This window comes from Exiguobacterium sp. s128 (genome assembly GCF_018618815.1).
Classification (GTDB): Bacteria; Bacillota; Bacilli; order Exiguobacteriales; family Exiguobacteriaceae; genus Exiguobacterium_A; species Exiguobacterium_A antarcticum.
This window is the reverse complement of sequence record NZ_JACSMT010000001.1, coordinates 1-56,424: the sequence shown is the minus strand read 5'-3', so window position 1 is coordinate 56,424 and position 56,424 is coordinate 1. Positions and strand designations below refer to the sequence as shown.

60 protein-coding genes, 1 pseudogene and 1 other annotated feature are annotated in these 56,424 nt (G+C 44.4%); of the genes and pseudogenes, 43 read left to right on the top strand and 18 right to left on the bottom strand.

What is annotated here, in order from left to right:
• Positions 1–41: 41 nt before the first annotated feature.
• Positions 42–1,043: a tryptophan--tRNA ligase gene (gene trpS, locus KNQ13_RS00305; protein WP_026829924.1), complete on the bottom strand. Its 1,002-nt coding sequence runs from the start codon at positions 1,041–1,043 to the stop codon at positions 42–44.
• A 53-nt stretch (positions 1,044–1,096) separates the two neighbouring features.
• Positions 1,097–1,301, bottom strand: a binding site (T-box leader).
• A gap of 57 nt (positions 1,302–1,358) precedes the next feature.
• The gene (locus tag KNQ13_RS00300) at positions 1,359–1,739 is read right to left on the bottom strand and encodes a DUF3899 domain-containing protein (RefSeq protein WP_026829923.1); all 381 of its coding nucleotides are present in this window, start codon (positions 1,737–1,739) and stop codon (positions 1,359–1,361) included.
• 272 nt (positions 1,740–2,011) lie between these two features.
• Here KNQ13_RS00300 and KNQ13_RS00295 point away from each other — a divergent pair, with 272 nt between their 5' ends.
• The 5 genes from KNQ13_RS00295 (at position 2,012) to KNQ13_RS00275 (ending at position 7,970) form a co-directional block, all read left to right on the top strand.
• Positions 2,012–3,625, top strand: a complete 1,614-nt coding sequence (locus KNQ13_RS00295; RefSeq protein ID WP_014970854.1) for a peptide ABC transporter substrate-binding protein — start codon at positions 2,012–2,014, stop codon at positions 3,623–3,625.
• Positions 3,626–3,958: 333 nt separating this feature from the next.
• Positions 3,959–4,885: an oligopeptide ABC transporter permease gene (gene opp3b / locus KNQ13_RS00290; protein WP_014970853.1), complete on the top strand. Its 927-nt coding sequence runs from the start codon at positions 3,959–3,961 to the stop codon at positions 4,883–4,885.
• Entirely contained in the window at positions 4,885–5,916 is a 1,032-nt protein-coding gene (gene opp3C / locus KNQ13_RS00285) for an oligopeptide ABC transporter permease (protein ID WP_014970852.1), read from the top strand. Before opp3b ends, opp3C begins: the two co-directional genes overlap by 1 nt.
• A gap of 27 nt (positions 5,917–5,943) precedes the next feature.
• Positions 5,944–7,017: an ABC transporter ATP-binding protein gene (locus KNQ13_RS00280; protein ID WP_014970851.1), complete on the top strand. Its 1,074-nt coding sequence runs from the start codon at positions 5,944–5,946 to the stop codon at positions 7,015–7,017.
• Entirely contained in the window at positions 7,017–7,970 is a 954-nt protein-coding gene (locus KNQ13_RS00275; protein WP_014970850.1) for an ABC transporter ATP-binding protein, read from the top strand. The genes KNQ13_RS00280 and KNQ13_RS00275 overlap by 1 nt, the downstream gene beginning before the upstream one ends.
• Positions 7,971–8,013: 43 nt before the next feature.
• On the opposite strand, the gene KNQ13_RS00270 is transcribed toward KNQ13_RS00275, so the two are convergent.
• Positions 8,014–8,547 (bottom strand): HD domain-containing protein, encoded by a 534-nt coding sequence (locus KNQ13_RS00270; RefSeq protein ID WP_014970849.1) that lies wholly within the window; start codon positions 8,545–8,547, stop codon positions 8,014–8,016.
• A gap of 222 nt (positions 8,548–8,769) precedes the next feature.
• Between KNQ13_RS00270 and KNQ13_RS00265 the strand changes: the two genes are divergently transcribed.
• The 3 genes from KNQ13_RS00265 (at position 8,770) to mecA (ending at position 10,268) form a co-directional block, all read left to right on the top strand.
• Positions 8,770–8,907, top strand: a complete 138-nt coding sequence (locus KNQ13_RS00265; RefSeq protein ID WP_012370921.1) for a hypothetical protein — start codon at positions 8,770–8,772, stop codon at positions 8,905–8,907.
• Between the two features lie 163 nt (positions 8,908–9,070).
• On the top strand, positions 9,071–9,469 hold the full coding sequence (gene spxA, locus KNQ13_RS00260; protein ID WP_012370920.1) for a transcriptional regulator SpxA: 399 nt from the start codon (positions 9,071–9,073) through the stop codon (positions 9,467–9,469).
• 172 nt (positions 9,470–9,641) lie between these two features.
• On the top strand, positions 9,642–10,268 hold the full coding sequence (mecA, locus tag KNQ13_RS00255; RefSeq protein WP_014970848.1) for an adaptor protein MecA: 627 nt from the start codon (positions 9,642–9,644) through the stop codon (positions 10,266–10,268).
• Between the two features lie 65 nt (positions 10,269–10,333).
• Here mecA and KNQ13_RS00250 read toward each other — a convergent pair whose 3' ends face one another.
• Positions 10,334–11,056 carry an SDR family NAD(P)-dependent oxidoreductase gene (locus tag KNQ13_RS00250; protein ID WP_014970847.1) on the bottom strand — a complete coding sequence of 241 codons (723 nt, stop codon included), beginning with the start codon at positions 11,054–11,056 and terminating at the stop codon, positions 10,334–10,336.
• Positions 11,057–11,114: 58 nt separating this feature from the next.
• Between KNQ13_RS00250 and cls the strand changes: the two genes are divergently transcribed.
• The 3 genes from cls to pepF are packed head-to-tail and all read left to right on the top strand — an operon-like array spanning position 11,115 to position 15,529.
• A complete protein-coding gene (gene cls / locus KNQ13_RS00245; protein WP_014970846.1) occupies positions 11,115–12,626 on the top strand; it encodes a cardiolipin synthase in 1,512 nt (503 codons plus the stop codon).
• 27 nt (positions 12,627–12,653) lie between these two features.
• Positions 12,654–13,721 (top strand): competence protein CoiA family protein, encoded by a 1,068-nt coding sequence (locus KNQ13_RS00240; protein ID WP_026829921.1) that lies wholly within the window; start codon positions 12,654–12,656, stop codon positions 13,719–13,721.
• Positions 13,722–13,726: 5 nt separating this feature from the next.
• On the top strand, positions 13,727–15,529 hold the full coding sequence (gene pepF / locus KNQ13_RS00235; RefSeq protein WP_014970844.1) for an oligoendopeptidase F: 1,803 nt from the start codon (positions 13,727–13,729) through the stop codon (positions 15,527–15,529).
• A 176-nt stretch (positions 15,530–15,705) separates the two neighbouring features.
• On the opposite strand, the gene KNQ13_RS00230 is transcribed toward pepF, so the two are convergent.
• Entirely contained in the window at positions 15,706–16,497 is a 792-nt protein-coding gene (locus KNQ13_RS00230; protein WP_014970843.1) for a DsbA family protein, read from the bottom strand.
• 91 nt (positions 16,498–16,588) lie between these two features.
• On the bottom strand, positions 16,589–17,164 hold the full coding sequence (locus KNQ13_RS00225) for a CYTH domain-containing protein (RefSeq protein ID WP_026829920.1): 576 nt from the start codon (positions 17,162–17,164) through the stop codon (positions 16,589–16,591).
• Between the two features lie 105 nt (positions 17,165–17,269).
• Between KNQ13_RS00225 and yjbM the strand changes: the two genes are divergently transcribed.
• The 3 genes from yjbM to KNQ13_RS00210 are packed head-to-tail and all read left to right on the top strand — an operon-like array spanning position 17,270 to position 19,630.
• Positions 17,270–17,920, top strand: a complete 651-nt coding sequence (gene yjbM, locus KNQ13_RS00220; protein WP_034774245.1) for a GTP diphosphokinase — start codon at positions 17,270–17,272, stop codon at positions 17,918–17,920.
• Between the two features lie 10 nt (positions 17,921–17,930).
• Positions 17,931–18,734: an NAD kinase gene (locus tag KNQ13_RS00215; protein WP_014970840.1), complete on the top strand. Its 804-nt coding sequence runs from the start codon at positions 17,931–17,933 to the stop codon at positions 18,732–18,734.
• Between the two features lie 17 nt (positions 18,735–18,751).
• Positions 18,752–19,630: an RluA family pseudouridine synthase gene (locus KNQ13_RS00210; RefSeq protein ID WP_026829919.1), complete on the top strand. Its 879-nt coding sequence runs from the start codon at positions 18,752–18,754 to the stop codon at positions 19,628–19,630.
• Positions 19,631–19,675: 45 nt separating this feature from the next.
• Here the strand turns inward: KNQ13_RS00210 and KNQ13_RS00205 are convergent, their stop codons facing one another.
• Positions 19,676–20,845 (bottom strand): FtsW/RodA/SpoVE family cell cycle protein, encoded by a 1,170-nt coding sequence (locus KNQ13_RS00205; protein ID WP_014970838.1) that lies wholly within the window; start codon positions 20,843–20,845, stop codon positions 19,676–19,678.
• A 144-nt stretch (positions 20,846–20,989) separates the two neighbouring features.
• On the opposite strand from KNQ13_RS00205, the gene fabI reads away from it, so the two are divergent.
• Together fabI and KNQ13_RS00195 are read left to right on the top strand one after the other, a co-directional pair.
• Positions 20,990–21,763, top strand: a complete 774-nt coding sequence (gene fabI / locus KNQ13_RS00200; protein ID WP_014970837.1) for an enoyl-ACP reductase FabI — start codon at positions 20,990–20,992, stop codon at positions 21,761–21,763.
• A gap of 131 nt (positions 21,764–21,894) precedes the next feature.
• Complete coding sequence (locus KNQ13_RS00195; protein WP_014970836.1) at positions 21,895–22,098, top strand: hypothetical protein; 204 nt, start codon at positions 21,895–21,897, stop codon at positions 22,096–22,098.
• 2 nt (positions 22,099–22,100) lie between these two features.
• Here the strand turns inward: KNQ13_RS00195 and KNQ13_RS00190 are convergent, their stop codons facing one another.
• On the bottom strand, positions 22,101–22,613 hold the full coding sequence (locus KNQ13_RS00190) for a YjcG family protein (RefSeq protein WP_014970835.1): 513 nt from the start codon (positions 22,611–22,613) through the stop codon (positions 22,101–22,103).
• A gap of 145 nt (positions 22,614–22,758) precedes the next feature.
• Here KNQ13_RS00190 and KNQ13_RS00185 point away from each other — a divergent pair, with 145 nt between their 5' ends.
• The 3 genes from KNQ13_RS00185 to KNQ13_RS00175 are packed head-to-tail and all read left to right on the top strand — an operon-like array spanning position 22,759 to position 24,433.
• Positions 22,759–23,304 carry a phosphatidylglycerophosphatase A family protein gene (locus tag KNQ13_RS00185; protein WP_026827879.1) on the top strand — a complete coding sequence of 182 codons (546 nt, stop codon included), beginning with the start codon at positions 22,759–22,761 and terminating at the stop codon, positions 23,302–23,304.
• Complete coding sequence (locus KNQ13_RS00180) at positions 23,304–23,927, top strand: phosphatase PAP2 family protein (RefSeq protein ID WP_051590454.1); 624 nt, start codon at positions 23,304–23,306, stop codon at positions 23,925–23,927. The genes KNQ13_RS00185 and KNQ13_RS00180 overlap by 1 nt, the downstream gene beginning before the upstream one ends.
• Complete coding sequence (locus tag KNQ13_RS00175) at positions 23,927–24,433, top strand: hypothetical protein (RefSeq protein WP_026829918.1); 507 nt, start codon at positions 23,927–23,929, stop codon at positions 24,431–24,433. Before KNQ13_RS00180 ends, KNQ13_RS00175 begins: the two co-directional genes overlap by 1 nt.
• A gap of 65 nt (positions 24,434–24,498) precedes the next feature.
• On the opposite strand, the gene KNQ13_RS00170 is transcribed toward KNQ13_RS00175, so the two are convergent.
• From KNQ13_RS00170 to KNQ13_RS00155, 4 genes are all read right to left on the bottom strand, one after another.
• Complete coding sequence (locus tag KNQ13_RS00170) at positions 24,499–25,371, bottom strand: DegV family protein (RefSeq protein ID WP_014970833.1); 873 nt, start codon at positions 25,369–25,371, stop codon at positions 24,499–24,501.
• 64 nt (positions 25,372–25,435) lie between these two features.
• On the bottom strand, positions 25,436–26,761 hold the full coding sequence (brnQ, locus tag KNQ13_RS00165; RefSeq protein ID WP_014970832.1) for a branched-chain amino acid transport system II carrier protein: 1,326 nt from the start codon (positions 26,759–26,761) through the stop codon (positions 25,436–25,438).
• A 277-nt stretch (positions 26,762–27,038) separates the two neighbouring features.
• Positions 27,039–27,332 (bottom strand): hypothetical protein, encoded by a 294-nt coding sequence (locus KNQ13_RS00160; RefSeq protein ID WP_014970831.1) that lies wholly within the window; start codon positions 27,330–27,332, stop codon positions 27,039–27,041.
• Positions 27,333–27,583: 251 nt separating this feature from the next.
• Positions 27,584–28,315: a hypothetical protein gene (locus KNQ13_RS00155; protein ID WP_014970830.1), complete on the bottom strand. Its 732-nt coding sequence runs from the start codon at positions 28,313–28,315 to the stop codon at positions 27,584–27,586.
• 121 nt (positions 28,316–28,436) lie between these two features.
• Here KNQ13_RS00155 and KNQ13_RS00150 point away from each other — a divergent pair, with 121 nt between their 5' ends.
• Both KNQ13_RS00150 and KNQ13_RS00145 read left to right on the top strand, forming a co-directional pair.
• Entirely contained in the window at positions 28,437–28,994 is a 558-nt protein-coding gene (locus tag KNQ13_RS00150; protein WP_014970829.1) for a GNAT family N-acetyltransferase, read from the top strand.
• 8 nt (positions 28,995–29,002) lie between these two features.
• Positions 29,003–29,731: an alpha/beta fold hydrolase gene (locus KNQ13_RS00145; protein ID WP_014970828.1), complete on the top strand. Its 729-nt coding sequence runs from the start codon at positions 29,003–29,005 to the stop codon at positions 29,729–29,731.
• Here KNQ13_RS00145 and KNQ13_RS00140 read toward each other — a convergent pair.
• A pseudogene (locus KNQ13_RS00140) lies at positions 29,721–30,404 on the bottom strand (RNA-guided endonuclease TnpB family protein); the annotation flags it as partial. The gene KNQ13_RS00145 and the pseudogene KNQ13_RS00140 sit on opposite strands and share 11 nt — an antisense overlap.
• A 403-nt stretch (positions 30,405–30,807) precedes the next feature.
• Here KNQ13_RS00140 and KNQ13_RS00135 point away from each other — a divergent pair.
• The 5 genes from KNQ13_RS00135 (at position 30,808) to KNQ13_RS00115 (ending at position 35,294) form a co-directional block, all read left to right on the top strand.
• A complete protein-coding gene (locus KNQ13_RS00135) occupies positions 30,808–31,899 on the top strand; it encodes a virulence factor (RefSeq protein WP_014970827.1) in 1,092 nt (363 codons plus the stop codon).
• A 357-nt stretch (positions 31,900–32,256) separates the two neighbouring features.
• On the top strand, positions 32,257–32,469 hold the full coding sequence (locus KNQ13_RS00130; protein WP_026829917.1) for a hypothetical protein: 213 nt from the start codon (positions 32,257–32,259) through the stop codon (positions 32,467–32,469).
• 95 nt (positions 32,470–32,564) lie between these two features.
• Entirely contained in the window at positions 32,565–33,038 is a 474-nt protein-coding gene (locus tag KNQ13_RS00125; protein ID WP_034773986.1) for a BsuPI-related putative proteinase inhibitor, read from the top strand.
• 34 nt (positions 33,039–33,072) lie between these two features.
• The gene (gene nadE, locus KNQ13_RS00120) at positions 33,073–33,888 is read left to right on the top strand and encodes an ammonia-dependent NAD(+) synthetase (protein ID WP_014970824.1); all 816 of its coding nucleotides are present in this window, start codon (positions 33,073–33,075) and stop codon (positions 33,886–33,888) included.
• A 110-nt stretch (positions 33,889–33,998) separates the two neighbouring features.
• Positions 33,999–35,294, top strand: a complete 1,296-nt coding sequence (locus KNQ13_RS00115) for an FAD-dependent oxidoreductase (protein ID WP_051590453.1) — start codon at positions 33,999–34,001, stop codon at positions 35,292–35,294.
• Here KNQ13_RS00115 and KNQ13_RS00110 read toward each other — a convergent pair.
• Positions 35,288–35,680 carry a disulfide bond formation protein B gene (locus tag KNQ13_RS00110; RefSeq protein WP_014970823.1) on the bottom strand — a complete coding sequence of 131 codons (393 nt, stop codon included), beginning with the start codon at positions 35,678–35,680 and terminating at the stop codon, positions 35,288–35,290. The two genes, KNQ13_RS00115 and KNQ13_RS00110, sit on opposite strands and share 7 nt — an antisense overlap.
• A gap of 65 nt (positions 35,681–35,745) precedes the next feature.
• Here KNQ13_RS00110 and KNQ13_RS00105 point away from each other — a divergent pair, with 65 nt between their 5' ends.
• The 5 genes from KNQ13_RS00105 to KNQ13_RS00085 all read left to right on the top strand — a co-directional run bounded on the left by KNQ13_RS00105 (position 35,746) and on the right by KNQ13_RS00085 (position 41,232).
• A complete protein-coding gene (locus tag KNQ13_RS00105; protein ID WP_014970822.1) occupies positions 35,746–36,636 on the top strand; it encodes a transcriptional regulator CcpC in 891 nt (296 codons plus the stop codon).
• Positions 36,620–37,732 (top strand): N-acetyldiaminopimelate deacetylase, encoded by a 1,113-nt coding sequence (locus KNQ13_RS00100; RefSeq protein WP_014970821.1) that lies wholly within the window; start codon positions 36,620–36,622, stop codon positions 37,730–37,732. Before KNQ13_RS00105 ends, KNQ13_RS00100 begins: the two co-directional genes overlap by 17 nt.
• A gap of 221 nt (positions 37,733–37,953) precedes the next feature.
• Complete coding sequence (locus KNQ13_RS00095; protein WP_014970819.1) at positions 37,954–39,342, top strand: cytochrome ubiquinol oxidase subunit I; 1,389 nt, start codon at positions 37,954–37,956, stop codon at positions 39,340–39,342.
• Between the two features lie 12 nt (positions 39,343–39,354).
• Entirely contained in the window at positions 39,355–40,377 is a 1,023-nt protein-coding gene (locus KNQ13_RS00090) for a cytochrome d ubiquinol oxidase subunit II (RefSeq protein WP_014970818.1), read from the top strand.
• A 186-nt stretch (positions 40,378–40,563) separates the two neighbouring features.
• Positions 40,564–41,232, top strand: a complete 669-nt coding sequence (locus KNQ13_RS00085) for a potassium channel family protein (protein WP_012370886.1) — start codon at positions 40,564–40,566, stop codon at positions 41,230–41,232.
• Between the two features lie 48 nt (positions 41,233–41,280).
• Here KNQ13_RS00085 and KNQ13_RS00080 read toward each other — a convergent pair whose 3' ends face one another.
• Positions 41,281–42,057, bottom strand: coding sequence for a Cof-type HAD-IIB family hydrolase (locus KNQ13_RS00080; protein WP_014970817.1), 777 nt, complete (start codon positions 42,055–42,057; stop codon positions 41,281–41,283).
• A 170-nt stretch (positions 42,058–42,227) separates the two neighbouring features.
• Here KNQ13_RS00080 and KNQ13_RS00075 point away from each other — a divergent pair, with 170 nt between their 5' ends.
• Positions 42,228–42,446: a DNA-dependent RNA polymerase subunit epsilon gene (locus tag KNQ13_RS00075; protein WP_014970816.1), complete on the top strand. Its 219-nt coding sequence runs from the start codon at positions 42,228–42,230 to the stop codon at positions 42,444–42,446.
• Positions 42,443–44,110 carry a ribonuclease J1 gene (gene rnjA, locus KNQ13_RS00070; RefSeq protein WP_014970815.1) on the top strand — a complete coding sequence of 556 codons (1,668 nt, stop codon included), beginning with the start codon at positions 42,443–42,445 and terminating at the stop codon, positions 44,108–44,110. The genes KNQ13_RS00075 and rnjA overlap by 4 nt, the downstream gene beginning before the upstream one ends.
• Before the next feature lie 56 nt (positions 44,111–44,166).
• On the opposite strand, the gene def is transcribed toward rnjA, so the two are convergent.
• Complete coding sequence (def, locus tag KNQ13_RS00065) at positions 44,167–44,706, bottom strand: peptide deformylase (RefSeq protein ID WP_014970814.1); 540 nt, start codon at positions 44,704–44,706, stop codon at positions 44,167–44,169.
• Between the two features lie 378 nt (positions 44,707–45,084).
• Here def and pdhA point away from each other — a divergent pair, with 378 nt between their 5' ends.
• From pdhA to KNQ13_RS00040, 5 genes are all read left to right on the top strand, one after another.
• Positions 45,085–46,167 (top strand): pyruvate dehydrogenase (acetyl-transferring) E1 component subunit alpha, encoded by a 1,083-nt coding sequence (gene pdhA / locus KNQ13_RS00060; RefSeq protein ID WP_014970813.1) that lies wholly within the window; start codon positions 45,085–45,087, stop codon positions 46,165–46,167.
• A 3-nt stretch (positions 46,168–46,170) separates the two neighbouring features.
• Positions 46,171–47,148: an alpha-ketoacid dehydrogenase subunit beta gene (locus KNQ13_RS00055; protein WP_014970812.1), complete on the top strand. Its 978-nt coding sequence runs from the start codon at positions 46,171–46,173 to the stop codon at positions 47,146–47,148.
• Positions 47,149–47,246: 98 nt separating this feature from the next.
• Positions 47,247–48,542, top strand: coding sequence for a dihydrolipoamide acetyltransferase family protein (locus KNQ13_RS00050; RefSeq protein ID WP_026829915.1), 1,296 nt, complete (start codon positions 47,247–47,249; stop codon positions 48,540–48,542).
• A 3-nt stretch (positions 48,543–48,545) separates the two neighbouring features.
• A complete protein-coding gene (gene lpdA / locus KNQ13_RS00045) occupies positions 48,546–49,958 on the top strand; it encodes a dihydrolipoyl dehydrogenase (RefSeq protein ID WP_014970810.1) in 1,413 nt (470 codons plus the stop codon).
• A gap of 106 nt (positions 49,959–50,064) precedes the next feature.
• Positions 50,065–50,373: an SAV0927 family protein gene (locus KNQ13_RS00040; RefSeq protein WP_014970809.1), complete on the top strand. Its 309-nt coding sequence runs from the start codon at positions 50,065–50,067 to the stop codon at positions 50,371–50,373.
• A 49-nt stretch (positions 50,374–50,422) separates the two neighbouring features.
• Here the strand turns inward: KNQ13_RS00040 and KNQ13_RS00035 are convergent, their stop codons facing one another.
• Complete coding sequence (locus KNQ13_RS00035; protein WP_014970808.1) at positions 50,423–51,910, bottom strand: aminotransferase class I/II-fold pyridoxal phosphate-dependent enzyme; 1,488 nt, start codon at positions 51,908–51,910, stop codon at positions 50,423–50,425.
• A 132-nt stretch (positions 51,911–52,042) separates the two neighbouring features.
• Between KNQ13_RS00035 and KNQ13_RS00030 the strand changes: the two genes are divergently transcribed.
• The 3 genes from KNQ13_RS00030 (at position 52,043) to KNQ13_RS00020 (ending at position 53,697) form a co-directional block, all read left to right on the top strand.
• Entirely contained in the window at positions 52,043–52,315 is a 273-nt protein-coding gene (locus KNQ13_RS00030; protein ID WP_026829914.1) for a UPF0223 family protein, read from the top strand.
• A gap of 275 nt (positions 52,316–52,590) precedes the next feature.
• The gene (locus tag KNQ13_RS00025; protein WP_014970806.1) at positions 52,591–52,779 is read left to right on the top strand and encodes a hypothetical protein; all 189 of its coding nucleotides are present in this window, start codon (positions 52,591–52,593) and stop codon (positions 52,777–52,779) included.
• A gap of 138 nt (positions 52,780–52,917) precedes the next feature.
• The gene (locus KNQ13_RS00020; protein ID WP_014970805.1) at positions 52,918–53,697 is read left to right on the top strand and encodes an inositol monophosphatase family protein; all 780 of its coding nucleotides are present in this window, start codon (positions 52,918–52,920) and stop codon (positions 53,695–53,697) included.
• 19 nt (positions 53,698–53,716) lie between these two features.
• Here the strand turns inward: KNQ13_RS00020 and KNQ13_RS00015 are convergent, their stop codons facing one another.
• Complete coding sequence (locus KNQ13_RS00015; RefSeq protein WP_160166512.1) at positions 53,717–53,887, bottom strand: DUF5325 family protein; 171 nt, start codon at positions 53,885–53,887, stop codon at positions 53,717–53,719.
• A gap of 187 nt (positions 53,888–54,074) precedes the next feature.
• Here KNQ13_RS00015 and typA point away from each other — a divergent pair, with 187 nt between their 5' ends.
• Together typA and KNQ13_RS00005 are read left to right on the top strand one after the other, a co-directional pair.
• A complete protein-coding gene (gene typA / locus KNQ13_RS00010; protein WP_014970803.1) occupies positions 54,075–55,922 on the top strand; it encodes a translational GTPase TypA in 1,848 nt (615 codons plus the stop codon).
• A gap of 27 nt (positions 55,923–55,949) precedes the next feature.
• Positions 55,950–56,303: a YlaH-like family protein gene (locus tag KNQ13_RS00005; protein ID WP_014970802.1), complete on the top strand. Its 354-nt coding sequence runs from the start codon at positions 55,950–55,952 to the stop codon at positions 56,301–56,303.
• Positions 56,304–56,424 lie beyond the last annotated feature (121 nt).

Sequence of the window (56,424 nt, the reverse complement as noted above, 5' to 3'; positions counted from 1 at the left end):
AAACAAGAAGAGAGGGAAGGATCGTAAAAAAACAGATAGAATTATTTTTTAACTTTTGCCCGTTTGCGTTGAAGACCCATTGCTTTTTCGACTTTTGCGAGTTTACGGGAAGCAACGAGGTCCGCCTTATCCCGTCCTTGATCTAAAATCAGGTCGAGTTCTTCCGAGTCAATCAAGTCATAGTATCGCTGCTGGATTGGTTCGAGTTCAGCCACGATAACTTCCGCAACATCTGCTTTGAAGACACCATAGTTCAATCCGTCATACTTCGCTTCCAACTCTTTGATTGGGATGTCGGCGAGTAATGAATAAATCTCAAGCAGGTTCGAGACACCTGGCTTTTGTTCCCGATCGAATCGAACGATGCCTTCCGAGTCGGTCACGGCAGATTTGATTTTTTTGCGGATGACGTCCGGTGCATCAAGCATCGAGATGTAGCCTTTTGGATTCGTATCGGTTTTGGACATCTTTTTCTCAGGTGTCGTCAAGCTCATGATACGGGCACCTGTCTCAGCGATGACCGGCTCCGGCATTTTAAACGTCTCATAGTAACGACTGTTGAAACGTTGTGCCAAGTCTCGTGTCAACTCGATGTGTTGTTTTTGATCGTCGCCAACGGGAACAAGTTCCGCGTCGTACAAGAGGATATCAGCTGCCATCAAGGTCGGATAAACAAATAATCCCGCACCGATCCGGTCTTTACCTTGCGACTTGTCTTTATATTGTGTCATCCGTTCCAGTTCACCCATACCGGAGAGGCATGTCAGCATCCAACCGAGTTGAGCGTGTGCTTTAACTTCCGACTGGACAAAAATCGTTGCTTTCTCTGGGTCGAGCCCGCTTGCGATATAGAGGGCAGCGAGTGCACGTGTGTTGTTCATCAATTCAACCCGGTCAATCTCGACCGTAATCGAATGAAGATCGACGATACAATAATAAGCGTCATGTTCGTCCTGTAAATTGACGAAATGTTTCATTGCTCCGATGTAGTTACCAAGTGTCACCGTACCAGTTGGTTTGATGCCTGAAAAAATCGTTTTCATGTGAATTCCTCCAAAAATTGAGATAAAAAAAGATGACTCGTCCCTTGAATAATTCAAGGGACGAGTCATCGCGTTGCCACCCAAGTTGCTAGAAAACTAGCCGCTCATTTGCTGTAACGGGCAAACCCGTCTGATTCTACATCATTTCGAATCAGCCACTCCGAAGTCCATTCGATCCGCGTCGACTATCCATTTCCACCATCCATGGACTCTCTATAAGTGACTGCCGGATTTACTACTCTTCTTCTCTGTGTTCTCATATATCGTTCCTCTTACTTTACCATATCTTCGTTTCAGTCGTCATCCTAAATTCCATTAAACAAATGATAATAGGAGGGAGACGACGATACATATAAACCCACTCGATAAATAAGGTGCTGTCCGGCCCGAAGTCCGCTTTCGTTTTTCTTGAAGAAGCTCCTCTTCTTCCTCTTCGTCTTCGTAATAATCGCCGTCCACTTCGCGTAATTTAGCTTCCCGTTGTTTTTTGAAGCCGGCTGTTATGCCTTTGAAAAAACCGTTGGCCGACATGTTGGAGAAAAAGCCGATGGCGAGCAGTAGAAAACCAGAGATGAACAAACCACCCGACAAATGATAGAAAAATGAGTGGGTAGCATCCGTGACGACGGCCCAAATCGTATAGACTGCTGTTAAAACCAAAGCAATTAAAAGCGGGCGAAATAGTTTAGCTGACATGATGAACCTCCTACACCGAGATGATAATCTCATTATACGCAAAGCAACGGTTTGTTACGACTATGTACTATTTAGAACGTGTAAAATAGCAAATAGTGTGACTATTCACTTGACGTTATTGTTATTCTCACATAAAATCAATTTATCACTTCGTTTAAGTTTTGGAAACTAGGTCAATGCGTTTTGGGGAACGTTGTGGCAGTTTCGACGAGATGTTTAAAAAATCGTGTATTTGTGGCGGTTTTGAAAATCAAAAAGGAGATGACTCACCGATGAATAAAAAAACAGTCGGTCTCGCGGTATCAGTGATGCTTGCAGGAAGCGTTGTGCTTGCAGGATGTTCGACAGGTAGCGGAGATAAAGATGCAGGTTCTTCTGAAGGGAAAAAAGTTTTACGATTGACAGATACGTCTGATATTACGACGGTCGACCCAGCACAGGCAACGGATGCTGTCGCATTCAACATGATCGGAAACACGATGGAGGGACTCTACCGATTAGATAAAGACGGTAAAGCGATTCCAGCACTCGCAGAAAAAACAGATATCTCAAGTGATAACCTCACATACACGTTTACACTTCGTGATTCAAAATGGTCAGACGGTACGCCTGTCAAAGCCCAAGATTTTGAATTTGCATGGAAACGTGCCGTTGATCCAAAAACTGCTTCAGGTTATGCGTATATCTTTGATACGGTCAAAAACGGTTCAGATGTCTCACAAGGTAAAAAACCAGTTGACGAGCTAGGTGTCAAAGCGATTGACGATAAGACACTTGAAGTAAAACTGGAACGTCCAGCACCATACTTCTTGTCACTCACATCGTTCGGAACGTATACACCAATCAGTGAAGACTTCTACAACAAAAATAAAAAAGATTTCTCACTTCAGCCGGATAAACTTCTCTACAACGGTCCTTTCGTTTGGACATCATGGAAAACGGATTCAAAACGTGTCCTGACGAAAAATGAAAACTACTGGGATAAAGATGCGGTCAAATTAGATGAAGTCTCAATCAGTGTCGTCAAAGATACATCGACGGTCGCTAACCTTTATGACACGGATGAGATTGATTATGCAGGACTCACATCCGAGCAAGTCGCGACGTATGAATCAAAACCTGAATTCAAAACAGCGCTTCGTTCTTCGATCGCGTACTTGAAGTTCAACAATGAAGACGCGACGATGAAAGATGTCGATGCCCGTAAAGCGATCGCACGTGCGATTGATCCAAAAGGCATCACGGACACACTTCTTGCGAACGGTTCGATTCCGACAACAAGCTTCATTCCAAAAGATTTCATCAAAGATGACGCCGGTAAAGACTACGCAAGCGACATCAACTGGTTTGATCGGGATGCAAAAGAAGCAGCTGATCTTTGGAAGAAAGCAAACGGAGACAAAAAAGCAACAATCGAACTTTTATCATTCGATAGCGAAGACGCGAAAAAAATCAGTGAGTACATGAAAGGTCAGATTGAACAAAACCTTCCAAACGTCACCGTTACAATCAAACAACAACCGTTCAAAAACAAGCTGGATCTAGAAGCAAAAGGCGACTACCAAATGTCGTATGCACTTTGGGGTCCGGATTATCAAGATCCAATGTCAAACTTGTCGATCTTTGAGTCAACAAACAGTCAAAATGACATCAAGTATAAATCGTCTGCTTACGATAAATTGTTAAATGCAGCTAACGATGAATCAGATGTCGCTAAACGTCTTGATCTCTTTAAACAAGCTGAGTCACAATTGATTGAAAAAGACCAAGCCATCGCGCCGATCTACCAAGCAGGTGCAGCTTACTTGAGCCGTCCATCAGTCAAAGACTTCAACCGCCAAGTATTTGGTGCTGATTTCCAGTACAAATATGTTGATGTGAAGTAATTGAAAATTGGAGCGTCCTTGAAACCTATTCAAGGAACGCTCCTGTTTTATACGAATTTTTCTGAATGGGAACTCATTTTTAAGGAAATGTGAACTTTTCGTAAAAAAGATGTTCTAATTACTTTGTTAGCAAAGTATAATGGAATCAAACGAAAAATTCTGAAATATTGGTTAACTGTGAAAAAACAGCTGCCAGGGGGGCGTCAATCAGACCAAAATAAAAAGAATTTAAATTTTTACGACAAAATTCTTGAATGTTCCGACAATTTTGGGTCATACTGATTTTATTGATGTTTCGAAAAAAACAGAAAATCTTTATAGGGGGTGCCATCTATGGGCCGTTATTTAGCTCAACGCCTTGTTTACGGCGTACTAACGTTTTTACTCATCGCTTCGTTCACTTTCTTCCTAATGGATCTGTTACCGGGTTCACCGTTCCAAAACCAGGAGAAACTTTCGCCTGAACAGTTAGATATCCTTCGGGATAAGTACAACTTGAATGATCCGCTTCCACAACGCTACGCATCGTACATGGTTAACTTGTTCCAAGGTGATCTTGGAGTATCATTTAAGTACGATAGCCGTCCAGTGACAGATTTGATCATGGAACGTATCGGACCATCTGCTCAATTAGGTATCCAAGCACTTGTCTTAGGTGTCTTACTCGGTCTTGTTCTAGGTGTTGTTGCGGCACTTCGCCACAATACAGCAGTCGATTACGGCGCGATGTTCATCTCAGTACTTGGAATTTCAGTGCCATCATTCGTATTTGCGTCACTTCTTCAATATTATATCGGAGTGAAATGGGGCGTATTGCCAGTTGCCTTCTGGGAAAGTCCAGCACATACGATTCTGCCGACGGTCTCCTTATCGCTTGGTGTAACTGCCTCGATCGCACGTTTCGTTCGGACAGAAATGCTCGAGGTCACAGGTCAAGACTACGTGACGCTTGCTAGGGCAAAAGGCCTGGATGGCCAATCGATCACGTGGAAACATATGGTACGGAACGCTTTGATTCCAGCAATCACGATTCTTGGACCAATGACGGCAGCCTTGATTACAGGGACATTCGTCATTGAGAAGATTTTTGCGGTGCCAGGTCTTGGTGAGTTGTTCGTATCGTCAATCACACAAAATGACTATACAGTCATCATGGGAACGACACTCTTCTTCTCAGCAGTGTTCATCTTGATGATTTTGATCGTCGATATTCTGTACGGTGTCGTTGATCCACGGATTCGTTTGGGGGGTAGTGAATAATGGCAGAGCAAAATTCAAACGCAAAAGCGGAACAGTTCGACTCGTCGTTGTTCCAACGAGTAGAATTTAATGAACAAGCTGGAGAACGGATTGCCGGGAAAAGTTTAAACTTCTGGCAGGATGCTTGGACACGTCTTCGTAAAAACAAAGCGGCGATTCTGTCCCTAGTAATCATCATCATCATTGGATTGTTAGCGATATTCGGACCGATGATTTCTGGTAGAGATGCATACGAACAGACGATCACACAAGCAAAACTTCCGCCAAAAATCACAGGTCTCGAATGGGCTGGATTTGACGGAATGGCAACACTTGGTGAAAAGCCAATTGATTTCTATGAAACAAAACAAGTTGAAGAAAACTTCTGGTTTGGTACAGACCATCTTGGACGTGACTTATGGTCACGCGTCTGGGAAGGGACACGTGTTTCGTTGTTCATCGGTCTCGTAGCGGCGATTATTGATGTTATTGTCGGTGTCACTTATGGTGGGATTTCTGCTTATTATGGTGGACGAGTAGATAACATCATGCAGCGGATTGCTGAAATCCTGACAGGTATTCCAAACTTGATCTTGATCATCTTGTTCATCTTGATTCTTGAGCCGGGGATAACGACTATCATCCTCGCGATGACGATCACCGGTTGGATTGGGATGAGTCGACTCGTACGTGGACAGATCCTGAAACTTAAGAACCAGGAATTTGTTCTTGCAGCGCGTACACTTGGTGCTTCTAGCGCACGTTTAGTATTCAAACATTTGATTCCAAATACTCTTGGTACGATCATCATTTCACTGATGTTTACGATTCCTGGTGCGATTTTCTTCGAAGCCTTCCTTAGCTTTATTGGACTTGGTCTCGCTCCACCACAACCGTCACTTGGTACGTTGATTAATGAAGGGTATAAAGAACTTAAAACATTCCCTTACTTGCTCGTCATACCATCAACAGTGCTCGTACTCGTCATGATCAGCTTTAACATGCTGGCAGACGGATTACGTGATGCGTTTGATCCACGTCTACGTCGCTAACGGAAATAAGAGAGGAGTTCATCCACAATGGAAACTATTTTATCAGTACGCGACTTGACCGTCGCTTTCCATACGTATGCTGGGACGGTTCAAGCCGTCCGTGGCGTATCGTTTGATTTAAAGAAGGGCGAAACACTTGCCATCGTAGGTGAATCAGGTTCTGGTAAATCGGTTACGTCAAAAGCAATCATGCGTTTGATTCCGAATCCTCCTGGTGAGATCACGAAAGGTGAAATCATGTTTGAAGGCCGTGACTTGGTTAAGTTATCGGACAAAGAAATGCAAAAAGTACGTGGGCGTGATATCGCGATGATTTTCCAAGATCCGATGACATCACTCAACCCGACGATGACAATCTACAAACAAATTGCTGAAGGATTGAAGCGTCACCAAGGTTTGACAGGTGATGATGCAAAAAAACGGACACTTGAGTTATTGACACTCGTCGGGATTCCGAATCCGGAAGCGCGCCTTAAACAATATCCGCACCAACTATCAGGTGGTATGCGTCAACGGATCGTAATCGCGATCGCGTTAGCATGTAATCCGAAGGTCTTGATTGCCGATGAGCCAACAACAGCACTGGATGTAACGATTCAAGCACAGATTCTTGAATTGTTAAAAGACATCCAACAAAAAACGGGTACAGCCATCATCTTCATCACACACGATCTTGGTGTCGTGGCGAACATGGCAGACCGTGTAGCCGTTATGTATGCCGGAAAATTGATTGAAAAAGGAACGGTCGATGAGATCTTCTATGAGCCACGTCATCCGTACACATGGGGCTTACTTGGTTCGATGCCTCGTCCGTCTGACGATCGCTCGCAAGACTTGCCAGCGATTCCGGGAACACCACCAAACTTACTTCATCCACCGGTCGGTGATGCCTTTGCACCACGTAACCAGTATGCGATGAAGATTGATTTCGAGAAAGAACCTCCGTTCTTCCCGATCACTGACACACATGAAGCGGCAACGTGGTTGTTACACCCACAAGCACCTTATGTAGAACCACCGGTAGCCATCCGCGATCTTGCGCTGAAGTATCGTCCCGATAGCACATTCGCGAAATCGCTTCTGAAAGGCGGTCTAAAGTAATGGAGAAACGTAGTAAATTACTTGAAGTAAAAAACTTAAAACAACACTTTAACATCGGGCGCGGTCGTGTCGTCAAAGCTGTCGACGGATTATCGTTTGACATCTATGAAGGAGAAGTACTTGGTCTTGTTGGAGAGTCCGGTTGTGGGAAGTCGACGACAGGACGTTCAATCATCGGTTTGTACGATGCGACAGACGGAGAAGTTCTTTTCAAAGGTGAAAATGTCCACGCTAAAAAATCACGTAAAGAAAAATTAAAATTCAACCGTTCGATGCAGATGATCTTCCAAGATCCGTATGCGTCGTTGAATCCACGGATGACAGTCGGAGACATCATTGCGGAAGGAATCGATATCCATGGTCTCGCTACATCAAAAGATGAGCGGAACAACCGTGTGTACGATTTACTTGAAACTGTTGGTCTGACAAAAGAACACGCCAGCCGTTATCCCCATGAATTTTCGGGTGGTCAACGTCAACGGATTGGGATTGCCCGTGCGTTAGCAGTCGAACCGGATTTCATCATTGCCGATGAGCCGATTTCTGCACTTGATGTATCGATTCAAGCTCAGGTCGTCAACTTGATGAAACAGCTTCAACGTGATCGTAGTCTGACGTATCTCTTCATTGCCCACGATTTATCGATGGTCAAATATATCTCAGACCGGATTGGCGTTATGTATCAGGGTCACCTTGTAGAGTTATGTGATGCGGATCGTCTTTATGAAAATCCGATGCATGCCTACACGAAATCGCTTCTATCAGCGATTCCACTTCCGGATCCGGAGCATGAGCGGACACGTAAGCGGATCATCTATGACCGCCCAACAGGTGGAGCGGTCGGGAAGTCGAGTGAAGACTCGAGTATCCCACCACTACGCGAAATCGAGCCTGGTCATTTTGTCTCGATGACGGATGCTGAACTCGAAGCCTATCAAGCACAACTCGTTTAAGCCAAATCAAAAGGCATTCCTGAATATTCGGGAATGCCTTTTTTTAATTTTCGGAAGCGATTCGTGGAAGGTTGTTGAATCGATGAACGACGGAGTCAAGAGCACGAAGGCGTGTTACAGCATCTTCAAACGAAATTTTTTCGTAATGATGAAGACCACCAGGTTGTTCTTCGAGCGTATCTGCCTCATGGACGAGTTGTTGCAAGGGGGTCCGATTGATGGTACCGGGCGGCAAGTATGAATCCGTGTGTAAGAGGACAGCAAGAGCAATTTCTTTTGCCCGTTCTGGTTCTTCTCCAAGGCGAATCAATAGTTTGTGAGCCCGTTCTGCTCCTTTGATGGCATGGATATCATTTTGGCGATACAAATCGTAGTTCCATGTGCCGTCTGTATACCATTCGTAATGCCCGATGTCATGAAGAAGTGCAGCCTTCGTAGCGGTATCTGCGTCTAAACCACGTTGCGTGGCAAGCATCAGGGCGCGTTCTGCAACGGAGATTGCATGATTTAATCCAGACCGCTCTAAATATTTTTGGGCAATCGGATGTTCGATGATCGTAACGAGTGTAACTGACATGAGGAAATAACTCCTTTCACGAGTAAGTATTTCTATACACTCTACGTGATATTGCAAGTAATTGCAACTATTTACATAATGGAAATCGACAATCTCACATAATTAATTGCTTCAAGTAGGAATAGAAATTAGCTAAACGTGGTATACTAATTAATGTAGAAGATGATAATTTAGCTTTCGTTGGTTAACTGTTCTTTTTTCGGACCGAGTGAGGTGTCGGATATGAAAGAACGTGATAAAAAGAAAAAGTTGAAAAAGCGCCTTTTGCGGGATATTTTTGAAAAGAAATTAAAAGAAATTAAACTCCCGAAAGCAAAAGAGACGATTTCTCAACCCTTTGATCACACGCCAGCTTGCTGAAGCCACCTGGTGGCTCCAGCAAGTTTTTTTACGAAAAGTTCTTTCATCTCAAAACATATTGGGTTTCAAGTAAAAATCAATGTAAACAATCAAGTAATAGAATCATCAGCTCCTGTGTTCGTCACAGGATACTGGATGTAAATCAGGGGGAGGATGTTTTTCAATGGTAACACTCTATACTTCACCAAGCTGTACTTCTTGTCGTAAAGCGCGCGCGTGGCTTGAAGAACATGAAATCCCATTTGTGGAACGTAATATTTTCTCAGAACCATTATCGCTTGATGAAATCAAACAGATCCTTCGTATGACTGAGGACGGAACAGATGAAATTATCTCGACCCGTTCAAAAGTCTTTTCAAAATTAGATGTATCGGTAGAAAACTTATCGTTACAACACTTGTATGATTTAATTCAAGAATATCCAGGTTTGTTACGCCGTCCGATTCTAATCGACGAAAAGCGTCTTCAAGTTGGATACAATGAGGATGAGATTCGCCGCTTTTTACCACGAAAAGTCCGCACCTTCCAATTACTGGAAGCGCAGCGCCTTGTCAATGAGTAATTTGTAACGAGCACGCTGCTTTCTGAGCAGTGTGCTTTTTGTTACCGCCTAAAAAGGTTAAAATAAAGATAACAAAGGAATATACCCTATATGTTTTAGTGATTCTTTTGAATCTATGTGAAGTGCTCGTTCGTATACTATATATAAGAGCGAGAGGAAAGGAGTGGACATATTGAAAATCGAACGCGTCAATGACAACACAGTCAAGTTCTTCATTACGTACACGGATATCGAACGCCGCGGCTTTGCCCGGGACGAGATTTGGTACAACCGTGAGCGTGGAGAACAGTTATTCTGGCAGATGATGGATGAAGCGAATGAAAAAGAGTCCATCTCCTTCGAAGGTCCACTATGGATACAAGTACAGGCATTTGAAAAAGGTTTGGAAGTAACCGTTACAATCGCGAAAACGTCGGTTGACGGTGAACAAGTTGATGAAGAGGAGCTGGATTCCTTACTCCGTTCCGCGATGTCTGATGCGGAAGAGAAAGAAACAGAACTCAGTCAAGACGTCTTATTTGAAACAACCGATTTCGAGCATATCATTGCCCTTAGCCAATATGCAGAAGCACCTATCTTCGAAGAACTCAGTACGTCCCTTTATCAAAAAGATGGACTGTACCTGCTTCACCTTCACTTTAAAGAAGAAACAGAAGTGGAAGAGCAGGAAAATGTGATGAGTTTGATTGCAGAGTACTTGAACTTTAGTGAACAGATGATCCATCCGGTAGCGGAATATGGAAAATTGATTGTAGCGAACGATGTCTTTACGTTCATCCGCAAACAGTTTCCGAACTGACAACAGCACACAACGAAAAAAGGACTGCTCTGATTCGTCAGCAAGCAGTCCTTTCTTCTGTCGTATTAAGTTAACGTATAACCACCATCAACGATTAATGTTTGTCCGTTAATATAACTGGCCTTGTCCGACAATAGAAAACAGACCACTTCAGCAATTTCTGATGGATGAGCAGCATGTCCACGCAAATGATGTTTCATCGCTAGGTCAAACTTCTCTTTTCCGCCATAAAGGGAATGGCTTAGCTTCGTATCGACAGGACCCGGACAAATGGCATTAAATCGATACTTTCCATGAAACCGAGCCGCGTACGTTTTCGTAAGGGTTAAAAGGGCACTTTTAGAGGAAGCATAAGGTAAGAGCATCGCCGGAAATTTGACGTGTCCGACAATCGCACTATTATTGACGATCGAGGCACCCCGACTCAGTCGTTTCACGGCATGTTGAATGATTTGTTCCGGCGCATGATAATTGACTTGAAAGACTTCTGTTTGTTGATCGGTCACACGTTCCGGTGCGACCGGTTTTCCGAATGTACCAGCATTGTTGAAGATTCCGTCAATCGTAGGGAAATCTTCTTTTGTCGTTTCAAAAAACCGTTCGATTTCAGAAGGAACTGCCAAGTCCACTTGGAAAAAGAAAAGTCGTCCTTGTCCGTTTGTTTCTAACTCATGTCCTTTTGTTTCATTTCGTCCGATAGCAAGGACCGTATGTCCTTCTTGAATCAGTTGTAAGGCTGTCGCTTCACCAATACCACTTGTTGCACCAGTCACTAGATACGTTTTCATTTTGAATCGTCCCTTCTACATAAAGTGTATACAAGATTAAATCAAAGGAGGGGATATCATGTTACGGCGTGTCCAATTACTTATGACGTTACTATTAACGGTCAGTCTGATCGGGTTTCTTTCTTATTACTGGAGTGTCTACATGGTGGGGTGGTTATCCCTTGTCATCATTCTGGTCGTTCTGAGTGTCTTCGTCATCATTTTACTTGAAAATCGAAATCCAGAACGCACCCTTGTCTGGGCGCTTGTCATGATGGCACTCCCCGTCGTAGGTGTGTTCGTGTATTTCACCTTTGGTCAAAATTATAGACGAAAAAGAATGTTTCGTCTGAAAGCGATGCTCGATGAAGAGTCTTACATTAAGTATCGTACCCAATTTGATCATGGTGTACACAATCCAGTGTTCAAACACGGTCATTATGCAAAAGTTGTGAAACTTATCGATTCGATCAGCCGACTACCAATTTCGTATAATACCCATACGAAGGTACTGACGAACGGTCAAGAAAAGTTTCCTTTACTGTTGGCAGAAATTCGTCAGGCAGAACACCATATTCATTTGGAATATTATATTGTCCGAGATGATGAATTGGCGCTTGAATTACAGGCGGCGTTGATTGAGCGTGTCCAAGCTGGAGTAGAAGTTCGATTTTTGTATGATGCAGTAGGTTGTTTTTCGACGGATAAAGCGTATTTCAAAAAGATGAAAGACGCAGGAATCGAGGTGCATGCATTTTTCCCGGTCGTTTTACCCTTCATCTCAAGTAAATCCAATTATCGGAACCATCGAAAAATCGTGGTCATTGACGGAACGGTCGCCTTTACAGGTGGGATAAACGTAGGTGATGAATACATGGGAAAAGATAAAGCATTTGGTTTTTGGCGCGATACCCATCTGATTGTTCGGGGAGAAGCCGTATCAGAACTACAGTTGATTTTCCTTCAGGATTGGTACTACATGACCGGGGAACGTTTGTTTACCCCATACTATATGAAACCACTTGAAGTGATGGAGGAGGCAACAGGAGGCGTACAAATCATCGCGAGTGGACCGGATGAACCCCATGAAACGATGAAATCATTATATTTTGGATTGATTACGGAAGCAAGGCACTCTGTCTATATCGCTTCGCCCTATTTGATTCCGGATGAAGACTTGGTGACGGCGTTAAAAACAGCGGCGATGTCTGGTATCGATGTTCGAATTCTTTTACCAAGTTTTCCTGATCATAAAATCGTTTTTTATGCGAGCCGTTCTTATTTTGACGACCTTTTGTTAGCGGGTGTGAAAATCTATGAATACAATAAAGGATTCATGCATTCGAAAGTCATCGTCGTCGATGATGCGATTGCGACGATTGGGACAGCTAACATGGACTTAAGAAGTTTTCACCTGAACTTTGAAGTAAATGCCTTTTTATACGGTACAAACTCCGTTCATGAACTCACGCGTGATTTTTATGAAGATTTTTCGAACTCGACTCAGGTCGAACGCAACGTCTTTATGCGACGAAGTTTTCGCCAACGTTTGATTGAATCGATTTCTCGTTTATTTTCACCGTTACTCTGAATGATTTAGGTGATCGGGAGGCTAAAGATGTTTGAAGCAATCGATGAGCAAGGAAACCGTATCAATAGTCAACTGGAGACGATGGACACGTTAGTGACAAAAAAGCTGTTTTGCCCTTATTGCCGGACACGACTTCGTGTGCGGCAAGGGAATAAACGGCTTCATTTTGTCCACTTGACCGCATGTACAGGAGAGTCGTCCGAACATGCCGCTTGGAAAAAACGGTTGGCGAGTTATTTTGAACAACTGGATTTTGATGTCGAACTGGAAGCGATTCGCGGGCGACGCCGATTTGATTTGTTATTACAGCCGGGTGCGATTGGAATTGAAATCCAACGTTCGAAGATGACAGGCGATGAATGGATAAGAAGGTTGATGATTGATTCAGACAACGGATATGAAGTCCGGTGGATTGGTTTTCGTGAGAAGGAAGGGCCATTCCTTAAGCTAGACGGATGGATGAAAGAAGCCTTTGCAGTCCATGGTTACATGGACGTAATCGAGAAGGGACGGATTGTCCGGTATACGAATCCGCTACCATTTTCCAGACGAGTCGTACTCTGTCAACAAGTGCCTTTAACCTGCCAACAATTTTTAACACCACATGTTCCTCCCCGCAAGTTCCCGGAACGATTATGGTCTACGTTGATCAAAAATTATCGGATGCGTCCCTTTTTTTCTTCGTTTCCTCGTTCCTTTCTGCATCTTCCCATGTATCGCGCACATCTTTGTGTCTCTACGTTACCGTCCTACTGCTTTTTACCTTTGTCTTCCTTGACGTCACTCCAAGTACATCCGTTTGAGCTTCAGATTGCCGCCTACGTTCATTTGAACGGACACTATTCAACCGAGCGACTGACTCTTTTTCTGGAAAACTGCTTTCATGTATGCCGCATTCGATCTGACAAGAATCGATTGAAGCGTCTTGTTCAGGAGTGGACAGTCAGCTTACGATATATTCACCTTTGTCTTCCGGAAGCTTTAGAAGATCGTCCTTCTGATTTGGCGGTTCGTTTGGCAGAAGATCAAAAGTTAGCAGGTGCGCTTCGTTTGTTTGTCGAAAGGGAAACAGGTATAAATGAAGTAAAGGAGTGATTAAAATGGCAGAAGTATTAACACGAAGTGATGTCAATGTCAAAGAAACGTGGAACTTAGAATCCATTTACGAAACGAACGAAGCATGGGAAGAGGACTTTGAATCGGTCAAAGCGATGTTACCGTTACTCGTCGAGTACAAAGGACGTCTTGCACAGACAGATACAATTTTGTTCGAAGGGTTACAATTACGAGATGAGATTTCAAGACGTCTGCATAAGCTCTATACATACGCCCACATGCGTTACGATGAGAATACAGCGGATAGCTTTTATCAAGCGATGAATGATCGGGCTCGGACACTTGCTTCTCAAATCGGTGCCACGTTAGCCTTCATGACACCGGAGTTGTTAGAAGTCCCGGAAGAAACGATTGCTTCGTATCTAGACAAAAATCCTGATCTTGCGCTCTATCGTCATGCGTTTGACGAACTGAACCGAGAACGTGAGCATGTCCTGTCGGAAGCGGAAGAAGCGATTCTCGCAAAAGCGGGAGAAGTACTGGGTCAATCAGGAACGACGTTTGGTATGCTCAACAATGCTGACATGAAGTTCCCGAAAATCAAGGGAGAAGATGGAATAGAGACAGAATTGACACACGGGCGATTCATCACGTTCATGGAGTCGAAGGATCGTTCCGTCCGTGAAGCGGCATTTAAAGCGATGTATAGTACGTACGGTCAGTATACGAATACTTTGGCTTCGACGTTAGCAGGATCCATTAAAAAAGATAACTTCTATGCAGAAGTCCGTCATTTCAAAACAGCACGCGAATCAGCGTTACACGGAAATACGATTCCTGAACAAGTTTATGATGGTTTGATCGAAGCGGTCCATGAGCATTTGCCATTACTGCATCGTTACGTGGCCTTACGGAAACGGATTTTAGGTCTGGATGAGTTGCATGTTTATGATATGTATACACCACTCGTCAGTGAAGTCGAGATGAAGGTCACATATGAGGAAGCCAAACAATTGATGGTGGACGGTCTAGCCCCGTTAGGCGCTGAATATAAGCATATTCTAGAGGATGGCCTTGCGAAACGATGGGTCGATGTACGTGAAACACGTGGTAAACGGAGTGGCGCATACTCGTCAGGAGCTTACGATACGCAACCGTTCATCTTGATGAACTGGCAAGACAATGTCAACAACTTGTTTACATTGGCACATGAGTTTGGTCATTCCGTTCATAGTTACTATACACGTCAGAACCAACCATATGCGTATGGAGACTACTCGATTTTCGTGGCAGAAGTGGCTTCTACGACAAATGAAGCACTCTTAAATGATTATTTATTGAAACGTGTTACGGATAAAAATGAGAAACTTTATCTATTGAACAACCAATTGGAAACGTTCCGTGGTACGCTGTTCCGTCAGACGATGTTTGCTGAATTTGAACATCAGATTCATGAAGCAGCACGTCTTGGACAAGCATTGACTCCAGAATTCTTGACGAAAACGTATTATGCGCTCAATCAGACATATTTTGGTGATGGCATCGTACTAGACGAAGAAATTGGTTTAGAGTGGGCGCGGATCCCGCATTTCTACTACAACTATTACGTGTACCAATATGCGACCGGCATCTCTGCCGCTGCCGCATTGACATCACAAATTCTAGAAGAAGGACAGCCTGCTGTTGAACGTTACATCAACAATTTCCTAAAAGCAGGGTCAAGTGATTATCCGATTGAGGTCTTAAAAGCGGCTGGAGTCGATATGACGACAAAAGCCCCAGTCGAAGCAGCTCTTCGCCAATTTGAGCGGGTGTTAGATGAATTCGAAGCGTTACTTGGAGAATGACGAATTTGTGAATTTTTGAACAAAGTGCTGGATAAAATAGAACGGTCGGTTTATACTAAGAATGTGAAGAGAATCACATTCCCCTGATGGTTCTCTTTTTCCCCCATCCAGTGGTCATAAACAATAAAAAAAGCCGTTTTCGCGAGTTCTTAATCGCGGAAACGGCTTTTTTTAGGTTAAGCATGGGCAGAGTCTTTTAAATGACGCCATACTTTACCATCACAGTACGTGAGGGACACACATTTTTGCTGAAGCATTAATTTTTTTAACTCATGTTCCACTTGAGCTTCTGTTGCATCATAAATGAAGGCAATTTCAGAAGTCGTTGCTGTATCATACCGTCTCAAGAACTGTTCGAGAGGAGGTTTTGCCTGCTTCTCAAACGGTTGTTCTAACAATTCATTCAGAATCGATACATAAATCAAATATTCATAATGGCCTTCCGCCTTAATCGCTTCCTCATCCCCAACAAAAGCAAGTGTCGGGAGAATACGTACATCCCAATCCGTAACGAGCTCCGTTTCTTTTTCGAGCATCAATTGGATGGTATCTGATTCGATGTCACGATGGAATTCCGCTAAATCCAGACCAAATTCGGTTAAGGCTTCCGCTAAACGCATCAGAGAGGCACGTGAATAGGCACTTTCACCTTCGACATTATGCAACATGCGCAACCGGCGCATAAAACGCATGCCGAATGTTTTTCCTTGTAACTCAATCGCTTTTAAAATCAACAGTGGTGACATGTCACATGCTGATCGTGAAGGGGCACAGGGAATCGTCGCGATCGTCCGAAGACGGAATAAATGACCGTATTCTAATTCTAATTTCTTGAGAACGGGAATCAACCGTAAACCATCCGTTTGTGTGACGTCTAGAAAATGATAAATTTCTAGTGGTTTCGTCGGTTGTTGAATTGATGGTTCGTCCAATGAACAATATGATCCGTTGCATTGTTCGTGTTCCATCCGTTCACCCCTTTTCTATTAATATCGTTACCCTATTTTAGCAACGAAAAAAAAGAAAGAGCAAAGGTTTTGCTTGTACATTTCTACACGATTAACGTGTAAGCGCTTTAAGGTCCATGAAACGGACGATTTTATTTTTGGTTTCACGCGTAGGAATCCCATTCGATTCAAGCAATTCATGAAAAGCTTGTTTGCCTGTCGTATAGTCGGTTACTTCAAATTCAAGTTCATAATCGGTCACGCCTAAGTAGCGGCTTTTATCTAAGACGAGCAGTCCGGTGTCGAGTTGTTTCTCGAACCGCTCTGTTTCTAAACGACCTAAATGTTCAAGGGAAGTCGTCAAATTAAATTTCTCTAATTGTTGTTTCATTGCATTCGAATGGATGAGACCATATTGAAATAAGTCTTCGGCTTCTGTTTCCGACAGGGTAACGTGGGTTTCCAGTAATCCATCGTCTTTCGGTTCTTTTAAGGTCAAGACGAGACCTGATTTTTTTTCACGGATGCGTAGCGCGGCACCGTGACTCCGAAGTTCGAATGTCGGGGTATCAAAATAATCGTTTGCCTGCCAAACGGATGATCCAGATGTGTTATACCGTTCCATCAATCGTTGGTATTCCGTTTCGATTAAAAGATTTTTAAATTCAATTTCCATTTCTTGTCTCATTTGTGACCACACCTTTCTAGTTGAATGCTTGAAAATATGATACCATGAATGGTGTAGTGGAACGAATCGAACTAACAATTTAGATTAAAAGTGGTGACAATGACGATGACAAAAGAAAATTGGGACTTATTTCTCGCACCTTATCAAATCGCAGTGGATGAACTGAAAGTAAAATTAAAAGCCATTCGAAAACAATTTCAACAACGTGGGGAACATTCACCGATTGAATTTGTCACAGGACGTGTCAAACCTGTAAAAAGCATCTTACAAAAAGCAGAACGAAAAGCAATTGATATCGAGCTACTGGAACAAGATATGCAAGATATCGCCGGTCTGCGAATCATGTGCCAATTCGTAGATGACATCATCCATGTTTTAGAATTGTTGCGTTCACGGGGCGACTTCAAGATCGTCGAAGAACGAAACTATATAACGCAAAAAAAGGAAAGTGGGTATCGTTCGTACCACATCATCATCGCCTATCCGGTCCAAACGATTGAAGGAGAAATTCCGACGCTCGTCGAGATTCAAATCCGGACACTGGCGATGAATTTTTGGGCGACGATCGAACACTCGCTAAACTATAAGTACCAAGGTAATATTCCGGAAGAAACAAGAGAACGGTTGCGGCGCGCAGCTGAAGCGGCTTTTTTACTTGATGCGGAGATGAGCCAATTGAAGGTTGAGATACAAGATGCTCAAGTCGTCTTACACGAACGTGAAGCGACCGAAGCGAAGAATCGATCAAAAGAGTAGGAGGATGACGATGCGTTTTGCGGTTACAGCGCGGGGCGATGAACGTTCCCATATGCTAAAAGAACAGTTGGAACAGGCGTTAATTGAACGGGGAAGTCATCGAGACACCGTTACTCCGGAAATCGTCATCTCAATCGGTGGGGATGGGACGATGTTACAAGCCTTCCATTCCTATTTAGATCAAGTCGAAGAGATCACACTCGTCGGGATCCATACCGGTCACCTCGGTTTTTATGCTGACTGGCGACCGGAAGAAATGGACGAATTGATTCAACACATTGCAGCGAACAATATTGCAACTGTCGAATACCCGTTACTTGAACTATCGATTGACTATGCTGACGGGTCGACGAATAAATTGTTGGCATTGAATGAGTGTACGATTAAAAGCTTTAACCAGACGCTTGTATGTGATTTATCGATTCGTGGGGAGTATTTTGAAACGTTTCGGGGAGACGGTCTATGTATTTCCACACCGTCCGGCTCAACGGCATATAATAAAGCATTAGGTGGAGCAATCGTTCACCCGGCACTCGAGGCGATTCAAATTACGGAGATGGCATCGATCAATAACCGGGTGTATCGAACGATCGGGTCCCCGATGTTGTTGCCGAAACATCACGATGTCGAAATTCGACCCGTCAATCCGATTGATTTTCAATTGACGTATGATCATTATGCATCGATCGTCCATCAAAACGTCACATCGATTCGCTGTCGGGTCTCCGATAAAAAAGTGAAATTTGCACGGTTCCGCTCGTTCCCATTTTGGCAACGGGTACGTGAATCATTTTTAGAAGAAGATGGAAGTTAACTAAACGAGGTAACGTTATGGCATTTCAACTAGAAGAACAAGTCACAAAGCAGCAAGACGGGTGGAGTGTCGGTCATTTTTGTACGACCCGTCTGCATATTTCAAGGAAGATGCTTGTTTCGATCAAGCATCATGGTGAGATACTACGAAATGGCGAACATGTCATCGTCAGTGAAATCGTTCATGTGGGAGACCGGATTCACGTCCGATTTCCAGAGGAAGCTCCGGCACCTGACATGCATGCGACAAACGGGGAACTAGAAATTTTGTTCGAAGATGATTGGCTCTTGATCGTCAATAAACCACCGGGCATGGCATCGATACCGTCACGCCTTCATCCGGAACGGTCACTTTCGAATTTTGTACTTGGGTATTACCAACAACATCAGATACCGTACGCGATTCATATCGTCAATCGATTGGACCGGGACACGAGTGGACTGGTCGTTTTTGCAAAACATGCGCTTGCCCATCATCAATTAAGTAAGATGCAACAAACGGGTTTACTTGACCGACGTTACATCGCGTTGATTGAAGGACAAATCCTGCCGCAAACGATTAATCTTCCAATCGGACAAACCGATCACTCGTTCATGGAGCGAATGGTTCGAGAAGATGGTCAGCATGCCGTCACGCATATCTTAACAAGTGAACCACTGTCTGCCTTTTCTCGTGAATTGTCTCAACTGACCATCAAACTCGAGACAGGGAGAACCCATCAAATTCGTGTCCACCTTGCGGCTCTTGGTCATCCGTTAGTCGGCGATACGATGTACAAAGGAACACCTTTGATTCCACGGCAAGCCTTACACAGTGCGTCAGCGTCGTTTCCCCATCCGAGAACAGGAGAGGTAATGCGGTTTGAAGCCCCTTTACCGGATGATTTACGTCTGTAAACGAAAAAGAGTGAATTCCAACTATCGGAATTCACTCTTTGTTGATTAGTCTTCATCAAACATCGAAATACGAGATTGAGAAGCAATCGCCATGATCAGACCAAGTCCAACTAAGTTGACGATCATCGTGGATCCTCCGTAACTGATGAAAGGAAGTGGCAAACCGGTAATCGGTAAAACGCCCATCGTCATCCCGATGTTTTGGAAAATCTGGAATGTAAACATCGCGACATAGCCCGTCACGATGTACGTACCAAACGGATCGGCTGTTTCGAGTGCGATTTGAATCAACCGATAGATGAATAAGAACAAGATGATCAAGACGACAGCGGCTCCGATGAATCCATAGTGGGCCGAGATGGCCGTGAAGATAAAGTCCGTGTGCAGTTCTGGTACGGAAACTTGTAGTTTCCCATATCCGACACCAAACATCTGTCCGGAACCGATTGCATTAATCGACTGAACGAGTTGGTAGGAAAGGTCATCTGCATACTCAAACGGTTGTAACCAAGCCATGATTCGGTTCATGGCGTGTCCAGGGAAAAATGTTGCGAGTAAATCATTTTGGAAATAAAACAGATAAAAGAATCCGACGATGGCAACGGCAAATATGCCGAACATACCGAGTAACCATTTCCAGTTTAATCCGGAAAGTAACATCGCGCAGGCTAAGATGACGCAAAGAATCAATCCGATTCCTAAATCGGGTTGAATGATGATCAACGCTAACGGAAGCAATGTGATCGCGACCATCTTGATCAGCAATAATAAATCACGTTCATGTTGGACGTAACGGGCATTGTGTTCCGAGATGACCGCAGCTAGCGTGACGATCAGGAAAAACTTCATGAATTCGGCCGGCTGAACGGTTCCGATGACCGGAAACTGATACCAACCATAAGCCCCTTTGATGTTTGCGACTAAAGGAGTCCCCCGTAAGACGACGAGACCGATCAAGGAAAGGATGCCGGCGCCATACAAGTACCAGTGAAACCGCTTCAGTTGCTCGTAATCGATGAGGATGACGATGGAAAGTGCGATGAAGCCGATCACGTACCATTGAATTTGTTTTGCGGTAAAGTTGATTTCACTAATCGCTCCTTGCAAAAACGGTTGAGCGGTGTAGATCGCCAGAACGCTGATGACCATCAAACAACCGAGCAAAAAAAGCAATGTGTTATCATAACGTTGTGTAAATGATTTAAAACGGTTCATTCCATCCCTACTTTCTGTCTCTTTCTATATTACCGTAATTTATCAAAATCGCAATATCAAGAGCGATGGTTGACAGAAGCGTTACGTTTTTGTAACCTAGACATAGGTGTTATTACCAGGTACTAATTTAAGGGGGAACTCATAATGAATATTTATCCTTCACTTGAGGGGAAGACGTATGTTGTAATGGGTGTCATCAATCAACGATCAATCGCATGGGGCATTGCGCGTGCACTTGACGCAGCAGGAGCAAGTCTTGCGTTTACGTATGTCGGGGAACGTTTTAAGGCACCACTTGAAAAATTAGGGCAAGAGTTATCACGTCCCGCTTCATATTATACATGTGATGTCACGAGTGACGAAGAAATCGAACAGGTCTTCCAGACGATTCATGCGGATCACGGGCAGATTTCCGGGATTGCACATTCGATTGCGTTTGCAGACAAAGAAGCCTTACGCGGCGAATTTTCATCCGTGACACGCGAACAGTTTACACAAGCTCTTGATATTTCAGCGTTTAGTTTGACAGCTGTCGTCAAAGCGGCAAAAGACTTTTTCACGGAAGATGCGTCGGTCATCACGTTGACATATCTTGGTGGTGAAAAGATGGTTCCGAATTATAACGTCATGGGTGTCGCTAAAGCAGCGCTTGATGCGAGTGTTCGTTACTTAGCAGCAGAGTACGGGAAACAAGGTGTTCGTGTCAATGCGATTTCAGCAGGTCCGGTTCGGACGGTTTCTGCAAAAGGAGTCGGTGATTTCAATTCGATTCTTGAGAGCATCGAAGAACGTGCACCTCTTCATCGAAACGTCACGACAGAGCAGATCGGTCAAAGTGGATTGTTCTTACTTTCGCAGATGTCGAGTGGTGTGACAGGTGAAATTCTTCACGTCGATAGCGGATTCCATATCCTATAATAAGATCTAACTCACTCTAAAATCTTAACTTATCAGCTAAAGCCAGGGGAAACCTTGGTTTTTTTGTTTTTCTTGAAGATATTTTGGGAATAAGACAATAACAAGCTGAAGATGAAGGGGAGGGAAGTCATATGTATCAAGTAGATTTTACGGTTGTACAATATGTAAATCGTCAAGTCAGAGTCGATTTGGAGCGGAAAACAGAACCAGTCGCTCGCATCAACCCAATCAAATACGTAGAACCGCATCATGAGGAATTAGAAGAACAAGCAAATGCTTATGGCGTATTGCCTGAATTAAAACTTCCCGGTCGCACGTTCGACCGGGAAGTTTGATGTTATTGAGATGTGAAACGGAAAGTTTCGTATACACTCCATGAACCGTTGTCCAGTTCATACAGAAGGGCCATTTTCGTGACATCTTCTTGGAAACGGATATCTTCCATCTTTAGACGTTCGAGCACATCAAATAACTCGACGTCCGATAAATCTTGTCCAATCGTGATATGAGGCAAGAAGTCATATTTTGGTGTATGCGCGAGATCACCAGCATGTAGTGCTCGGTGAAGTTGTTCCAGCTCATCCGTCGGCATGACTTTTAAGAACAAGACATTATTTGTCGGATGGAAAGAACGTGCTCCTTGGATATGAAGGGAGACTGGTTTTGTTTGCGCAGCTACTCTGTTGAGTGCAGCAACAATCGTTTCGAGCTCGGCATCGTCGACACTGATCCGCTCTCGCATCGTAATGTGTGGTGTGATTAACGCATACTTGGAATCGTACCGTTTCCGGTATGAGTTCGCAAAATCTTGAATCTGTTTCGATGGAAACAAAACTACCCCGATGTTCATCGAAAATCCCCTACTTTCCCCTGAAATGATAACGCTTTACAGGATAATCATGACCGATTATCCGCTTGATGTCAAAGAAGTTTGAGGAGAGAATAGGAATCCGTGTATACTTATGAAGAACTTTGTCAGAGAGGTGGTTTTTGTCATGAAAGAAAAAGCACATTCAAAAGAAGTCAAACAAGCAGCAATCGATAAACTGCATGAACGAGGGGTAACGATTCATGCGATTGCTGAAATCGTCTACCAGATGCAGGCTCCGTATACGATTGAATTAACACTTGAAACGTGTGTCAGTTCAGTCGAACGTGTCCTTGAAAAACGTGAACTCCAACATGCAATCCTCGTCGGAGCGGAACTGGATATCTTAGCGGAAAAAGGGTTGTTATCTGAACCCCTCCTATCAATCATCCGCAGTGATGAAGGACTGTTTGGCGTAGATGAGACGATTGCAATCGGTGCCGTCAACACGTACGGATCAATTGCCGTGACGACGTTTGGGTATCTGGATAAAGCAAAAATCGGCATCATTAAAGAACTGGATACAAAAGTGGATGACGGTCGAGTCAACACGTTCATGGACGATATCGTCGCTGCAATTGCTGCGAATGCGTCCGGACGACTGGCACACCGTTTGCGTGATAAGGAAGACTACTCGGCAGAAGAGCTGGAACAGCGAAAGGGCACGTATTGATGAAAGTAAATCAGCGGGTATTAATCGTCGCAGGAATCGTACTCGTTCTTTTTTTAACGATTGCGTTATCAATTCGCCTGACCGGTTACTTTTTGTTTGATGCACAATTATCTAATGAAATGGCAGAACGCGTCCCAGGGAGCTATGTGTCGTGGTTCACTCAAATCGGATCAGGCGTCGGAGCCGTGACGATCACGAGCATCCTTGCGATTATGAGCTACTTAATTTGGCGTGATAAAATCGGGAGTATTTGGTATTTCGTGACCTGCCTATCTGTAGGTATGTTAAATCAAGTCGTGAAATTAATTTTTGTCAGAGATCGTCCGTCACTTAATGACTTGGTAGGAGGCGTTGGCTATAGCTTTCCAAGTGGACACTCGTCGATGGCATTTGCCGTATACGGAGGATTCATCGTCCTTGCATGGCGCTTTTTAAGTCGAACAGGACGGATTGTCGTCAGCACAGTCTGTACCTTGATGGTTCTTGCAATGGGGTCTTCAAGAATTATTTTGAACGTCCATTACTTCTCTGATGTGCTCGGAGGCTTTTTATTCGCTGCCTTCGTCCTCAGCTTGTCGTATGCCTTCGTAGCACCGAGACGAAAAAAGGAGATTTATAATTAATGTTATTACTTGATATTGACACTAGTATTTTGTTTGATGAAGCAACGATGCAAACGATGGACCAACCGACCTTGCTCGTCGAGCGGATGGACGGAAACAAACGGTTCATGACGATGCGGGCGCATTTACGTCTGAAACGATTAGTGGAGATCAACCAAGTGATTCCTGTTACGAACCGAACAGTGGAGCAATTCAAACAGCTTGAATTGTTTCAAATTGATGCGAAACCGAAATGGGCAATCCTTGAGAAGGGCAAGCTTTTATTAAAAGATGGAAAACCGGATAAACGATATACGAACTGGTTGCGACAACAGCAACAAACAACTTCCTTGGATACAATCTTAAGTTATCTAGAAGAAGTGGAGCACTTAGCATGGTCGGTCTATCCAGCTGAAGCATGGACCGAACGAATAAATCGAAAGCATCAAACAATCCATCATGTAGCAGACGAAGCTAAAATGCTCGACGACGTGTTTAAAGACGTTCAAGCTGAAGCTACTCGTTAGGAAAAATGATAATCCAAAAACCCCTCTTTGCCGTCATTAATAGACGGCAAAGAGGGGTTTTTGGGTTAAAACGGAACAGTAATGTCGTCAAACCAAAAGACACCAACTGTTTCCGATCCAGCATGAGTCAAAATGGAAGGACCGAATTGTGTGATTTCAATGGAGAGTTGTGGCAGTTTAGCCTGAATCGTGTCCCGCAACTGTTCAGCGGCCGACAAGGCGAGCGTATGACCGATATAGAGGGTCTGTTTGTATAAACCGGATCGTTCCACCTGTGAGACGATTTCTGATGTCATTTCATGAAACGCTTTTTTGATCGAGCGAACCTTCTTGAAGGGAACAAGTTTACCGACTTCGTCGAACTTGACAATCGGTTTGATGTTCAGCATGTTTGCGAGTAAAAACTGGCTGCTCGAGACACGACCACTTCGGCGCATCGTCTCCATGTTACCGATGATCAAATAGAAATGGGACTGATGTTTGAATTGATCCAAAACAGCCATCACTTCTTCTGGTCGTTTACCGGCTTGAGCTAATTGCATGGAAATACGCAACATTTCTTGTTGATTGGCACCACCTGTATAAGAATCGACCGCATACAGTTTAAATCCGACGGCATCTGCAGCGGCGACAGAACTAGCATACGTTCCGCTTAAGCCACTTGTGATGTGTACTGCATAGGCATAATCATAACCTTCAGCCTGCAGACGTTCGTAGAGTTCGACTAACTCACCAAAAGAAGGTTGTGAAGTGGTTGGGACAACGGAAGAATCTTGACGCATCTTTGCATCAAGTTGTTCGACTGAAAGATCAACGTATTCACGATAGGATTCTCCATTGATGATGATTAACGTTGGTACTACGTGGACTCCGATTTTTTCTGATTCCCCCGGTGGGAAAAAAGCCATACTATCGGTAATCCAAGCGATCTTATCCATTAAAGCGACGCCTCCAGTAAAAAGTCATTTTGTTCATCATACCATAGCGATGAAAGCGGCATCACTAGCCAATACGCTTTTCAGGAATAGAATCTTTAGAAACGTGTCCAATCGATGAACTGATGACGAATGTAACTAAAACGGGCAAAAGCCAAGCTAAATTTTGTTCGGTCAGCGGAAAGATCTTGTAGATAGTAATCAAGATCCCCGGTAAGACCTTTAAAGAGGTTAAGGCGCTTAATAACGAAAATAACGCAGTCACGAATAAAGTCGTTCGGTAAACGAGTGATGGTCTTTTTAGGAATGAACGGATGAACGTCAATCCGATTAAGACGATGACGATTGGATAAAGGAACATCAACACAGGAACAGCGATGGTGAGTAACGTGTTGAGACCGAAAATCGAGATCGCAAAACCTAGCACGGTCGTAAGTGTTCCAGTGATGGGGAGCGAAAGTCGACTTGAGAACGACATCAAGTATTCAGAAAAAGCTGTGACGAGACCGACGGATGTCGTCAGACAGGCGAGTAAAATGGCGATTCCTAAAATAATCAGACCAATCGTTCCAAACGTATTATCGGCATATTGTTGCAATAAAGAGGGTCCATCGACGGATCCAACGGCACCAAAACTGTTTCGGCCGATGAATCCGAGTCCGGTATAGACAAGAATCAGTGATACGGCAGCAATTAAACCAGCTCTTGTGACTGTTTTTAACTGGACCGTCCGATTCTTCAGACCACGTGCGTGTAACGTATGCAAGATAATCACTCCGAATACGAGTGCGCCTAAAGCGTCAAGTGTCAAGTATCCTTGCAGGAATCCTTGAATAAAGGCATCTGTAAAACTAGCATAACCCGGTGCCGGTTGTTGGACAGTAGACAAGGGGTTCATGATACTGCTAATACTTAGCGTGGCAAGTGCGACAAGCAACAACGGTGTGATGAATCGGCCGATGATATCAAGCAACTTGCCCGGTTTCAGGACAAGGTATAACGTCACTAAAAAGAAGAGCGAAGAAGAAATCATTAAACTCGTCTGGCTTGGTCCACTTAAAAACGGGACGACACCGAGCTCATAGGTGACGACAGAAGTCCGGGGAATTCCGAAAAACGGACCGATGGCGACATACAGCGCAAATGTCAATAAAGCGCCGACGAATTTAGGCAACGGATTTGCAAGCGTACTGATCCCCCCGCCGACCCAGGCGACGGCAATTAATCCGACTAACGGCAATCCGACACCAGTGACGATAAAACCGAGCATGGCGGGTAAAAATTGTGTGCCCGCTAAAGCACCGAGCTCAGGAGGGAAAATTAAGTTACCGGCTCCAAAAAATAAAGCAAAAATCATGAATCCTAAAGCGAAAATATCTTTTCGGTTCAACATATATATTACCTCCTGTTTTTCAATAATCTCATACACTATACCATTTGCTAAAAAGTGATGAAAGAATTTTTAGAATATTCATTTCTTTAAGAAGCTACTTTTTCATGGGAGTCGTCAATTCTTTTACTGTTAATTTTGCAAGACTAACATGACGTGGACGATTCCTCAACAGAAATTGCCAGACAAAAACGCCCTCTTAAAGCCAGAGTTTCCTGACTTATGAAGAGGACGTACGCAACAAAGTAATAGACACATGGTAAACTAGAGGAACAAGTATTCAGCTAGATGCCATGAAACGACCTTTCTTTTGTCGTCTCAATTTATGGAGTAGCCAAGCGTGAACGACTTCGCACGATTGACGAGGGAGGGTCAGTTCCACTAAAGGTTCCTGTTGCTGACCACGGATAATGAATAATCCTGTTTCTTCATCAATTGGTGAAATAGTCATTGAGCTCGCTTCATTCAAGGACACTTTCAGTTCGCCCGTCGTGGCATCCTTTAACTTCAGAATGTTCCCGTTCGTCGCAAACTTGGTGAATGAACCGATTCCGTTCACTTTTAACTGATCCATGCTAAATTCCTCCTTCGGTTAATACATTGCTGAAATAAATCATAAGAAAAACCGTACCAATTTCTAACTTCCAAAAGGTTAATCTTATTATAACGAAGTCTACTCAAGATGCCAGCTTTAATTTATGTGAAAATTCAAATGATTCAGTAATGTTATCGTCATATAAACGATTGGACAAAAAATGAGGCGGAGCTCTCGTCAGAAAGATATGAAAAAAGCATCTTGTCATGGAGCGACGAAGATGCAGAGGATCATTGTAACTCAAAAATCCAAGCTTTTTTACGGTGAATCAGTTCACCACGTTTTACAATCGATTCTTTATTTGTATCCAGGTCTTCTTTTAAGACCGTCATATCTTCGTATCTTCCGGCGACATAAACCGGAATGGTGATTTGTCGCGTGAACACAGACTGTTTAACGTTCGCAAAATCAATCAAAACGCCTTCATGCAGCAAATGACGAAGGTTGATGATGATTTCGGCAGTGAGAGGAGAAGCAGACAGAACACGGAATTCCCGTCGGATTTTTCGTTGGATTAGTAAAGAGAGGGCATGTTCGATCTGAGACCAGTCTTTTAAGTAGACCGTAGCTTGGACACTGTCTTGTTCGCTGAAGTAGGCCCACTCGTTGCCGACGGATGAAAGGAACGGACTAGGCATACCACGTTTCATATGCATCAAAAATAGCAATTCCGCGATTTCGACGTCTGTTAATGTGTCGAGTGAATGCGAAGAACGAATATCGATGGTACTCAAGGGGGAGCGTTCGACATCGATCGATTGGGCAAACTGTTCGACTTCGTGTCCTTCGACATAATGAAAAGAAGTTCGGAAAGATTGTTTAACGGATTTGAAGGCTGCCCCTGAAACGAGTAGCGGACGTTTTGAATCGATAGACAGGATAAAGTCAGAAAACGAAACACCAGACATCGTCAATCGGTGGTTTTCCGCATCTTCATACAAGTAGAGTAGTGAACTAGACATGATAGGAAACTTCCTTCCTTGATAAGTAACTTCGTTATTTCAATAGTAGCAAAACTTCCGGAGAGCGAAAAGGATATTTCCCTTTGAAAACGGGCATAATATAAAAAAGAGGTGATAGGGTATGTGGGGATTACGAAAACCATTCCCGGAACTGAAAACAGAACGTTTTATTTTAAGAGAGTTAGAAAATAAGGATGCGCGTGATTTGTTTAAAATCTTATCAGATGATGACGTGATGTATTATTATGGATCCGATCCATTAGTCACCGTATATGAAGCCAAAAACGTCATCAGTTATTTTAAAGAACAGTTTACGCAAGGTAAGGCAATCCGATGGGCGATCGCCGATCAGGAGACCAATCAATTAGTAGGGACGATTGGGTTTCACAATTGGTTGACCCAATACCATCGTGCAGAAATTGGATTTGAGGTTAGCCAAGAGTATTGGCAACAAGGGGTAGCTTCTGAAGCAGCACGTGCCGTGTTGACTCATGGATTCGAAGATTTCGCTTTGCACCGAATCAGCGCCCTCGTCGCACCTGAAAATATTGCATCCAATGCACTCGTGCAAAAGTTGGGATTTCAAGCAGAAGGACTGCTTGAAGACTATGCATACAGTCACGGTCGGTTCATGGATTTAACGATTTACCGCATGCTTGCATCGGAATGGAAAGGATGACTAGTTGAATGTCAAAAAAATCACTTGTCTTATTACACGGATTTGCTGGAGGAACTGATTATTTTAACCGAGTCGAAGCGCGACTTCGCTTATCGTTTGATGTGCTTGTACTCGCATTACCGGGACACGAAGGGGAATCGGTCGGACCGGATACAATCGAAGGGTTTGCGACATGGGTGATGAACGACTTGGAACGAAGAGGGATTGAGCAACCGATCTTAATCGGGCATTCGTTTGGTGGATACATCGTCGCATCAATTGTCGAGATGTATGCTGAAAAAATTTCTGGTTTTGGATTAGTCTACTCGACCGCAAAAGCAGATACGGAAGAAGCAAAACAAAAACGAAATCAAAACATCAACCGGGTGTCAGAAATCGGGGTTCGTGAATTCGTTGACGGTATAGTACCTGGACTGTTCGCAGAAGATGCGGATCCGATGATTGTCTCGGAAGCAAAAGAACTCGGATACATGATGACTGTCGAAGGGGCAATCCGGGCATTAGCTGCGATGCGGGATCGAAAAGATTTAACGGATGCGTTGAGTCAAGCGAAAGTCCGTGGTGTGATCGTTCATGGTACAAAAGACCCCTTGATTTCCGAAGCAAGTGCCTTTGCGCCTCAAAATGATCAGATTATGTTCCGTTCGACAAGCAGCAGTCATATGGGGATGTTGGAAACACCGGATGCTTTTTGTGACATCATTGAAGAACGGTTTTCTCAGGAAACCTCTTTTTAAACGTACGATTAATGCGTTCTGCTTCTTGTTTGAGATTCAGTCCTGCGTTCACATCACGGTCGTTCTTGTATACCGTGCCATCCGACAGGATGGCGAAGTTCTTGAGTCCGACGTCGACGCCGACGGATGAACCGGTCTTCGGCAGTTCGTTGATCTCCTGCTCGACGAGCAGGGAGACGAAGTATTTGCCTGAAGCGTTACGTCGGATCGTGGCGTTCAAGATACGGCCTGTGACCTGTTTCGAGTGGGCGAAACGAACCCATTTCAGCTTCGGAAGTTTGAGCTGGTTGCATCCAATCGAGACTTCAGGAAGCTGGTTTTTGCCTTGGATGTTGGTCTTGTACGACTGGACGGGATGGCGCTTGGACTTGAATCGAGGGCGTTCGTTCTGTTTCTTGAAGAAGCGATCAAACGCATCGGCAAGGTGTTTGACGCTGATCTGAACAGATGTACTATCGACTTCCTTCAACCAGTCGAACTCCTGCTTCAACAAAGGAATTTCTTTGGAACAAGAACCGTAGGACAGTCCTTTTCCAGTGGTCTTGTACGTTTCATCCCACTTCGCCAAGAAGTGGTTGAAGACGAAGCGCGAACACCCGATCGTCTTCGCGATCAGGATTTCCTGCTCTTTTATGGGGTAGATTCTGAATTTGTAGGCCTTATGCTTCAACACCATTTTTCACCTCCTTCCAAGGGAATATACCCGAAAGGCAGGCTGGCGAGAATACTCCCACTTTCACTTCGTTTAGAAGTGGGCGTATTCTCGCCTAATTTTGATAAAAGGAATCACTCTTTCTTTCGCGCGCTTTCTTCAGGTGAGACACAAGCCGGCTTCGCTGTCCTTGATGGACAGGAAACGGGTCCGCATAATCTTGCACTTTTCCTAGGAGCCGCATGAAGCGAGTGGTCCCCTTTCAACGAGACGCGGGTGGCGGATTTAACATCTGCCACCCACGTCTGTGTGGAGAATGGATTTTGAGTCAATCCTATCTTTTTTTGAAACCACGCAGCGAAGAAAAGCGTTTACGTTGCAATTTGAAGTGAATTTCTGAATGATGAATGGGGGAGGGATCAAGATGAAGATTATAGCAATCGAACCAACACCAAGTCCGAACAATATGAAAGTAATCGTCGATGAGACATTTTCTGAAAAAGGCCAAACATTTGAACATCCGGTTGGTGCGCCAGAGCATATCGTAAAGTTACTGGACATACCAGGCATCAAATCGGTCTACCAGGTGAGCGACTTTTTAGCCGTCGAACGTTTTCCGAAATATGATTGGCGAACACTTGTCATTGAGATTCGTCGTACGTTTGGCGAAGTGCTCAGCGATGTCGAACAACACGAAACAGATGCAGCGTTTGAACCTGTTCATTTATTCGTCCAGTTTATTTTAGGTGTCCCGATGCAACTGAAAGGGGTCAAAGGTCTGGAAGAAAAACGACATGGTCTACCTGAACGATTCCGGGAAGCGGCTTTATTCGTTCAACCCTATGTCAAAAACGTCATCAGTGATCGTCGGTGGGTCGAGCAAGCACCACGTTATGGGGATTTAGATGATAGTTTAGCTGAAGTCGCGCAAGAAATTGAAGTGGCGTACCCTCAGGAGCGAATTGAACGCTTAAAAACGATTGCTTCCGGAGAAGAAGTGACGTTTGATGGGGAAACATTAACTTCATCTGATTGGAAACAACGATTTGCAGCACTGGATGAGTTACCAATCAATCTAGCATGGGTACCTGCCTACGCTAAAATGCTCCAGGATGAAAAAATGCAAATCCGAAGACAGGCCGTCGTCAAACTCGGAATGTTTGAAGAGAATCGACTGGAGTTATTGGAATACATCACGAATGCGCTGCACGATCCGTCGAGCAGCGTACGTCGAACGGCCGGGGATACGATTTCCGACTGGGCGTTACCTGAAGCGGAACCAATGATGATTGAGGCGCTGACTGATAAAAACAAATTAGTGCGTTGGCGAGCAGCACGCTTTTTATTCGATGTTGGGACAAAACAATCGATTCCTCGATTAACGGAAGCGGTCCAAGATCGTGAATATGAAGTGGCGCTACAAGCTGAATTGGCGTTGGCTCGAATCGAGAGTGGGGAAGAAGCACTAGGAACGGTTTGGCAACAAATGAATCGAATGACTGGTGAAGGTTCATGAGAACTTGAAAAAAAGAGCGTAAGAAGAACCATTCGACAAAATAACGCATAGGTTGTCTAGGTATATTTTCCCTATCGCTTAAGAAAAATGGGAAAATATGAATATTATTTTGTAATGGTTTTGAAACGGAATTGAAATGTGTTGATAAAACGCCAATTTTAAGATGTATTTGCCAACTAATTGAATGTGTAAAAAAATGGTTGTATCTTTTGTAATAAAGTTTTGACACGAAATGTCGAATGAGAATTTCCTGATGTTTGTACCGGTTTGATAAAGTGAAATCACAATAACTGATTCGATTTCAAACAGCTGTTTTGGTTTGACTGACATCTGACATAACAAAGGAGATTCGGGGATATGATACTTTTTGCTGAAACAGATTTAGCGGTAGGATACAAAGAACGGACGGCGACAGGTATATTCGTGACGATCGAAACAATGGACAGTCGGACGATCACGCTCGTCGCACCAGCGACTGCGACGGACGCGATTTGCGACGAATTGTTCGTGACGGGGATCGAACAATTGTTTTCGATGACAAAAGCGAGTGTAACGATTCCAGTTGCCTAACGTAAGAAGCCAAGAGGTAGGATGAGGTCAAACCTCATCCTACCTCTTTTTTGTGCTAAAATCGGCAGTAGAAGAAGTAGGGAGGGGGCGTTGTCTTGAAATGGATAACCCGGTTATCCTGTTTATGTGTACTGACATTGATCATGGTTGGTTGCAGTCAGCAAGAACAACAGAAGCAGGTTGGACAAACGACACAAGACGCTGCCTTGGAGCAACCAGTTGAAATCACGGTATCTGCAAAGCAGACGAAGCCGACAGTGGTGGAAGCAATCGTGTTGTTGAAGAATCCTAACGATGAGGATCTGACAATAACGTTTCCGACATCCCAACGATTTGAATTGATTGTCGAGGATGTAAACCAAAAAGTCTTGTACACGTTCTCACAAGAACAGGTATTTACCCAAGCGATTGAACAGGAACGTTTTGAAGCACTGGAGACAAAACGTTACGAAGTGAAAATTGAACTTCCCGCTTCGAGTAACCCGGCAAAAATCGTGGCCTCAACGATTCGACAGGTGGACGGTGCGGCTACATCCGTTATAACGGATCAAAATGAAATCACAAAATAAGCTAAGACAAACGCTGAAGGAGAGTGACGGTTTCATGCAACAGGAAATCATTCAAGTGACGGGAGTCAAACCGGTCATCGTAGCTGAAGACGAAATGAAACAACGGATTCAATTTTTAAAGGAGTATCTTGTACACACGGGAGCAAAAGGGTTTGTGCTCGGGATTTCAGGTGGACAAGATTCATCATTAGCCGGACGTTTATGCCAGCTTGCAGTCGAAGAGTTACGAGAAGAGATGGAGCGAGACTATCAATTTTATGCCGTCCGTTTGCCACACGGTCAACAACAGGACGAGTCAGATGCGCAACTCGCTTTATCGTTCATCCGACCGGATCACGCGCTACGTGTCGATATCAAACCGGCCGTCGCTGCCTCGATGGCTTCATTCGAACAAGTGACGGGGCAAGTTCTGTCGGATTTCAGTAAAGGAAATACAAAAGCCCGTGAACGGATGAAGGTGCAGTATGATTTAGCAGCACACTTCGGTTGTTTAGTCGTCGGGACGGATCATGCAGCAGAATTCGTGACCGGATTCTACACGAAACATGGAGATGGGGCCTGCGACTTGACGCCATTGACGGGACTGAATAAACGGCAAGGAAAACAATTGTTACGTCATTTAAAAGCACCTGACGGATTGATTGAGAAAGTGCCGACAGCTGATTTAGAGGACGATCAACCAGGATTGCCGGACGAACTGGCTTTAGGGATGACGTACGATGAAATTGATGATTACTTGGAAGGGAAGCAGATTTCAGCGGAAAGCCAAGCTAAACTAGAAGCACAATATAAACGTGTAGGTCATAAACATCATATGCCTGTCTCACCGCTCGACACATGGTGGAAATAAGTCATACCACATAGGAAACGATAGCTGCGTCAGCTGTCGTTTTTTTCGTCTGAAATCGGGAAAAGAACTACAAGGTTAGACAAGTGTTGAGAAAGTCGGAGGTGAAGGACGTGGAGACGGTTGCTGTTGTCGGTGGAGGATTAGCAGGGTTGTCAGTTGCAGCGTTACTTGCGCGTCAAGGGAAACAGGTCCATCTGTATGATGCCGGTCTTCTAGGCGGGCGGGCAACCTCACAAGTCATCAAAGGATTTACGTTCAATTACGGAGCCCATGCCATTTATGGGCGTGATCAGTCTATTCTACGGACGATCATCAAGACGTTGAAGCTAGAGATCACATGGCTCGATTTTTCTTCGACCAAAGCGAAATATGAATTTGCGGGTCATCTGACGGCGGCCCCTGCGAATGCGATCGGATTATTAAAAACAGAAGTCATCAATGGGACGGATAAACTCCGATTTACATGGGAGGTCGTCAAAACGGTGTTGCATCTCGAGCGGGGAACACCAGATGTATCGATTGGTCAATGGTTGGCTCAAGAAAAAGTAGAAACGGACGTCTCGCGTCTGATGCTTGACTTAGCTTCAAGTAATTTCTTTACGACAGAACCGGAAAATATTCCTTCGGTCGTTTATTTTGATTATTACCGGAAACTATTTCGGACGCGAAAACCGGTTTCGTACATTGCTGGGGGGTGGCAAGTACTGATTACTGAGCTGGAACGTGTGTTACAAGAAAATGAGGGAACAATCCATCGGAAAACAAAAATTACCGCGATTGAAGAAATTGAGCAACGTTATCGGTTGCGTGATCGAAAAAAAGACGAGTGGACGGTTGATCGGATCATATTCGCTCTTCCACCTCGCGACATGCGGAAATTGGCATTACCGGTTCCGATTCAGTCCTTCATCGAACCATTCGCCTATTATGAGCCGGTCGAGGTGCTTGTCTATGATGTTGGTCTCAGCCCTTATATCCAAACACCGTTTTCGTATGTCTACGACCGGACGCATCAACTATTCGTGACGGATTTATCCCACTATGATCCGAGCATCGCACCGAAAAACGGCCAAGTTTTACAAGTGGTTGCTTATTTAGCGCATCAGTATGTCGGGAATCCAGACTATCTCGCAGAAAAAGTGGACCAGATTCATCGTTTGCTGGATCAACATTATCCGGGATGGCGCGATCGGTTAACCGTTGAGCGAACGATGAAGCGGGCCATCGTACAAGAAATCAAATGGAAGATGGGACAAATCGCCTTACCTTGTTTTATGAATGAAGAAACTGGGCGCACGGTCGCTTTTGTCGGAGACTGGTGTGAGGGAGAAGGGCAATTATCGGAGTTATCTTTTTCAAGTGCCTATACCGTTGCGGCCGCATGGGAACAAAAAAACGCTCATTGAGCGTTTTTTTGTTGGGGGTAGAAGGCGAGGATGACCAGTAGCGTAAACGCGATCAGACTCATCATCGGAATCGTCAAGAACCCAAAATAATTGACCCATTTGATCAGACACCCATTCGTACAGAGGGCTTCTCCGTCCGGCAAACGTTCCAATATGACGTGATAGGCAGCAACTGCAAAACCAAGTAACGTGTACAAGCGGATGAAAAAGGCATCGACTGGTCGGTTACGGAATAACGAAACGAGTAAATAGATAGCCGTCGTATACATGAATAAGCGTTGCCACCAACACAACGGGCAGGGGATGAAACCTCGAATTTCACTAAAATATAGACTCCCGAGAGTCGCGATCGTTGAGACGATTAACATAAAATGATAGCGTGACATATGTACCTTCCTCTCTAACGTGTTAAACTAATGCCATCTTATATCATGAGGAGTCGAATCATACATTGCAAGTGTCGGAAATGGAAATGTTGATTACGTTATCGGAAGAATTGAACATGCGAAGAGCAGCGGAACGTCTTTTCGTCTCACAACCGGCCCTCAGCCAACGACTAGTGGCAATCGAGCGACGCTGGGCGACGAAACTCTTCATTCGTTCGTCTCGTGGATTGAGTATCACGCCTCAAGGGGAAAAGGTCATCGGACTTGCAAAAGAGATGAACCGAAAAGAGTTGGAACTAAAAAGTGAACTGACCGCAGAAGAAGGAGCCGTCTACGGGACGCTCCGAATCGCCGTTGCCTCGATCATGGGGCAGTACTGGCTCCCCCGTGTCCTAAAACGGTTTGTCGAACGGTACCCCCATGTGCGGATCCAACTCGTCACGGGGTGGTCGAGTGAGATGATGCGTCATATGTTAGAAGAACATTTTCACATCGGCATCATCCGAGGAAATCCGGACTGGAAAGGCGTGAAGGAACGCCTGTTTTCTGATCCATTGTATCTTGTTGATAGCGAACTGACATCATTAGAGCAACTCCGGAAAACAGAACGTCCTTTCATTCAGTTTAAGAGTGACTCGACATATTACCAGGAAATTTTAGAATGGTGGCAAGATCGCTTTTCGAGTCCACCAGCCCGGACACTTGTCGTCGATCAAATCGAGACATGTAAGCAGATGGCTCTCCACGGAATTGGATTTGCTATCTTACCGGAATCGACGATCCACGAAGCGAATGAAGTGATGCAAATTCCACTCAAAACATCATCCGGGAAAATTCTAAAGCGGGACACATGGATTCTATCAACGGAATCGATGCTGGAATTAAAACAGGTCCAGGCGTTTTGGGACATCGTAAAAGAAGAAGGAGGAAGTCAGTCAGATGGAATACGCAATTGAAATGCGCCGCGAACTTCATAAAATACCGGAACCTGGATTCAAGGAGTTCAAAACGCAAGCTTTCATTTTAAATCAAATCCGGTCCTATCCGGAAAATCGAGTCAGCTATGATACGTTCGAGACGGGCGTATTCGTTCGGGTCAAAGGATTAACAGGGAACCGGACAATTGGCTATCGTGCGGATATTGACGGATTACCGATTGAAGAAGCGACCGGACTTCCGTTTTGCTCAGAGCATCCAGGGTTCATGCATGCATGTGGACATGATATCCATGCCTCGATTGCGCTTGGATTACTGAGAAGGATCGTGGAACTTCCTGTCATGGATGATGTCGTCTTCTTGTTTCAGCCGGCGGAAGAAGGACCAGGTGGGGCTGAACCGATGATCAAAAGTCCGTTATTCGAAAAATATCGACCGAGCGAAATGTACGGTTTACATGTTGCACCAGAATATCCAGTTGGAACGATAGCCAGTCGCCCAGGTGTTTTATTTGCAAGTGCACGCGAAGTCCACATTACGATTTATGGGCAAAGTGGTCATGCGGCGTTCCCGCACTTGACCATCGATACCGTCGTCGCGCAAGCGGCTCTGATCATGCAATTGCAGACAATTGTCAGTCGATCGATCAATCCGATGAACTGTAGTGTCATTACGATTGGCAAGGTCGAAGCGGGCATTCGGGAAAACGTCATCGCTGGTCGCGCCTTACTCGACGGCACGATGCGTGCCCTAAACGGCACGGACATGGAGAAATTAGAACAACGTGTACGGGAAATCGTTCGCGGTATCGAAGCCTCGTTTGGTGTCAAAATCGATCTACAGTTCGGCAATCGGTATTATGAAGTCGTTAATGATCAAAATGTCGTCAATAAATTTTCGTCATTTGTGAAGATGAACGCAACGTACATCGAATGCGATGCTGCGATGACAGGAGAAGATTTCGGATTCATGTTAAAAGAAGTGCCGGGGATGATGTTTTGGCTTGGCGTCAACAATGCGACGTCTGGACTGCACCAGCCGACGCTCAATCCGGATGAAGAGGCCATCCCATTTGTGATCAACTTGTTGGATCATTACTTCAGAGAGTATGTCTAAACAAAATACGTGACAAGCTGCCCTTTATTCATGAAAAAACGGATAAAGGGCTTTCATTTTATGGAATGGAACAGTTTTCGAACGTTTTGTGAAATAAATCACGAGTATATGTGAACAATTTGTTACATCAAACATTAAGAACAGACACAAATGATTATGTTCTCTATGATACGGATATAAACAATATATAGAAGTACGTTTAGAAAGAGGGGGCTATACACATGTTCAATGATCCAGTAATGCTCAGTCGATTATTGACAGGGCTCACATTAGCATTCCACATCATCTTTGCGACGATTGGGGTAGGGGTTCCATTGATGGTACTCGCAGCCGAGTACATCGGAATTAAACGAAAAGATCCAGATTATATTCTGTTAGCTCGACGCTGGACGCGCGGTTATATCGTAACGGTAGCAGTAGGTGTCGTGACAGGAACCGCGATTGGATTGCAGTTATCACTTTTATGGCCTTCCTTGATGCAAGTAGCCGGTCAAACGATTGCGTTGCCATTATTCATGGAAACGTTCGCGTTTTTCTTTGAAGCGATTTTCCTGGGGATTTATCTGTATACATGGGATCGATTCAAAAACCCGTGGTTACACTGGTTAATCGGGATTCCGGTCGTCATCGGTGCGACATTGTCGGCATTTTTCATTACGACGGTCAACTCGTTCATGAATTCACCAGAAGGATTTAAAATCGTCAATGGGACATTGACACAAATCGAACCATTAAAAGCGATGTTCAATACGGCGACACCAACAAAAGCGACGCACGTCATCGTTTCCGCTTATTTGACAGTCGCCTTTATCTTAGCGGCGATTGCAGCGTTCCATTTACTACGCAAAAAAACGTTGTCTGCAGCTGAAACGGCATATCATAAAAAAGCACTTCGCTTAACAGTCATGGCTGGATTGATTTTTGCCTTCTCAACAGCACTCGTAGGTGATTTCTCAGGGAAATACCTGGCGAAATACCAACCAGAAAAATTAGCAGCAGCGGAGTGGCATTTTGAAACGACTAGCGAAGCCGAATTGATATTTGGTGGTATTTTAGATGAACAAGCTGATGGAAGTTATGAAATCAAAGGTGCAGTCAAGATTCCATACGCGTTATCGATTCTCGCAGGTGGGGCACCGGATACGGAAGTCATCGGATTAAATGAGTTTGCAAAAGAAGATCAAGCTCCACTGTTTGTCCATTATTTCTTTGATATCATGGTATCAATCGGAATGTATTTGGCGGCGATCTCAGCCTTGTTCGTCTTAGCGTTCCGCCTTAAGAAATTGAATCCGTATAACAAGTGGTTATTACGTGGTATTTTCATTGGTGGACCACTCGCCATCGTCTCGATCGAAGCCGGTTGGATGTATGCGGAAATCGGACGCCAACCATGGACACTCTATGGGATTATGAGAACGGCCGATGCGGCGACGACGTCAACCGCCGTCGGACCAATGCTCATCTTATTCAGTTTGCTTTACCTGTTGCTTGGAACGATCTGTACGATCGTCCTGCTCCGGATGTTTAAAAATAATCCTGTCGGCAAAGAACTCGCGGATGACCATCATACACGTGGTGAAGCGATGTTTGCAGACGACAATAAATAAGGAGGGAACGAGTTGGACATTCAAACACTTGGAATAACCGTACTTTGGACGTTCCTTTATGGATATCTCATCGTTGCCTCAATTGACTTCGGTGCCGGTTTTTATGCGTTCTATTCAAAATATACGAAACGGGATCATCTGACGAACCGTTTGATTTTACGTTACCTTTCGCCAGTCTGGGAAGTGACGAACGTCTTTTTCGTCTTCTTCTTTGTCGGACTCGTCGGGTTTTTCCCGGATACGGCGTATTATTATGGAACAGCTTTACTTGTTCCAGCATCAATCGTCTTAGTCTTGATCGCTATTCGCGGTAGTTTTTATGCCTTTGCGAACTATGGCTCAAATGACAGCATGTTCTATACGTTCTTATACGGAGCAACCGGACTGTTGATTCCGGCTGCGATGTCAACGACGCTGACGATCAGTCAAGGTGGTTTTATTCGTAAGACAAACGAAACGGTCGAGTTCCTCGGAACGAAACTGTTCACGAACTTTTATTCCTGGACGGTCGTCGCACTTGCGATTGTCTCCGTCCTTTACATCAGTGCCATGTTCCTCTTGTTTTATGCGGACAAGGCGAAGGATGAGAATGCCACACCGCTCATTCGGAAATGGGCATTGTTTTGGAGTATTCCAACCATCGTCGTCTGTGCGTTAGTCTTCTTCGGTTTAAAAAATCAAGCGGCCTGGCATTATGAAAACATCTTAAATGGTAACTGGTGGTGGTTCGCGGCAAGCTTCTTATTCTTCTGTGTTGCCGTCACACTTGTTTATTTGAAAAAAAATTATGGTATTGCCTTTATCGCCGTCATGGCACAGTACGGAGTTGCCTGGTTCGGATATGGTTATACGCATCTGCCGTATATCCTCTATCCGTATATCGATATCAATAAAGCTGTCGTAAACGAAACGATGGCGACGGCACTTGTTGTCGTCTTCATCTTTGGACTCCTCTTATTGATTCCAGCCTTGTACTTGATTCTTCGCTTATTCTTATTTGATAACGACTATGTCAGTGGAAAAAAAGCCAAGTGACGTATCCAACAAATCGCATCATACGGACGTGTAATCCTTTCAGTGGATTACGCGTTTTTTTGTTGATCCTGACGTGGATTTCGCCATCCCGTATGAATGGAAACCCCATCGTCAATACGTTCGTAGTATTTTAGAAGTGAATCAGTTACACTACTACTGAAGCAGAATTGTGAAGGAGAGCTGACCATGAATGGAGAGTTTGCAGTAATCGGTTTAGGACGGTTTGGGGGATCGATTGTCCGGGAATTATCGAAGAATGGATATGATGTGTTAGCGATTGATTCAGATGAGGAACGTGTCAACGAATACATGGGAATTGCCACGCATTCGGTCATTGCTGATACGACCGATGAGAATGTCTTGAAGAGTCTTGGGATTCGAAATTTTGACCATGTCATCGTTGCGATTGGTGAAAACATCCAAGCGTCGATTTTGACGACGTTGATTTTAAAAGAACTTGGCGTACAATCGATTACCGTCAAGGCGACGAATGATTACCATGAAAAGGTTCTACGAAAAATCGGAGCGGACTTCATCGTCCATCCGGAGCGCGATATGGGAGTCCGGATTGCAAACGGATTGATGAGTTCGAATATTTTGGACTACCTTGATCTCTCACAAGAGTTCTCCATCGTTGAGATTAAAGTCAGTGACCGGATGGCGAATCAAACGTTGATTGATCTGGATCTACGAAGTAAGTATGGTGCAAACGTCGTGGCGATCAAACGTGGTGAAAATGTCATGATTTCGCTTCAGGCAGACGAACTGATCGAAAAAGGTGATTATCTTGTCGTCATCGGTGAGAATGATGACTTGGATCGATTAGAACGCGCCATTCACAAAGTGAAAAATTGAAAACAAAAAAAGGCTGAGGAGCTGTTCCTCGGCCTTTTTAGTCGTGATTCAAATCAATTGAAACTCTTTTAATCCATGGGCGATGCCATCTTCTAGTATGTGTTTGGTGACAAAATCAGCTGCCGCTTTTGTTTCAGCAAGCCCATTGCCCATCGCGATACCTGTTCCGACGTAGCGTAACATCTCTAAATCGTTTAAGGCGTCGCCAAACGCAAACGTATCTTCACGTCGTATGTTCGTCAGTTTCAAGAATTGTTTGATACCATCTGCTTTTGACGAACCGACATTGATGACATCCATTGCGTGAGGATGCCAACGAATGAAGTCGAATGCTTGATAGTTTTGGACGTATTCAGCTTCTTCTTCTGCTGTACAGTAGACGAGCGTTTGAAAGACGTCATGCGTCAAAAATGCCTGTTCATGAAAAGCGGGTAAGGGAATATCGAGTTTTCCTAATGATTCTTGGACCAACTGGTCAGAAGGTTTCGTTGAGAATCCTTGATTTTCCCCTAGATAGACAAGCGTATGTCCATTTTTATGTGCTCGAGCCGTCAAGTGTTCAAGATCTGCAGTCGGTTGGGGCCGTTTATAGATGATTTCATTTTGATGGACAACGATTTGTCCGTTATAACCAATGATCGTGTCGATGTTAAGTAGTTCACGTACACCTGACAACATTGCGGGACCACGTCCTGTCGCGATGGCGACATACACGCCATTTTCTTGTAATTGTTTGATTGCTAGTTTGGTCGACTCGGGAACGAAATGACCATCGTGAAGTAAGGTTCCATCGATATCGAAAAAGACGACTTTCTGATTTGCCATGGTTTCACCTTCTCTTTTTAATTGGCTGTTCAGCCGGATACATGTGGAATTATAGCATAGCGTTGACGTTTACGCAGACCTTGGATTAGGAATAGGATGAAAAAATAGTAGGATATCGTGTATACTAATCTAAGGACAAAAAACAATGGACTGATAAGGAGTTGCTAAACATGATTTTTAAAGTATTTTATCAACCGCTTCGTTCGGAAGCCCCGGTACGGGAACGGACAGAAGTAATGTACGTTGAAGGAGAGAACATTCGTGAAGTGCGAACAGCGATTGATCATCTCATCAAAGACATCAATGTTGAATTCATCCGTGAAGTAAGTGGAGAATTCCTCGAGTATGAACAACTGAGTCCGGATTACAAGGTTGAAACGTTCGCATGAAGTTCGTTAAAAACCATCAAGCAGCCGTATTCGCACTCGGCGGTTTAGGAGAAATCGGGAAAAACACATACGTCGTTCAATTCCAGGACGAAATCATCGTCATTGATGCTGGTGTCATGTTCCCGGAAGATGAATTGCTTGGGATTGATTATGTCATCCCGGATTATACGTACTTGATCAAAAACAAAGAGAAAGTAAAAGGTGTCTTCATCACCCACGGTCACGAAGACCATATCGGCGGTCTGCCGTTTTTACTCAAGCAAGTCAATCTACCGATTTATGCAGGAAAGATTGCGCTTGGTCTCATTAAAGTGAAGCTTGAAGAACATGGCTTGTTACGGACGACTGAACTTCATGAGATCGATGAAGATTCAATCATCAAGTTCCGCAAAACGAGTATCTCGTTTTTCCGGACGACACACTCGATTCCAAACTCGTTTGGAGTCGTCGTCAAGACGCCACAAGGAAATATCGTCCATACCGGTGACTTTAAGTTTGATTTCACACCTGTCGGAGAACCTGCTGACTTAACGAAGATGGCGGAACTCGGCAAGGAGGGTGTCCTCTGTCTGTTATCTGATTCAACGAATGCAGAGATTGAAGGCTTTACAATGAGTGAGCGCGTGGTCGGGGATACGATCTCAAACATCTTCCGTAAAGCAGAAGGTCGCATCATCTTCGCGACCTTTGCCTCAAACATCTATCGTCTGCAACAAGTTGTCAATGCGTCTGTCGAAGCTGGTCGAAAAATCGTTGTCTTCGGACGTAGTATGGATAAAGTCATGATGATTGGGCAGGAGCTTGATTTCATCAAAGCACCAAAAGGCACCATCATCGAACCAAATGAAATGAAACGGTATAAGTCAAACGAATTAACGATTCTTTGCACCGGATCACAAGGGGAACCGATGGCAGCACTTAGTCGGATCGCAAACGGGACACACCGCCAAATTTCAATCATTCCGGATGATCTCGTCATCTTCTCGTCGTCTCCGATTCCGGGGAACGTCGTCTCAGTCGGTAAAACGATTAACCAGCTCTATAAAGCAGGTGCAGACGTCATGTACGGGAAGTTAAATGATATCCATACGTCGGGTCACGGTAGCCAGCAAGAACAGCTATTAATGCTTCGTCTGTTGCAACCAAAATACTTCATGCCGATCCACGGTGAGTATCGGATGCTCAAGAAACATATGTCGCTTGCGATGGACGCTGGTGTTCCGGAAGAAAATTGTTTTGTCATGGATAATGGTGAAGTCTTGGCGCTTGATGCCAATGCGGCAGCCATCACTGGGAAAATCCAAGCAAATGCCGTCTATGTAGATGGAAAAGGAATTGGAGATATTGGGAATATCGTCCTGCGTGACCGCCGTATTCTTTCAGAAGAAGGACTCGTCGTCGTCGTCGTGACACTGGATTCGAAAACCAATCGTCTCGTTTCCGGACCGGATATCATCTCACGCGGATTCGTCTATATGCGCGAATCAGGAAACTTGATCAAAGATGCTGAACGCCTCTTGAAACGGTCACTTGAACAGTCGCTTGCGAATCGTAACACAAAATGGACGGACATCAAGCAAGTCATCAACGACACGTTGACACCTTATTTGACAGAAAAAACACAACGTCATCCGATGGTCATGCCGATCATCATGGAAGTATAAATCAAAAAAGACATTTCCACATCGTGGGAATGTCTTTTTTTGAGGGGGAACCCCGCTTAGAGCGGTGATCCGTAGTCCTTAAATGGTTCTTTTGCATCGATGCGGTCATAAAACATGACTCCATCTAAGTGATCGTATTCATGTTGGCAAACCACGGCTTTTAATCCCTTTAATCTTAATTTTATGGGATTTCCGTTATGATCGATGCCAGACAGGGTAATACGCATATAGCGTGGCACGTGACCTTCCACTTCACGGTCAACGGATAAACATCCTTCACCGCCGGCTAAATACGTTTGTTCCACGGAGTGGCTGATGATTTTAGGATTATAGATTCCGAACTCGAGTAAGTCCTCTCCATCCTGTAGGCGAACCGCGAACATCCGTTTATTGACCCCGATTTGAGGTGCAGCTAATCCGATCCCGCTACGCAAATCATATTTTTCTGCTAACTCATCGTCTTGACTGTTGGATAAATACTCCATCATGAGACGCATCGTTTCTTTATCTTCCTCACTGAGTGGGAAGGTAACATCGACCGATCGTTCGTGAAGTGAAGGTACATCTTCTCGAACGATCTCATTCATGGTAATCATGAACAGCCCCCCTTTCATCTAAAAAAATTATAGCATAACAAAGGAGGAATATTAATAACTAACACAGGGGTAGATAGTTGAATAGTACAGAAGTGACAACGTTCTTATAATGTGATTGATTTCACAAGAGGGTTTGCTAAAAAAAATAAAACATTTCCTTTGATTTTATAGGTGTTAGAGTTTTATACTTGTAACGTAATGAACAAGACATGCATTCATGTCTCGTCATGTTAATACAGTTTACTCAACTGGATAGGTACACAGATATATGTTCAAGAAAAGGTCATACGGGACTTCATTTTTTGAACACTATTCGTATGTGAGCAAGTCAGTCAGAGGAATATTTCGCTGAGCACAGTGAAAGGATGAGGTGAAAAGATGAACTTAAACATGTTTAAAAACGTGGAAGAAAACTTTGAAACATTCCGCATTCTGGATGAGAAAGGTGAAGTCGTCAACAAAGACGCGATGCCAGATCTTTCAGATGAAGAACTTACGGAATTAATGCGTCGTCTCGTCTACACACGTATTTGGGACCAACGTGCAATCTCACTCAACCGTCAAGGACGTCTTGGTTTTTATGCGCCAGTCGCAGGACAAGAAGCTTCAATGATCGGTACACAATTTGCATTAGATAAAGATGATTGGATTCTTCCTGGATACCGTGATATTCCACAGATGGTCTTCCATGGTTTCCCACTTTATAAAGCGTTCTTGTTCTCTCGTGGACACATTACAGGTGGTAAGATTCCTGAAGGTGTCAACGTCTTAATGCCGCAAATCATCATCGGTGCACAAATCGTGCAGGCTGCTGGTGTTGCGCTCGGTCTTAAGAAAAGTGGCAAAAAACAAGTTGCGATCACATACACAGGTGATGGCGGAGCGTCACAAGGTGATTTCTACGAAGGTATGAACTTTGCTGGAGCGTTTAAAGCACCTGCAATCTTCGTTGTCCAAAACAACCGTTTTGCGATTTCGACACCGGTTGAAAAACAATCGATGGCGAAAACAATCGCGCAAAAAGCTGTTGCAGCCGGTATCAACGGAATCCAAGTTGACGGTATGGACGTTCTTGCGGTTTACGCAGCAACAAAACAAGCACGCGTCGAAGCACTGAACGGTGTACCGACATTGATCGAAACACTAACATATCGTTACGGACCACATACACTTGCTGGTGATGATCCAACACGTTACCGTACAAAAGATATGGACGATGAGTACCAAGCACAAGATCCACTCGTTCGTTTCCGTGCCTTCATGGAAACAAAAGGTCTTTGGAACGAAGACAAAGAAAACGAAGTGATCGAACAAGCGAAAGCGGACGTAAAAGAAGCGCTTGCTCAAGCAGATAAAGAACCAAAACAAAAAGTAACAGACTTCATCAACGTGATGGCTGAAAAGTTACCACAAAACCTGCAAGAGCAGCTTGATGAGTATACAGCAAAGGAGTCGAAATAACCCATGGCACAAATGACGATGATCCAAGCGATCACTGACGCAATGCGCGTCGAGATGAAACGCGACGAGCAAGTTCTCTTGTTCGGTGAAGACGTCGGTAAAAACGGTGGGGTATTCCGTGCGACAGAAGGTCTTCAAGACGAATTAGGCGAAGACCGTGTCTTCGATACACCACTTGCCGAATCTGGTATTGGTGGTCTTGCAGTCGGATTCAGCTTAACTGGTTTCCGTCCAATCATGGAAATCCAATTCTTTGGTTTCGTATTCGAAGTATTTGATTCTGTAGCGGCACAACTCGCACGTTTACGTTACCGTTCAGGCGGCACGTACAATGCACCTGTCACAATCCGTTCACCATTCGGTGGTGGCGTTAAGACACCTGAGCTTCATGCAGATAACTTGGAAGGATTAATGGCTCAGTCACCAGGACTTAAAGTCGTCATCCCTTCAACTCCATATGATGCAAAAGGTCTTTTGATTGCTTCCATCCGTGATAACGACCCAGTTGTTTTCCTTGAGCACATGAAACTATACCGTTCATTCCGCGGCGAGGTACCAGAGGGCGATTACACGATCGAACTCGGAAAAGCTGACATCAAACGTGAAGGTACGGATGTTACAATCGTGACGTACGGTGCAATGGTTCACGCGTCACTTAAAGCAGCTGAAGAACTCGAAAAAGAGAACATCAGCGTTGAAATCATCGACTTGATGACAATCAGCCCGATCGACATCGACACAATCGTTGCGTCAGTCAAGAAAACGAACCGTGTTGTCGTCGTTCAAGAAGCACAAAAACAAGCAGGTGTGGCTGCAATGGTCGCAACTGAAATTCAAGAGCGCGCAATCCTTGATCTTGAAGCACCAATCCTTCGTGTGACGGCTCCTGACACGATCTTCCCGTTTGCACAAGGTGAAGATGCATGGCTCCCAGACCACAAAGATATCGTTGAAAAAGTGAAAACAGTTTACAATTTCTAAGCGTATATCGGAGAAAGGAGAGAGGCAATTCTCTCCTTGCTTCCGTTTTAAAGATAACAATCGACTTTGAAGAGTGAAATAAAAGGAGGCTAATTCAAATGGGTTTATTTGAATTCAAATTACCAGATATCGGTGAGGGTATTCATGAAGGTGAAATCGTAAAGTGGTTCGTTAAAGCAGGCGACACAATCAAAGAAGATGATATCCTTCTAGAAGTCCAAAACGATAAAGCTGTCGTTGAAATCCCGTCACCAGTTGACGGTACTGTCAAAGAAGTAAAAGTAGACGAAGGTGTTGTTGCCATTGTTGGCGACGTGTTGATCACGTTCGAAGTTGAAGGCGAAGGTTCTGCTCCTTCTGAAGAAGCGGTCGAGCAGCCTAAAGCGGCAGATAATGCGAAAGATGTCCAAGACACAGACAAAAAAGTCGAAGACAAACCAACAGAAGTCCAAATCCATAAATCAGAACGCGTCATCGCGATGCCATCAGTACGTAAGTACGCACGTGAAAAAGGTGTCGACATCCGCGAAGTTCAAGGTTCTGGTGACAACGGTCGTGTCGTCAAAGAAGACATCGATGCATTCGCAAACGGTGGACAATCTTCAACTGCACCAGCAGCAGAAGAAAAAGCACCAGCTGCACAAGCTTCAGCTGCTAAATCTGAAGTGAAACCGTATGTCGCAGCTCAACCCGAGCTCGAAACGCGTGAGAAGATCAAAGGAATCCGTAAAGCGATTTCAAAAGCAATGGTTAACTCGAAACACACAGCACCACACGTAACGTTGATGGATGAAGTAGACGTGACGAATCTTGTGGCTCTCCGTAAAAACTTCAAAGAAGTTGCGGCAGCACAAGGTACGAAATTGACTTACCTTCCGTTCGTCGTCAAAGCGTTGACAGCAGCAGCTAAAAAATACCCTGCGATCAATGCATCAATCGATGACGTGAACGAAGAAGTCGTTTACAAAAACTACTTCAACATCGGTATCGCAGCAGATACAGACAATGGTCTTGTTGTTCCTGTCGTCAAAGATGCAGATCGTAAATCGATCTTCGCATTAGCAGACAACATCAATGATCTTGCTGGTAAAGCACGCGAAGGTAAATTGTCTGGTGAAGAGATGAAAGGTGGATCAATCACGATCACTAACATCGGTTCTGCTGGTGGACAATGGTTCACACCTGTCATCAACCACCCAGAAGTAGCTATCCTCGGTATTGGCCGTATCGCTGAAAAAGCGGTTGTTAAAAACGGTGAAATCGTTGCAGCACCAGTACTCGCATTGTCATTCAGCTTTGACCACCGTCTCATTGATGGTGCTACAGCACAAAACGCGCTTAACTTGGTTAAACGTTTGTTGAACGACCCACAACTTCTCATTATGGAGGGATAAGCAATGGTAGTAGGTGAATTCGCACAAGAAACAGATTTACTCGTAATCGGGGCTGGCCCTGGTGGTTACGTCGCTGCAATCCGCGGTGCGCAACTTGGACTTAAAGTAACAGTCGTCGAACGTGAAAACGTCGGTGGTGTGTGTTTGAACGTCGGTTGTATCCCGTCAAAAGCATTGATTACAGCAGGACATAACTTCCAACATGCAAAAGGTTCGGATTCAATGGGAATCACGTCTGAGAACGTTGCAGTCGATTTCTCTAAAGTTCAATCTTGGAAACAGTCCGTTGTTAACAAATTAACTGGTGGCGTTGGTGGCCTTCTTAAAGGTAACAATGTTGAGACAGTCGTAGGGGAAGCGTACTTCCAATCTGAAGATACAGTCCGTATCATCAACGAAGATTCTTCAACACCTTACAAATTCAAAAAATGTATCATCGCAACAGGTTCGACGCCAATCGAACTTCCAGCGTTCAAATGGTCAAAACGTGTCCTTTCTTCAACAGGCGCATTGAACCTTCCTGAACTTCCGAAAAAACTCATCGTCATCGGTGGCGGATACATCGGAATGGAACTTGGTACAGCGTATGCTAACTTCGACACGGAAGTTGTCATCTTAGAAGGTACAAAAGATATCCTTTCTGGTTTTGAGCCGGCAATGACACAAGTCGTCAAGAAAAAGCTCAAACAAAAAGGAAACATCACGATTCACAACGAAGCACTTGCACAAAGTGTCGAAGAGACAGAAGAAGGCGTGAAAGTCACGTTTGAAGTCAAAGGTGAAACACAAACTGTTGAAGCGGATTACGTCCTCGTCACAGTTGGTCGTCGCCCGAACACATCTGATCTTGGTCTTGAAATGGCAGAAGTTAAAGTCAGCGAACGTGGACTTGTTGAAATCGACGATCAATGCCGTACGTCGAACGAAAACATCTATGCAATCGGTGACATCGTTCCTGGACCACCACTTGCGCACAAAGCTTCATTCGAAGCTAAAATTGCTGCAGAAGCTGCTGCTGGACATCCGGCTTACCTTGATTACAGCGCAATTCCTGCTGTTGTCTTCACGGATCCAGAACTTGCAACAGTTGGTTATACAGAAGCACAAGCAAAAGAAGAAGGTCTTGATTACCTCGCTTCTAAATTCCCATATGCTGCGAATGGTCGTGCGCTTGCGCTCAACGAGCCAGATGGCTTCTTGAAAATGATCACGCGTAAGTCTGACAATCTCTTGATTGGTGCTCAAATCGCTGGTACAGGTGCATCTGACATGATCGCTGAGATGGGACTCGCAATCGAATCTGGAATGACTGCGGAAGATATCGCTTTGACAATCCATGCGCACCCTTCACTCGGTGAAATCGCAATGGAAACAGCTGAAGTGGCTATCGGAAGCCCAATCCACATCATTAAATAAGTTGAAAACCCTTAAGCGGAGAGCCGACCGCTTAAGGGTTTTTTTGTCGAATCGTTTAGATTGCTGTAAAAGCAGGAAAAGAATAAAAAAGAAAGGATGGGACACGATGGAACCTCAATTGTCACCATTAGAAGAACTGTATCATGTCTCAGAAATCGATAAAGTTCGATTCATCGGCGTGACGACGGAACATGCGCGGTATGATTTTGGCGTTGTCTTTACGGGTCAGTTTTTCGGTAAGATGTTAGTCGTCAGCTTGAGTAGTGGACGAGCGGCTTTACTGGATCACGAAGATGTCCTGGATGACGAGGCGTTGCATCGCTTACTCGATGTCGACCCAATCGATACAAGTGTTGTCGGTGACTTTTTAGCGACCCTTTTGCCCTATGTCCCAAGTTATGAACAGGCTGATTAAAAAATCACGCAGTGCATACGCACTTGCGGGGTTTTTACGGTAGTTCTGATTACCGAATGGCATTGGATTGTTGAATGACTTTGATCGTCTCAAGCGTATGATCTTCTAATCCTTGTACAGGCAGACCAGCTTCAATGTTTTCTTTGATATACGCTAGATTGTCCGTCGTAATCATTTCACCTGGAATAAAAATCGGGATTCCGGGTGGATACACCATCATGAATTCTGCCGAAATCCGACCGACGGCGTCTGCGAGCGGAATTGTTTCCGTCTCCTCATAAAAAGCATCGCGTGGACTGAGCGCAAGTGCAGGGATGTCTGGTAAGACGATGGAATGAGAAATGGTTTTTGATCCTGTATCACGATGACGCTCTACCAGTTCAGCCATTCCTGTCAGCAAAGCGTCAATCGTTTCTTCTGAGTCACCAGACGTGATGATCAGTAAAATATTGTTCAAATCAGATAGTTCCACTTCGATGCGGTGTTCGTCGCGTAAAAACTCTTCGACGAGATGGCCGGAAATACCAAGTCCTTTGACGGAAATCAACACTTTTGTTGGATCAAAGGCGAACGTTGCACTCGAATGCAAATCGGACTCCCCAAAAACAGCAAGGTAAGGGAGTTTCGCTAAGCCCATCCGCATCCGGGTAGCAAGTTCAAGTGCACGACGGTTCATCGCCTCACCGTTGATCGCGAGGTGACGACGGGCACAGTCGAGTGATGCTAATAACAAATAAGAAGTGGAAGTCGTCGTCAGCATCGAGAGGACGGCTTGGACTTTGTCTGGCGAGACAAGACCACGTCGGACGTTCAAGACGGAGCTCCCTGTCAAAGACCCACCTAATTTATGAACACTCGTTGCTGCAAGATCAGCACCTGCTTGCATCGCAGATAACGGCATATCATCATGGAATGCGATATGAACGCCGTGGGCTTCGTCGACAAGCACCGGTATCCCTTTGCTATGAGCAAGGGAGACGATACTTTCTAGGTCACCTGCAACGCCGAAATATGTCGGGTTGATGACGAGGACAGCTTTTGTATCTGGGTGGAGGCTGAGTGCACGTTCGACCGCACTTGGCGTAATGCCATGCGCGATACCAAACATTTCATCAAACTCAGGGTGAATGAAAATCGGGTGCGCTCCAGAAAGAACGATAGCCGACATGACCGATTTATGCACATTTCGAGGAACAAGGATTTTGTCGTCGGGACCAACGACACTCATGATCATTGCCATGATTGCTGTTGAGGTTCCTTGAACAGAGAAAAATGTTTCGTCTGCATGAAAGGCTTGGGCCGCAAGACGATGGGCATCTTTGATGATTCCTTTTGGATGATGGAGATCATCGAGCGGAGCGATATTGATCAAATCGATATCGAGCGCGTTCTGACCGATGAATGATCGAAAAGCAGGATCCATTCCTTGACCATTTTTATGACCAGGAATATGAAATTGAATTGGTTGACGTTTCGCATGCGCAAGTAACGCATCGAATAAAGGTGTATCGAGCTGTGTTAAGCTTTTTGTTTGCACCAGATTTCCCCCCTTAAAACCGAATAAAAATACAATCAAACAAGCTAACTATAACAAGTTTTCATGAGGTTGCAACTGTTTTATCTTCGATTTCGTTGTAAAATAGGAAGCGTCAAGAAAGGAAGTGTCATAATGGCAGTCAATTATCCGATTAATTCGGACTGGTCGACAGAAGAAATCGTTACAGTCATTCATTTTTTTAATGTCGTAGAAGAGGTCTACGAAAAAGGGGTCGACCGCGGTGTTTTTTTAAATGCTTATCAAGCTTTTAAAACGATTGTCAATTCAAAATCAGAAGAAAAACAATTGGACCAGTTTTATTTCGAAGAGACCGGATGTTCAAGTTATCGGGCCGTACAACAAGCTAGAAAACAAGAACAGTCCCTCTTACGTTTGAAAAAATAAGAAGTGTAGATCTAAAAAAATAGTGAGAACTTCAAACTAATTTTTGAGAGCGGCTTTTCCTCCTGGGTTTCTAGGGGAAAGAGCTGCTTTCTTGTTTAGAAAAAACAAAAACTGGTTATATACTACATACAAGACGATATCGTACAACTGTAAAAATTAAAAATAGATCCTTTACATCTAAGTTAAATCGTACTATTATGGATTCAATCCACTAATTAGTCGCAATTGTCTGATAACTGAGTCAGTTTTTTATCCCGCGAAGGAGTGTGGTTACTGTGAAACAAGTAATAGAAGCATACAAAAGAAAAGATGCAGAAAAACGCATTCCTGTATTGCGCCTTGAAATCGATTATGAACTTGCGACGTTGCACGATGCGATCGTAGCGAGTGATATGGAAGCAATGGGTGCGAGTAAGGAACGCCTTGAGAAATATCGTCAAGAGATGGTGCGTCTTGAAGCATAAACAAGGTTGTCCCTATTAAAAATAAAATAACCTAAAATAAAATAATGCCATGATCAACCAGCGAAACTTTTCGTTGGTTGATTTTTTTTGTTACTATTACAGTAGAACGATCTTGAACAGACTGAAGGGGTGAGATAGATGCAAGGGATTGAGTTACATGCAATCGATCTAATGAAACGGGCAGGTAAGTATATCCGCCAAAAAATGGATCAGGCGTATCATATAGAAGAAAAAACGAATAAAAGTGATCTTGTCACGGAAATTGATCAACATGTCGAAGATCTATTGATCAAGGGCATCCTAGATAAATATCCGGATCATCTCATTTATGGCGAAGAAGGGCGAATAGCACGTCCGGAGACATTGGACGGAACGATTTGGTTTGTTGATCCGATTGACGGGACGATGAACTTCATTCGTCAAAAACGTCTATTTGCGATTTCAATCGCCATCATGGTGGAGGGTGAGTTACGGTATGGATTTGTCTATGATGTGATGGCAGATGAGATGTTTCACGCCATCAAAGGGCAAGGGGCCTATGAAAATGGGATCCGTCTTGCTCCTCTTGTCGAGCGGCCGGTCAAAGAAGCGATTGTCTGTATGAATGCGACATGGGTGACGGCGAATCGTCGGATTGATCCGGCATTGCTTGCCCCACTCGTTCGGGATGCAGTCGGGACGCGGGCGGTTGGCGCAGCTTCTCTTGAATTGGCGTGGATTGCTGCCGGTCGGGTAGATGGCTATATTACGATGCGGAACATGCCGTGGGATTATGCAGGTGGTCAAGTGCTGATCGAAGAATTAGGTGGACGTGTTGGAACGATCGAGGGGGACGCGATGACATTTCTTGAACAGACAAGTGTTCTTGCAGGAAGTCACGTGTTTGTTTCCGACGTGTTGACGTATGTTCAAAAATAAAACGCCCCAGGAGGACGTTTTAAGCTTGTTTCCGGAGACGGGCTTTTAAGACGAAACCAAGCCCCATCGTACCGATCGTCAAAAGGAATGAGACGAAAATCATGACTACATTTTGTTCTGCGATAAAAATACCGATTGCAGCCATCGAACCAACTGCGATGATGGCTAATAGTAGAAAAAGAATCCGCATCTGTCGTTTCCCCCTCGATTTACATGAGTACATCTTTAGTTTAGCGTGAATCGTAGACAATGAAAAGGCTTTCGCTGTCAGCTTAAATCGAAGTGATTGCCAACTACTGGTCAACCTGTGCTATACTCATAAAGTTGACCGAAAGTATTAGTGGATTATTTAAATGAACAGAAAGAGGTACACACCTATGACAACAGTAGTAAGAAACGATTTACGCAACGTCGCGATCATCGCCCACGTTGACCATGGTAAAACGACACTCGTCGATGAGCTTTTAAAACAATCTGGAACATTCCGTGCGAATGAACTAGTCGAAGAACGCGCAATGGACTCAAATGATATCGAGCGTGAGCGCGGAATCACGATCCTTGCTAAAAACACAGCAATTGATTACAAGAATACACGCATCAACATCGTTGATACACCAGGTCACGCCGATTTCGGTGGTGAAGTGGAACGGATCATGCGTATGGTGGATGGCGTTATCCTCGTCGTTGACGCACGTGAAGGCTGTATGCCACAAACACGTTTCGTCTTGAAAAAAGCACTCGAGCAAGGGTTACAACCAATCGTCGTCGTCAACAAAATTGACAAGCCGATGGTTCGCCCACTCGAAGTTGTTGACGAAGTTGTCGATCTTTTGATTGATCTTGGTGCAGACGAAGATCAACTCGAATTCCCAGTCGTTTATGCATCGGCAGTTAACGGCTCAAGTTCATTTGACCCTGAACTTGAAAACCAAGAAGATACAATTACAAACGTTCTTGACTTGATCCTTGAACATACTCCGGCTCCTGTTGATAACAGCATGGATCCATTACAATTCCAAGTTACGATGCTTGACTACGATAACTACCTTGGTCGTATCGGAGTGGGACGTGTCTTCCGTGGAGAAATCAAAGTTGGAGATAGCGTTTCGCTTTCTAAACTTGATGGATCAATCAAAAACTTCCGTGTAACGAAACTATTTGGTTACTTCGGTCTAAAACGTGTCGAAATCGAAGCAGCGAAAGCTGGAGATTTGATCGCGATCGCAGGGATGGAAGACATCAACGTTGGTGAAACGGTTTGCCCGACTTCACACGTCGATCCACTCCCATTGCTTCGTATTGATGAGCCGACTCTTCAAATGACGTTCATCGTCAACAACTCGCCATTCGCTGGTCGTGAAGGTGACCTCGTCACTTCGCGTAAAATCGAAGAGCGTCTTGAAAAAGAGCTTGAAACAGACGTTTCGCTTCGGATCGAAAACACAGATTCACCAGACCGCTGGATCGTATCTGGCCGTGGTGAGCTTCACCTCGGTATCTTGATTGAAAACATGCGCCGTGAAGGATACGAAATTCAAGTATCTAAACCGCAGGTAATCATCAAGGTTGAAGACGGCGTAAAAGTTGAGCCGTTCGAGCGCGTTGTCATTGATACACCTGAAGAGTATACAGGTGGTGTCATGGAATCGATCGGTCTCCGTAAAGGTGAACTGACGAACATGCAAACAATGGATAACGGACAAACAAAAATGGAATTCATCGTCCCTTCACGTGGATTGATTGGATACCGGAACGAATTCTTGTCTGCAACACGCGGATACGGAATCATGAACCACACATTCGAAGAATACCGTCCGTTCATTAACGCGGATATCGGTGGACGTCGTAGCGGTGTTATGGTTTCAATCGAAGCTGGTAAAGCGACTGCGTACGCGATCTCTGCACTCGAAGACCGCGGAACGATCTTCATCGAGCCAGGCCTTGAAGTATACGAAGGAATGATCATCGGGGAATGTAACCGTGACGTCGATCTCGCCGTTAACGTCGTTAAAGCCAAACAGTTGACGAACATGCGTGCATCTGCGAAAGATACAACAAACGTTCTTAAACGTCCACGTGTCTTCTCACTTGAAGAATCATTAACATTCTTGAATGAAGATGAGTATTGTGAGATTACACCACAATCTGTTCGTCTTCGTAAGCAAGTCTTGAACAAGAACGAACGTGAAAAGCAAGACAAGCGTCGTCGTCTTGGTAAAGACTGAGCTCTTAACACGTAAGGGGGACTGGCAATGACTGCACAACCTGCCGTTGCGTCTGATTTCTCGAAATATGATATTCCTGCCGTCGCGAAGTTAGTCGGCGTAGGAAGTGACCCGAATAATCTAAGTGCTGGTTTTAATGCGCTGATGATTACGGTCGTCATCTTGACGTTAATCGTTTTTAAATTAGGTTTTGCGAAAGAGTTAGCGTGGTGGAAATCACTCATTGTCTATCTGCTGTTGGCTGTCTTCTCTGCAGCCTTAACACTTGTCTTTTGGACATGGCCGATTCCTGAAGTCTTGCTTGCGATGGTCGTCATTCTCGGAATCTATCGGTTCCGGATGTGGATGGTCAAACGAGAACGAGAACGAACCGCTTCTTGATCGACAATACGAATAATCGAAAGTCCGTCTTCTGAACTGCTCCCCGTCAAGTAGACAGGCGAAATAATAAAAATCTTTTAAACGGCTTGAGCCCTGAATTCCAGCGGACTCAAGCCGTTTA

What these genes read in the sequence shown, in the direction of transcription:
- yjbM (WP_034774245.1), top strand. Translation starts at nt 17,270, where the DNA reads ATGACAAAAGAAAATTGGGACTTATTTCTCGCACCTTATCAAATCGCA.
- KNQ13_RS00265 (WP_012370921.1), top strand. Translation starts at nt 8,770, where the DNA reads ATGAAAGAACGTGATAAAAAGAAAAAGTTGAAAAAGCGCCTTTTGCGG.
- opp3b (WP_014970853.1), top strand. Translation starts at nt 3,959, where the DNA reads ATGGGCCGTTATTTAGCTCAACGCCTTGTTTACGGCGTACTAACGTTT.
- KNQ13_RS00055 (WP_014970812.1), top strand. Translation starts at nt 46,171, where the DNA reads ATGGCACAAATGACGATGATCCAAGCGATCACTGACGCAATGCGCGTC.
- KNQ13_RS00130 (WP_026829917.1), top strand. Translation starts at nt 32,257, where the DNA reads ATGATACTTTTTGCTGAAACAGATTTAGCGGTAGGATACAAAGAACGG.
- KNQ13_RS00110 (WP_014970823.1), bottom strand. Translation starts at nt 35,680, where the DNA reads ATGTCACGCTATCATTTTATGTTAATCGTCTCAACGATCGCGACTCTC.
- KNQ13_RS00185 (WP_026827879.1), top strand. Translation starts at nt 22,759, where the DNA reads ATGAAAGAAAAAGCACATTCAAAAGAAGTCAAACAAGCAGCAATCGAT.
- KNQ13_RS00295 (WP_014970854.1), top strand. Translation starts at nt 2,012, where the DNA reads ATGAATAAAAAAACAGTCGGTCTCGCGGTATCAGTGATGCTTGCAGGA.
- KNQ13_RS00075 (WP_014970816.1), top strand. Translation starts at nt 42,228, where the DNA reads ATGATTTTTAAAGTATTTTATCAACCGCTTCGTTCGGAAGCCCCGGTA.
- KNQ13_RS00270 (WP_014970849.1), bottom strand. Translation starts at nt 8,547, where the DNA reads ATGTCAGTTACACTCGTTACGATCATCGAACATCCGATTGCCCAAAAA.
- KNQ13_RS00135 (WP_014970827.1), top strand. Translation starts at nt 30,808, where the DNA reads ATGAAGATTATAGCAATCGAACCAACACCAAGTCCGAACAATATGAAA.
- opp3C (WP_014970852.1), top strand. Translation starts at nt 4,885, where the DNA reads ATGGCAGAGCAAAATTCAAACGCAAAAGCGGAACAGTTCGACTCGTCG.
- KNQ13_RS00275 (WP_014970850.1), top strand. Translation starts at nt 7,017, where the DNA reads ATGGAGAAACGTAGTAAATTACTTGAAGTAAAAAACTTAAAACAACAC.
- typA (WP_014970803.1), top strand. Translation starts at nt 54,075, where the DNA reads ATGACAACAGTAGTAAGAAACGATTTACGCAACGTCGCGATCATCGCC.
- brnQ (WP_014970832.1), bottom strand. Translation starts at nt 26,761, where the DNA reads ATGTTGAACCGAAAAGATATTTTCGCTTTAGGATTCATGATTTTTGCT.
- KNQ13_RS00080 (WP_014970817.1), bottom strand. Translation starts at nt 42,057, where the DNA reads ATGGCAAATCAGAAAGTCGTCTTTTTCGATATCGATGGAACCTTACTT.
- spxA (WP_012370920.1), top strand. Translation starts at nt 9,071, where the DNA reads ATGGTAACACTCTATACTTCACCAAGCTGTACTTCTTGTCGTAAAGCG.
- KNQ13_RS00020 (WP_014970805.1), top strand. Translation starts at nt 52,918, where the DNA reads ATGCAAGGGATTGAGTTACATGCAATCGATCTAATGAAACGGGCAGGT.
- lpdA (WP_014970810.1), top strand. Translation starts at nt 48,546, where the DNA reads ATGGTAGTAGGTGAATTCGCACAAGAAACAGATTTACTCGTAATCGGG.
- KNQ13_RS00190 (WP_014970835.1), bottom strand. Translation starts at nt 22,613, where the DNA reads ATGAACATCGGGGTAGTTTTGTTTCCATCGAAACAGATTCAAGATTTT.
- KNQ13_RS00300 (WP_026829923.1), bottom strand. Translation starts at nt 1,739, where the DNA reads ATGTCAGCTAAACTATTTCGCCCGCTTTTAATTGCTTTGGTTTTAACA.
- cls (WP_014970846.1), top strand. Translation starts at nt 11,115, where the DNA reads ATGTTACGGCGTGTCCAATTACTTATGACGTTACTATTAACGGTCAGT.
- KNQ13_RS00150 (WP_014970829.1), top strand. Translation starts at nt 28,437, where the DNA reads ATGTGGGGATTACGAAAACCATTCCCGGAACTGAAAACAGAACGTTTT.
- KNQ13_RS00015 (WP_160166512.1), bottom strand. Translation starts at nt 53,887, where the DNA reads ATGCGGATTCTTTTTCTACTATTAGCCATCATCGCAGTTGGTTCGATG.
- KNQ13_RS00195 (WP_014970836.1), top strand. Translation starts at nt 21,895, where the DNA reads ATGTATCAAGTAGATTTTACGGTTGTACAATATGTAAATCGTCAAGTC.
- KNQ13_RS00145 (WP_014970828.1), top strand. Translation starts at nt 29,003, where the DNA reads ATGTCAAAAAAATCACTTGTCTTATTACACGGATTTGCTGGAGGAACT.
- KNQ13_RS00160 (WP_014970831.1), bottom strand. Translation starts at nt 27,332, where the DNA reads ATGGATCAGTTAAAAGTGAACGGAATCGGTTCATTCACCAAGTTTGCG.
- pepF (WP_014970844.1), top strand. Translation starts at nt 13,727, where the DNA reads ATGGCAGAAGTATTAACACGAAGTGATGTCAATGTCAAAGAAACGTGG.
- KNQ13_RS00225 (WP_026829920.1), bottom strand. Translation starts at nt 17,164, where the DNA reads ATGAGACAAGAAATGGAAATTGAATTTAAAAATCTTTTAATCGAAACG.
- fabI (WP_014970837.1), top strand. Translation starts at nt 20,990, where the DNA reads ATGAATATTTATCCTTCACTTGAGGGGAAGACGTATGTTGTAATGGGT.
- KNQ13_RS00095 (WP_014970819.1), top strand. Translation starts at nt 37,954, where the DNA reads ATGTTCAATGATCCAGTAATGCTCAGTCGATTATTGACAGGGCTCACA.
- KNQ13_RS00050 (WP_026829915.1), top strand. Translation starts at nt 47,247, where the DNA reads ATGGGTTTATTTGAATTCAAATTACCAGATATCGGTGAGGGTATTCAT.
- KNQ13_RS00180 (WP_051590454.1), top strand. Translation starts at nt 23,304, where the DNA reads ATGAAAGTAAATCAGCGGGTATTAATCGTCGCAGGAATCGTACTCGTT.
- rnjA (WP_014970815.1), top strand. Translation starts at nt 42,443, where the DNA reads ATGAAGTTCGTTAAAAACCATCAAGCAGCCGTATTCGCACTCGGCGGT.
- KNQ13_RS00215 (WP_014970840.1), top strand. Translation starts at nt 17,931, where the DNA reads ATGCGTTTTGCGGTTACAGCGCGGGGCGATGAACGTTCCCATATGCTA.
- KNQ13_RS00210 (WP_026829919.1), top strand. Translation starts at nt 18,752, where the DNA reads ATGGCATTTCAACTAGAAGAACAAGTCACAAAGCAGCAAGACGGGTGG.
- def (WP_014970814.1), bottom strand. Translation starts at nt 44,706, where the DNA reads ATGATTACCATGAATGAGATCGTTCGAGAAGATGTACCTTCACTTCAC.
- KNQ13_RS00040 (WP_014970809.1), top strand. Translation starts at nt 50,065, where the DNA reads ATGGAACCTCAATTGTCACCATTAGAAGAACTGTATCATGTCTCAGAA.
- KNQ13_RS00155 (WP_014970830.1), bottom strand. Translation starts at nt 28,315, where the DNA reads ATGTCTAGTTCACTACTCTACTTGTATGAAGATGCGGAAAACCACCGA.
- KNQ13_RS00230 (WP_014970843.1), bottom strand. Translation starts at nt 16,497, where the DNA reads ATGGAACACGAACAATGCAACGGATCATATTGTTCATTGGACGAACCA.
- KNQ13_RS00175 (WP_026829918.1), top strand. Translation starts at nt 23,927, where the DNA reads ATGTTATTACTTGATATTGACACTAGTATTTTGTTTGATGAAGCAACG.
- KNQ13_RS00005 (WP_014970802.1), top strand. Translation starts at nt 55,950, where the DNA reads ATGACTGCACAACCTGCCGTTGCGTCTGATTTCTCGAAATATGATATT.
- KNQ13_RS00100 (WP_014970821.1), top strand. Translation starts at nt 36,620, where the DNA reads ATGGAATACGCAATTGAAATGCGCCGCGAACTTCATAAAATACCGGAA.
- KNQ13_RS00250 (WP_014970847.1), bottom strand. Translation starts at nt 11,056, where the DNA reads ATGAAAACGTATCTAGTGACTGGTGCAACAAGTGGTATTGGTGAAGCG.
- KNQ13_RS00030 (WP_026829914.1), top strand. Translation starts at nt 52,043, where the DNA reads ATGGCAGTCAATTATCCGATTAATTCGGACTGGTCGACAGAAGAAATC.
- nadE (WP_014970824.1), top strand. Translation starts at nt 33,073, where the DNA reads ATGCAACAGGAAATCATTCAAGTGACGGGAGTCAAACCGGTCATCGTA.
- KNQ13_RS00085 (WP_012370886.1), top strand. Translation starts at nt 40,564, where the DNA reads ATGAATGGAGAGTTTGCAGTAATCGGTTTAGGACGGTTTGGGGGATCG.
- KNQ13_RS00170 (WP_014970833.1), bottom strand. Translation starts at nt 25,371, where the DNA reads ATGGATAAGATCGCTTGGATTACCGATAGTATGGCTTTTTTCCCACCG.
- KNQ13_RS00205 (WP_014970838.1), bottom strand. Translation starts at nt 20,845, where the DNA reads ATGAACCGTTTTAAATCATTTACACAACGTTATGATAACACATTGCTT.
- pdhA (WP_014970813.1), top strand. Translation starts at nt 45,085, where the DNA reads ATGAACTTAAACATGTTTAAAAACGTGGAAGAAAACTTTGAAACATTC.
- KNQ13_RS00280 (WP_014970851.1), top strand. Translation starts at nt 5,944, where the DNA reads ATGGAAACTATTTTATCAGTACGCGACTTGACCGTCGCTTTCCATACG.
- KNQ13_RS00240 (WP_026829921.1), top strand. Translation starts at nt 12,654, where the DNA reads ATGTTTGAAGCAATCGATGAGCAAGGAAACCGTATCAATAGTCAACTG.
- trpS (WP_026829924.1), bottom strand. Translation starts at nt 1,043, where the DNA reads ATGAAAACGATTTTTTCAGGCATCAAACCAACTGGTACGGTGACACTT.